This is a genomic window from Streptomyces sp. NRRL WC-3742, assembly GCF_000720635.1.
Lineage (GTDB): Bacteria > Actinomycetota > Actinomycetes > Streptomycetales > Streptomycetaceae > Kitasatospora.
The window spans coordinates 163,772-209,674 of sequence record NZ_JOCF01000002.1; the positions used below are offsets into that span (position 1 = coordinate 163,772).

Genomic DNA, 45,903 nt, shown 5'->3' on the forward strand with positions numbered 1-45,903 from the left:
AGCTTCTCCGCGTAGTCCAGGCCGTAGCCCACCACGAACTCGTTGGGAATGTCGAAACCGACGTACTTCACGTCGATCTCGACCTTGGCCGCGTCGGGCTTGCGCAGCAGGGCGCAGACCTCCAGCGAGGCCGGGCCGCGGGAGCCCAGGTTGCCCAGGAGCCAGGACAGCGTCAGGCCGGAGTCGATGATGTCCTCGACGATCAGGACGTCACGGCCGGCGATGTCGGTGTCGAGGTCCTTGAGGATACGCACCACGCCCGAGGACTTGGTGCCCATGCCGTAGGAGGAGACGGCCATCCAGTCCATGGTGACCTGCGAGTGCAGGGCCCGGGCCAGGTCGGCCATGACCATCACAGCCCCCTTGAGGACGCCGACGATCAGCAGGTCCTTGCCTGCGTAGTCCCGGTCGATGCGCTCGGCCAGCTCGAGGAGCTTGGCGTCGATCTCGTCCTTGCTGATGAGCACCTTCGCGAGGTCAGCGCCCATGTCGTTCTGGTCCACCGGGGATACGTCCTCAAACGTTCGGGGTCTGTGTGGCCGGCGGCCGGCCGCCCCGGGCATGCCTGCCCGTCAGTCGCCCTGTCGCCGAAAGACCAGCGTGCCACACCTGCGGGTGGCCTCGACGCCCCCGGGTAGGTGCAGCGGCCCCTGGCCTCGCCACCCGGTGACCAGCAGATCGATCGTCTCCAGGTGCCGCGCGAACAGATCCCCGGCCGGACAGCCCGCCCGCAGCGCGGCCCGGCGCAGCACCCGGCGGCGCACGGCGGAGGGCAGCTCGGCCAGTTTCACGGCGTCCAGGGCGCCTTCGCCCGTACGGAGGTCGCGTTCGGCCAGGGAGGCCCACTGGTCGAGGGCGTCGGCGTCGTCGCGGAACAGCCGGGCGGTGCGGGCCAGCGCCTCCACCACTCCGCCGCCCAGGTGCTTCTCCAGCACCGGCAGGACCTCGTGGCGCACGCGGGAGCGGGTGTAGGCGGGATCACAGTTGTGCGGGTCGTCCCAGACGGGGATCGACTGCGCCGAGCACGCCTGCCGGGTGGCGGCGCGGTCGAGCTCCAGCAGCGGGCGGCGGTAGCGGCCCTTCTGGGCCGGCATCCCGGCCAGCGAGCGGGCGCCCGAGCCTCGGGCCAGGCCCAGCAGGACGGTCTCGGCCTGGTCGTCGCGGGTGTGGCCGAGCAGCACCGCCACGGCGCGGTGGCGTTCGGCGGCCTCGTCGAGCGCGGCGTAGCGGGCGTCCCGGGCGGCGGCCTCGGGGCCGCCGTCGCGGCCGACGCGCACCCGGACGGCCTCGACCGGGTCCAGCCCCAGCGAGCGCAGCCGCTCGGCGACCTGGGCGGCCCGCTCGCCGGAGCCGTCCTGGAGACCGTGGTCGACGGTGACGGCGCCGACCCGCAGGCCGATCTTGGGGGCCTCGAAGGCGGCGGCGATGGCCAGCGCCATGGAGTCGGCGCCGCCGCTCACGGCGACGAGCACCAGCGGCGACCCGGGGGCGGCCGGGGTACGGGGAAGGCCCGAGGGGTGGCGGGCGGCGTTGCCGATCAGCGTGGTGCCGACGGCGGCGCCCACCAGCGGGGAGCCTGCCTGGCGCTCGCGCGGGGCGCGGGCGGGCGGCGTGAAGGTGGAGCCGGCTTCGGCGGCCAGCTCGGTGAGCGTACGGCGGACGGCCAGGCGTATCGCGGCGACTGCGGGGTGAGGGCCCACGGCGGACGACTCCTCGGCGGAGGTCGGGGACAGGACGGCGGCGGACGCGGCGGGGAGCCGTGCAGCCTGTGAGCGCCGCGTTACCGGGCGCTCACAGATGGTGGCAGAAAGGAGGTGCCCGCTACGCCACCCTCGCCACCAGTACGACCACCGTCCCACGTTCGGGTGAATGGAGAAACGTATCTTCACCCTTGGCCTGCCGGATTGGACCACTCGTACGAGCGGGTTTGACCGCCGCGCGGCGCTTTACAGGTGCGGGCGCCGCGCGCCCCTCAGCCATCGGCCCTCAGCCCTCGGCTCGCGGCTCGCGGCTCGCGGCTCGCGGTCTCAGCGGGCGACGCGGGCGACCCAGGCGGCCGGGTCGTGGATCTCCTCCTTGGTCGGCAGCGTGTTCGGGGAGGTCCACACCCGGTTGAACCCCTCCATCCCGACCCGCTCGACCACCCCGCGCACGAACACCGCCCCGTCCTGGTACTGGCGCAGCTTCGCGTCCATGCCCAGCAGCCGGCGCAGCATCAGGTCCAGCCGGTTCGCGCCACGGTCCCGGCGCTGCTGGAACTTCTCCCGGATCTCCGCGACGGTCGGCACCACGGCCGGGCCCACGCCGTCCATCACCACGTCCGCGTGGCCCTCCAGCAGCGACATCACCGCCGTCAGCCGGCCCAGGATCTCCCGCTGCGCGGGCGACTGGACGATCTCCAGCAGGTTGGACGACCCGGCGCTCTCGCGCTCCCGGCCGCCCGTACCGCCCGGCAGCCCGCCGCCCAGCGAGCCCGCCGCGTCGCGCAGCCGCTCCAGCAGCGCGCCCGGGTCCACGTCCGTCTCGGCGAGGAAGGACTGCACCTCGGACTGGATGTGGTCCCGCAGCCAGGGCACCGCCGTGAACTGCGTGCGGTGCGTCTCCTCGTGCAGGCAGACCCAGAGCCGGAAGTCGGCCGGGTCGACGTCCAGCTCCCGCTCCACGTGCACGATGTTCGGCGCCACCAGCAGCAGCCGGCCCGGCCCGGGGCCGTCCGGGCCCAGCCGGGGCTTGTCGAACAGCGCCGCCGGGCTGTCCGGCGCCTCCAGGGAGGGCTCCGCCGGGGCGAAGGTCTCGTACTGGCCCAGCACCTTCGTCGACAGGAACGCCAGCAGCGCCCCGACCTCGATCCCGGTGGCCTTCTCGCCCACCGAGCCGAACACCCCCGCCGCCGCGCCGCCGGCCGCCCGGCGCGCCCGCAGCTTCTCCACCAGCGGCTGCACGACCGTCCGGAAGCCGGCCACGTTGGCCCGCACCCACCCGGGGCGGTCCACCACCAGGACCGGCGTCGCGGCGGCGGCCGCCAGGCTGCTCGACCGCATCCCGGTGAACGCGCGGACGTGCTCCTCGGCCTCCAGGGCGTGCCGGCGCAGCTCGGCGACGACGGCCGCAGCCTCCGCCCGGCTGACCTCCGGCCCCGGCCGCACCAACCTGGTCGCGGTTGCGACCGCGAGATTCCAGTCGACCATGTCAGCCCCGCCGCTCGCGCTCGTCATGCCCTCACCGTACGTGCTCGCCACCATCGGCGGCAGCCACCCGCCACGATCGTCTTCCCGCCCTCCGGAGCCGCCTCCGGCGCACATCGGGAGCACCCGCGGAGGCGGGACGGAGGCGACCAGGAGGCGGCCAGGAGGCGGGGCGGGTCAGTGGCAGCCGCAGGTGGCGAGACGGGCGGCTATGCGGTCGAGGGCGGCGCGGGCGGTGTCGGCGGGGGCGGTGGTGCGGGTCATGACGGCGAAGGCGAGGAGGCGGCCGTCCGCGTCGACCACGGTGCCGGCGAGGGTGTTGACGTTGTTGAGGCTGCCGGTCTTGGCGCGGATCAGGCCGGCCGCCTCGGCGGCGCCGGAGTTCGGGCCGTAGCGCTTGGCGAGGGTGCCGGTGAAGCCCGCGACGGGCAGGCCCGCGAGGACCGGGCGCAGCGCGGGGTGCTGGTCGGAGGCGGCCAGGGCCAGGAGCCGGGTGAGCACGACGGGCGCGATGGCGTTGCCGGGGTTCAGCCCGCTGCCGTCGTTGAGGGTGGTGCCGCCCATCGGCACGCCGAGCTTGGTCAGCTCCTGGGTCACCGCGGTGGCCGCGCCCTCGAAGCCGGCCGGCTGGTGGCCGGCGATCGCGGCCTGGCGGGCGATCGCCTCGGCGAGCTGGTTGTCGGAGGTGGTGAGCGCCCGTTCGACCAGGCGGGCGATGGTCGGCGAGTCGACCCGGCCGAGGACGGGCGCGTCGGCGGCGGCCGGGGCGGCGGCGGGCTTGGCCCGGCCCTCGACGGTGACGCCCTGGGCCTTGAGCAGCCCGGCGAACGCCTCGGCGGCGGAGGCGGCCGGGTCGGCGACCCGCTTGGGCGCGTCCTCGCGGCTCTTCGGGTCCACCCGGCCCTCGTCCACCATCAGCGGGACGACCGGGGCGATGTTGGTGTCGTCGTCGTGGAACTTGTGCAGCGGGTTGCCGGTGTACAGCGAGAGGTCGTAGTCGAGCGTGACGGTGGTGGTGCCGGCGGCCTTGAGCGCGGCGGCGGTCTGCCGGGCCAGGTCGTCGAGGGAGGCGGGGGCGGTGTCCGCGTCGGTGGGCCGGCCGCCGATCTGCACCTGGTCGGCGGGCAGCGCGGTGAGCGTCGGGTCCCCGCCGCCGACGAGGGTGATGCTCGCGGGCGTGGCGCCCTTGACCACCCGGGTGGTCAGCCGGGTGTCGCCGGGGACGAGGGACAGGGCCGCGATCGAGGTGGCGATCTTGGTGGTGGAGGCGGGGGTGGACGCGGTGTTCTCGCCCGTCCCGTACAGGAGTTGACCGCCGGAGGCGTCCGCGACCGCGATGCTGACGGTGCCGAGGTTCTTGTCGGCGAGCAGGGGGGCGAGGGCCTGCTGGAGGCCCTGCGTGGTGGGGACGGGGACCTCGGGGCCGGTCTCGGCGGTGGCGAGGACGGCGCCCGCGGCGGGCGCCGGGCGCGCGCCCGCGGCATCGCTCCCGCCGGTGCCGGGCTGCTCGGCCCGGTGGGTCGGGCTCTTGCCCTTGTCCTTGCCGTGGTCGCCCTTCTTGCCGTCCCGACCGGTGGACCCGTCGTGGCCCTCGTCCTGGTTGTCGCGGTCGTCGTTGCCGCCGTTCGGGGTGCTGTGGCCGCCGGGCGTCGGCGAGGGCTGCGCGTACGCACCGCCCGCGCCCAGGACCGTCCCGGCGACGAGCACCGCCGCTCCGAACAGTCCGGCGGCCGTCCCCCTGCGACGGCGCGCCGCCCCCACCCGTACTCCCACCGACCGGCCCCTTTCCCGAGCATCCACTCCCGTAGGAGACACTGGGATTCTGTCAGTACCTACCTTGGAGGAACCGTTGGAGTTCGACGTCCTTATCGAAATCCCGAAGGGCTCTCGTAACAAGTACGAGGTCGACCACGAGAGCGGCCGCCTGCGGCTCGACCGGATGCTCTTCACCTCGACCCGCTACCCGGCCGACTACGGCTACGTCGAGGGCACCCTGGCGGACGACGGTGACCCGCTGGACGCCCTGGTCATCCTGGACGAGCCGACCTTCCCCGGTTGCCTGATCAAGTGCCGCGCCATCGGCATGTTCAAGATGACGGACGAGGCGGGCGGCGACGACAAGCTGCTCTGCGTCCCGGCGACGGACCCGCGCTGGGAGCACCTGCGCGACATCCACCACGTGTCGGAGTTCGACCGCCTGGAGATCCAGCACTTCTTCGAGGTCTACAAGGACCTGGAGCCGGGCAAGTCGGTCGAGGGCGCCAACTGGGTCGGCCGCGCCGAGGCCGAGGCCGAGGTCACCGCTTCGATCAAGCGTCTGGCGGACCAGGGCGGCCACTGAGCCGTCGTTCCGATCTCCTCGGTCGGGACGGGTCCCTGAGGCCGGGGTTCCACGGATTCGTCCGCGGTCCCCGGCCTCTGGCGTTCCCGGGGCACGTTTGCCGACAGGCCGTCGGCAAGCCGGTGGGGCGGGAGCCCGCTCAGTCCTCCAGGCGGAAGCCGACCTTGATGCACACCTGGTAGTGCTTGACCCGGCCGTCCTCCAGGTGGCCCCGGACCTGCGAGACCTCGAACCAGTCGAGGTTGCGCAGCGTCCGGGAGGCCCGTTCCACCCCGTTGCGGATCGCGGCGTCGACGCTCTCGGTCGAGGACCCGACGATCTCGGTCACCCGGTACACATGGTCGGACATGGCGGACTCCTCAGCTGTGCGACGGCCCCCGGTCCTCCACCGTGCACCGCCGTCCGCCCGCCCGCACCCCGGCGGGCGCCGAGCGCCCGGCGTGAGCCGAAGGACACGCCCCGGTCAGAACGCCGCCCGCACCTGCCCGACCGGCACCCCGCCGCCCAGCAGCACGGCCTCGCCGATGCGCTCCAGGGTCTCGTCCGCGCCGCTCACCCCGAGCCGGCGCAGCGCCGCCGCCAGGACGGGGCCGCGGGCCCGCTCGCCGCCGTCCTCGATCTTGAAGGCGAGCGCCCGGCCGTCGGGCAGCGCCACCACCTGGACGGCCTCGGCGCCCATCTTGGACAGCGCGCCCGGCACGGCCCGCATCAGCCAGGTGTCGGCGCGGCGGGTGCCGGCCACGTACTCGGGGTGGGCGCGCATCGCGTCCGCCACCCGGCGCTGCTCGGTGCCCTCGGCGGCCAGCACCAGGGCCCGGTAGCCGCGCGCCAGGCCGGCCAGCGAGACGGCGAGCAGGGGCGCGCCGCAGCCGTCCACGCCCAGGTGGGCCGGGGTCTCGCCGGTGCCCTCCGCCAGGGCGTCCTGGGCCAGCCGCTGGATGGGGTGGGCCGGGTCGAGGTAGTCCTCGGTGTCCCAGCCGTTGGCGACGCAGGCGGCCAGCCAGCCGGCGTGCTTGCCGGAGCAGTCCATGAAGATCGGGGCGCGGCGGCCGCCGGAGGCCAGCAGCAGCTCGGCCTCGGTCTCGTCCAGCGGGAGGTCGGCGGGGGTCCGCAGGGCGCTCTCGTCGAGCCCTGCGGAGCCGAGTATCGCCCGGACGCCGTCGAGGTGAAACGATTCCGCGGAGTGGCTGGAGGCCGCCAGCGCCAGCAGCTCGCCGCCGATCGCCAGCCCGGCCCGCAGGGTCGCCACCGCCTGGAAGGGCTTGGCGGTGGAGCGGGGGAACACCGGGGCGTCCGGGTCACCGAGCGCGAACTCGACCGAGCCGTCCGCAGCGAGCAGCACCAGCGAGCCGTGGTGACGGCCCTCGGTGAAGCCCGAACGGACGACCTCGGCGAGGACGGGCGGGGTGGCGTGCTGGGGCATGGCGAGAGCCTTCCGGGGCGAGGGTGAGCCGGGGGCGAGCCCGGGCCCGTCCGCCTGCGGGGCCTCGCCCGGTCAGAGCGGGCCGCCCGCGAGCAGGTCGTCGACCCGTGCTTCCCCATCACGGTACCTGCGGGTGATCTCGGCGTTGCAACCGTCCGCCGTGCGCAGCAGCAGCTGGCGACGGCCGGACACCTCGCGCTCGTGCGTCCGCAGCCGCTCCAGCGCGGCCAGCAGGTCCTCGGCCGGGTGCGCGGCGAGGTCGGCGAGCTGGACGTCGCCCATCAGCTCGTCCGCCTCCAGCCGGGCGTCCAGGGTGCGCGGCGGGCCGAGGGTGACGTGCCGGGCCGAGCGGCGCACGGTGGAGGGGGCGTCGGTGAGGATCGCCGGCAGCCGGTCCAGCAGTTCCCCGCCCGCCTGGCCGCCGCCCGCCTCCCGGCCCGCCGCCTCCGTCCTCGGGGCCGGGCCCGCGCCGGGGAGGCCGCCGGAGAGGCCGCCGGGGTCGCGGCGGTCGAGTTCGGCGTGCAGGATGTCCATCCGGCCGTGCAGCAGGCGCCGCAGGTACGACAGGTCGGCCTCCTGCTCCAGGGTCTCGCGGCGCAGGACGCGCAGCTCGTCCAGGCGCAGGCGCTCCAGGCCGGGATCGCGCTCCCCACCCCCGCCGCCCGTCGACCGCTCCCGCGCCGCGCTGCTCGCGTCCATCATCCAGCCACCTGCCGTCGTCCGATCCCGCCCGCTCACGGCACCCCGTCCCTGCCGCCGGTCCGGCCCGCCCCCGTCGGGCTCGCGTCCCGTTCGTATGGTCCACCAGCGTGCCACCCCACCCGGCGCGCGCGCACCGCCCGTGCACCCGAACGGCCCCCTGGCGAACGGGGGTGGCTGATATGACAGAGCCTTTCCCCAGGAAGAGCGGCGCCCGCCACCGCGCAGGCGCTCAGAACACGGCGTGCGCCACCCCTTCGCGCGCCCCCACTCTGCGCCCCAGGGCCCTCCGAACGGGTTACGGACTCCGGCACAATGGCGGGCATGCGAGCAGTGGTGCAGCGAGTGACCGAGGCCAGGGTGACCGTGGCCGGAGAGACCGTCGGCGCGATCGAGGGGCCCGGGCTCTGCGTCCTGGTCGGCGTCACCCACGAGGACACCCCGGCCAAGGCGGCCCAACTGGCCCGCAAGCTCTGGACGCTGCGGCTGCTGCCGGCCGACAAGGACGGGGTGGAGCAGAGCTGTTCCGACATCGGGGCGCCGCTGCTGGTGATCAGTCAGTTCACCCTCTACGGCGACGCCCGCAAGGGCCGCCGGCCCACCTGGAACGCCGCCGCCCCCGGCCCGGTCGCCGAGCCGCTGGTGGACGAGGTGGTGGCGCAGCTGCGCGCGCTGGGGGCCAAGGTGGAGACGGGCCGGTTCGGCGCCGACATGCAGGTGGCGCTGGTGAACGACGGCCCGTTCACCGTCCTCGTCGAGGTCTGATCCCGCCGGCTACTGCGGGACGATCACGTCCTGGGTGCCCGGTACCGTCCCGGCCAGCAGCACCGCGTCCGCCGGGACGTTGCGCTTGACGATCGCCAGCGCGATCGGCCCCAGCTCGTGGTGGCGGGCCGAGGAGGTGACGAAGCCGAGCGACCGCCCGTCCGGGTCCGAGGCGAGCCGCACCTCGGTGCCGTGCGGGGGCAGCGTCTCCTCGGTGCCGTCCAGGTGCAGGAAGACCAGCCGGCGCGGCGGGCGGCCCAGGTTGTGCACCCGGGCGACGGTCTCCTGGCCGCGGTAGCAGCCCTTCTGCAGGTGGACGGCGGTGCGCAGCCAGTCCACCTCGTGCGGGATGGTGCGGTGGTCGGTCTCGAAGCCGAGCCGGGGCCGGTGGTCCTCGATGCGCAGCGCCTCGTACGCCCAGATCCCGGCGGCCGGGCCGTACCCGGCGGTGAGCTTCTCCAGGTCGGCGCGCGGCACGAACAGGTCGCGCCCGTACGGGAGTTCGCGGACGGCGGCGGCGCCCTCGGCGGAGCCCTCGGAGCCGGCGGGCAGGTGGACCACGGCGTAGTCCGCGGTCGCGTCGGCGACCTCCACCCGGTAGAAGAACTTCATGCTCTCCAGGTACGCCACCAGCGCGCCCTGGGTGCCGGGCTCGACGTGCGCCCAGGTGGTGGTGCCGTCGTCGACCAGGTAGAGCGCGTGCTCCACGTGCCCGTTCGGGGAGAGCACCAGCGCCTCCACGGCCTGCTGCGCCGGCAGTTCGCTGACGTGCTGGGTGACCAGCAGGTGCAGCCAGGCCAGCCGGTCGGCGCCGGTGACGGTGAGGACGCCGCGGTGCGAGAGGTCGACGAAGCCGGTGCCGCGCGCGAGGTTGCGTTGTTCGCGGAAGATGTCGCCGTAGTGGGCGGCGACGCCCTCGTCGGCCCCCTCGGCGGGGACGGCTCCGGGCAGGGAAAGCAGCGGGCTCTTCACACCGGTCATACCGGCCAGCTTACGTCCGGGGGTCGGAGAGCTTGGCGGTGCAGTCGGCGCAGCGGCCGAAGATCGCGAAGTGCTTGAGGTCCGTGTCGAAGCCGTGCCGCTCGCGCAGGCTGTCGATCAGCGGCTGGGCGATCTCGGTGCCGGTCTCGGTGACCTGGTCGCAGTCCCGGCAGACCAGGTGCAGGTGGTGGTGGCGCCCGGCCAGGTGGTAGGTCGGGGCGCCGTGGCCGAGGTGGGCGTGCGAGACGAGGCCCAGCTCCTCCAGCAGCTCCAGCGTGCGGTAGACGGTGGAGATGTTGACGCCGCTGGCGGTGCGCCGCACGTGGCAGAGGATGTCGTCGGGGGTGGCGTGGTCGAGCACGTCGACGGCCTCCAGGACGAGCTGGCGCTGCGGGGTGAGCCGGTACCCGCGCTCGCGCAGGTCGGCCTTCCAGTCGCCGGAGAGCTGCCAGTCGGTGGTGCCGGTGTCCGCCACTGTCTGTCCCTGCCAAGGTCGGGGGGGTCCTGATGCCAGTGTAGGGACCGGCCCGGGGCCGGTCCCTACCTCGTGCCTTGCGGAGAGCCTTACTTGAAGAAGGCGATCCCGTCGTCCGGCAGGTCGTTGATGTCCTTGATCAACTGGGCCGGGCTGAGCACCTTCTTCAGCTGCGCGGACATGTACGGCCGCAGGGGCACCTGGGGCGCGGCCTTCTCGCCGACCCAGAGCAGCTCGTTGTTGACGAAGCCGTACAGGCGCTTGCCGCCCGAGTACTCCGGGGAGCCCTCGATCCGGGCCACCGCGTCCGTGGAGACGTCGATCTGCGGCTTGCCGTCGGCCAGCTCGCCGTACCAGATCTCCACGGTGCCGTCGTCGCGGACGGAGGAGATCTCGATCCCGCGGGCACCGCTGGTGCCGTGCTGGTTGCTGGTGATGCGCCAGAACGCGTGCTCGTTCTCCAGCGGGCGGACCTTCTCGCCCTCCTCGTCCAGGACCCAGGTGCGGGACCGGAACTCCAGGAAGGGGCGGCCGTCGTGCCGGATCACGATCTCCTGGCCGAAGTTGCACTTCTCCGTGCCCGGGCCCACCTCATTGGGCAGAGGGGCGTAGACGCCCGCGCCCTCCCACGTGCCGAGGAGGAAGGCGAGCGGGACGACGTCCTGGTGGAGGTCAGAGGGGATCTCGATCATGTTCCTGGTCGCTGTCGTCGGTGTGCGGATGCCTCAACCGTACGGCAGGCTCAGCGCTGGCCCTGGTACAGCTTCATCACCGAGAAGATGGCGAACCAGGTGATCAGCACAGCCATGAGGGCCAGCAGACCGTCGAAGAAGTATTCCAGAGCGGACACGGGGAGCTCCCAGGCGACGACAGTGTGGTGGATCGTTCGCCGCTCACTCTATCCGCCGGGCATTCCCCGGTCGTGGTGAGCCCCACCACCTGGGGCGGGTCTTTCGGCTCACGCCGGGAGGACATCCGCCGCCCAAGGTTTGCCCAAGGGATTCGGGGATGACGGCGGGCCGGGGCCGCCGGAGCTCTAAGGTGTCGCCATGTCGAAGAAACTGGTCATCAAGGTCACCGCCGGGGCGGACGCGCCGGAGCGGTGCTCGCAGGCGTTCACGGTGGCGGCGGTGGCCGTCGCCAGCGGGATCGACGTCTCGCTCTGGCTGACCGGGGAGTCCTCCTGGTTCGCCCTGCCGGGGAGGGCGGCGGAGTTCGAGCTGCCGCACGCGGCGCCGCTGCCGGACCTCCTGGAGGCGATCCTGGCGGCCGGTTCGGTGACGCTGTGCACCCAGTGCGCGACCCGGCGCGGGATCGAGCAGAAGGACACCGTCGAGGGCGTCCGGATCGCGGGCGCGCAGGTCTTCGTCAGCGAGATCATGTCGGACGGCGTGCAGGCGCTCGTCTACTGACGAGGACGGTCGGGGCGGTCGGGGCGGTCACGGTCGTGGCCGGGCTCGTCCCACTTGGGGTCGTCCCAGCGCGGGTCGTTCCACCAGTCGTCGTCCGGGTCCCTCTTGTTGGCGAACACCGAGGCGGCCGGCGGGATGACCATCGCCACCAGGCACAGGCCGATCGCCGCACCCACCGAGAAGAACCGCACCACGCCCCAGGCCAGCACGAACAGGCCGAGGCAGACGCCCATCAGGACGTAGTACCAACGCCGCCGCCGTCTCGCCTGCACGCTTCCACGGTACGGCGGAGGGCCCCTGCTCGGCAGGGGCCCTCCGTCCGTTCCTGAAGCCGATCAAAGGCTGATCAGGGGCTGATCAGACCGCGATCGCGACCTCGACGGCGGTGCCCTGGGAGGCCACCACCTGACGGTCCACGGTCTGGCCCGGCACCAGCGCGCGCAGGGTCCACTTGCCCGGGCGGGCGAAGAAGCGGAACTGCCCGGTCGCCGAGGTGGGCACCTCGGCCGTGAACTCGTTGTTCTCGTCCAGCAGCCGGACGTAGCCGTTGACCGGCTCACCGTCGCGGGTCACCGAACCCTGGATGATCGTCTCGTTCGCCACGTCTACTCCTGCCAGGTCCGGGCCGCCGGCCTTCGCACCGCACATGTCTTCGTTTCCCTTCTGACTTACCGCGCGAGCCGGGGCTCAGTTGCTGCCGAGCTCGATCGGCACGCCGACGAGGCTGCCGTACTCGGTCCACGAGCCGTCGTAGTTCTTGACGTTCTCCTGGCCGAGCAGCTCGTGCAGCACGAACCAGGTGAGCGCGGAGCGCTCGCCGATGCGGCAGTAGGCGATGGTGTCCTTCGCCAGGTCGACGCCCTCGGCCTCGTACAGGGCCTTGAGCTCGTCGTCGCTCTTGAAGGTGCCGTCGTCGTTGGCGTTCTTGGCCCACGGGATGTTGCGGGCGCTCGGCACGTGGCCGGGGCGCTGCGACTGCTCCTGCGGGAGGTGGGCCGGGGCGAGCAGCTTGCCGGAGAACTCGTCGGGCGAGCGGACGTCGACCAGGTTGAGGTAGCCGATCGCGGCGATCACGTCGTCGCGGAAGGCGCGGATGGAGGAGTCCACGGCCTGGGCCTTGTACTCGGTGGCCGGACGGGCCGGGACCTCGACGACCAGGTCGCGGGAGTCCAGCTCCCACTTCTTGCGGCCGCCGTCCAGCAGGCGGACGTCGCCGTGGCCGTACAGCTTGAAGTACCAGTAGGCGTACGAGGCGAACCAGTTGTTGTTGCCGCCGTACAGGACGACGGTGTCGTCGTTGGCGATGCCCTTGGCGCTGAGCAGCGCCTCGAAGCCGGCCTGGTCGATGAAGTCGCGGCGCACCGGGTCCTGGAGGTCCTGCTTCCAGTCGATCCGGACGGCGTTGCGGATGTGGTTCTTCTCGTAGGCGGAGGTGTCCTCGTCGACCTCGACGATGACGACCTTCGGGTCGTCCAGGTGGGCCTGGACCCAGTCGGCGTCGACCAGGACGTCGCTGCGGCTCATGGTGGTGTTCTCCATCCGAGGGCGGTGTGGCGGAAGGTGCTGCTCAGGGTGCTGCAGGGCTGCCGGGTGGACACCTGTTCCGAAAGCCCGTCCGAATGTCGAGACGGACGGGGGGATGCGGTACGACCGGGCGGGAGACTGCGGAGTACGGCGGCAACCTGCGGCCGGAGCGGCCGGCGGAGGTCACCGGGAGGATCGGCGGCGGGCTGCAACTGCCCTGCCAGGATGCCGATTCAGCGCATTCGACACAGACAGGCGGACACGCGGCACAGGTCGACCGCCCGCCGCTTCGTGAGATCCGCCTGTCGCTTCATGTCGACGATGCTAGGGACACTCGAGGGCCGCTGTCATCAGCGTATCGAATGGCGAGACCAGGAAGCTCACATTCCGGGATTTGCCTCCCCCGCACCCACGGCGGGCCCGGGCCGCGGCGGCGCGGCGGCGCAGAACGGGCGGAAACGACACCGCTCCGCGGGTCGCGCTGGACAGCGCGTCTCGCGGAGCGGAACGAAGGTTCGGACGGGCCCGTCAGCCGTGGAGCTGGACGTCCTTGCCGTCGAAGGCCAGCCGGAGCCCCTCCTCGACCGGCACGGCGCCGTCCTTGTCGGCCAGCTTCAGCCCGGCCGGCAGCGAGTCCAGGGTGAGGCTCACCGGCTCCACCTGCTGACCGGACACCCCGGCGAGCGCACCGGCGAGGCCGCTCAGCTGGAAGCCGTCCACCGTGATCGTGTTGCCCTTGGTGCGCACCGTGCCCTCGCCGACCGGCAGCGGCCCCAGCGACGCCTTCACCTTGCCGGGCCCGCCGTAGGAGAGGCTCACCCGGGAGGAGCTGCCGACCGGGAGCTTGCCGTGCACCAACTGGCTCGCCGGGGGCAGCAGTTGGGCGAGGTCCGCGTAGGTGATCACCCCGCTGCCGCTACCGCTGTCCACGGTGACGCTGCTCAGCCCGTCCTTCACCCTGACCCCGGACAGCTTCGCCTCGAAGGCGTGCATCGCCACCTTCTGGCCGCCCTCGCCGACGGCCACGTTGTCCGAGGTGACCCTGACGTCGTCCAGGTCCATCGACAGCGCCTGGGTGAGGAACGGGAAGCCCTCGATCGACACGTCCGGCTTCTGGTTCATCCAGCCGCTCTTCACGATCCGGTCGGCGGCCTCGTCCTCGGCCACGCCGACCGCGATCCGGTCGGCCCCCACCAGCAGGCCGCAGAGCACCGCCAGGCCGATCGTGGCCTTCAGCCATCCGCGCATCGCGCTCCCCCGTCGTCGCCGGTCGCCGTCGTCGTTCGCCGTCACCGGTGGCCGCTCCTGCGACCACTCCCGCCCCGACCGTACGACGAACCGCCCCGGAGCTTGGTTCCGAGGCGGTTCGAGGTGTGCCGTGCGTCGCCCGCCGTCAGGCCAGGAGATCGGTGGCGATCCAGATCAGCGGCGCGGCCACCGCCAGCGGCAGCGCCACGCCCGCCGTCATGTGCACGAAGCGGGACGGGAAGTCGTACGCCGCGACCCGGCGCCCGACCAGCGCGCCCACCGCGGCGAGCGCACCCAGCGCGAGCGGCGCGCCCTCCACCAGGCCCAGCAGCACCGCCGCGGCCAGGCCCAGCAGCGGGCCCAACTGCTTCGGGCCGGGCAGCGGCGCCGCGGCCAGCACGGTCGCCACCGCGACCGCGCCCACCCCGGCGGACACCCAGTCGGCCAGCAGCAGCATGGTGCACAGCGCCGTCACCACCGTCGCCGAGCCCAGCACCGTCAGCGCGTAGAACCGCTCCTTCGGGTCCGAGGGACGGAAGGTCTGCAGCACCATCACCAGCAGGAAGAACCCGCCGAGGGTGCCCACCACGGCCGCCGCCGAACCGTCCGACCCGGCCACCAGCACGGCCACGTCCGCCGTGAACCCGGCCAGCGCGGCCAGCGCGATGCCCTGCCGAGCCGGCCACATGCCGTTCAGCCGGAACCAGCCGGCCGCCGTCAGCACCTGGAGCAGCGCCACCACCAGGGCCAGCGGCACCTGCCCGAGCGCGGAGCCCGCGGCCAGCAGGCCGGCCACGGCGGCGGTGATCAGCGCGGGCTGCAGGCCCGGGTCGATGATCGGCGAACCGGTCCGGCCGCGAGGGCCGGCCGCGGGCTGCGGGGGCCGGGGGGCCTGCGGGGGGAACTGCTGCGACGGGACGCCCGGGTACGGCGGGCCGGCGGGGGCTTCCGGGCGCTTGAGCGTCATGGTCGGCGGGTCGAACCCGGGCGCCGGCTGCGGCACGGGCGCAGCGGCCTGGACCGGGGCCGGGCCGGGAGTGTGGGCCTGGGCCGGAGCCGCGTGCCGCCCCTGAGGCCGGGGCTGCGGCGGCTGCGGCTGGTACGGCGGCATCGCGCCGGGGACCACCGGCGGCAGCAGCGTCGTGGCCGCCGCGTCGTCGAGCGGCGGCACGGGCGGCAGCAGCGTGGTCGCGGCGGCGTCGTCCGTCGCCGGGACCGGCGGCAGCAGCGTCGTCGCGTCCTGGTCCGCCGGGTAGCCGTACGGCCCCGGCTGCGCCTGCTGGCCCTGTTCCGGGTACGGCTGGTAGCCGGGCGCCTGCGGGTGGACCTGCTGCGGCCACTCACCGAAGCCACCGTGCTGCGGCCCGCCCTGTTGGGGCCCGCCGTGCTGCGGCCCGCCCTGATGCGGGTTGTTCATGTCCGTCACGCCCCTCAGCCTCCCGCGAACGGCGGAAGGACCTCGACCGTCCCGCCCTCGGTCAGGGCGACCAGATTGTGGTCACGGCCGCCCACCTGCGCGCCGTCGACCAGGTACGAGCAGTGCCCGAGCAGGCGCAGCAACGCCGGCCGGTCCGCGTGCCGCTCCCGGACGCCCGCCAGCGCCTGCGCCAGCGTCGCCGCCTCGTACGGCTCCTCGGCGAGCCCGGCCCCGGACTTCGCCGCCGCCCAGTAGCGGATCGTCCCGCGCACCCGGGCGCCGCCGTCGGCGGGCTCGGTGGTCGCGCCCATCGGGCCACCCCTTCTCGTCGTCCTCGCCCGGCACGGGAGCCCCGGTCCGGATCGCCACCGCGGCGGCCCCCGAAACCACCCGAACGATGGACCCGAGCTGCGCCGACGGTGCGCGTCCCATGATGGCGTGTCGGCCACCACGAGCGGCAATCGCCCTGGCCGGACGGGCCCCGGCCGGGGCCCGAAGCCGTGACCAGGCTCACCCGCCCCGTGCCCGGATTGGGCGAAGCGCCGCATTCGACACCTCCCGGGCCGGGCGAGGGTCGGCTATCCTCGACCACCAAGAGGGACCCGGGCAGAGTCGCCCCCGGGTCCTTTCGTGCTTACAGGACGCCAGTACGGACGTTCTTGCGATTCGTCGGCCCACCCCCGGCGGACGCAGGGACCACCCGCCGCTCGCGGCACGACGACGTGCCCCGTCCGGCCGGGTGTCGCCACCGGGCGCCGGGCCGCCGCCCGGTACCGGACCAGACCGGAGGGTTCGCGGGAATGAGCGGGGCAGAAACGGTGTGCCAGGGGTCGCGGGCCCCGGGGCGCGTGCGCCGTCGCGCCCGGCACGCCGCCCACGCCCTCCTTTCGCATCGGGCTCCCGACGTCCTTCCCCCCACCCCAGCACGTGCGCCTTCCGGCTGTGGCGGCAGCCGGACAGCGACCGCGACGACCCGGAAAGGGGACCACCGGGTATGAGTTCTCTGCTCCTCCTCACCAACGCCCTGCAACCCTCCGCCGAAGTGCTGCCCGCCCTCGGCCTGCTGCTCCACAACATCCGGGTGGCCCCCGCCGAGGGCTCGGCCCTGGTGGACACCCCCAGTGCGGACGTCATCCTCGTCGACGGCCGGCGCGACCTGCCGCAGATCCGCAGCCTGTGCCAGCTGCTGCGCTCCACCGGCATCGCCTGTCCGCTGATCCTCGTGGTCACCGAGGGCGGCCTGGCCGCCGTCACCGCCGAGTGGGGCATCGACGACGTCCTGCTGGACACCGCCGGCCCGGCCGAGGTCGAGGCCCGGCTGCGGCTCGGACTCGGCCGGCTCCAGGTCGCCGTCGACGAGAGCCCGATGGAGATCCGCAACGGCGACCTCTCCGTGGACGAGGCCACCTACTCGGCCAAGCTCAAGGGCCGCGCACTCGACCTCACCTTCAAGGAGTTCGAGCTGCTCAAGTACCTCGCCCAGCACCCCGGCCGGGTCTTCACCCGGGCGCAGCTGCTCCAGGAGGTCTGGGGCTACGACTACTTCGGCGGCACCCGGACGGTGGACGTCCACGTGCGGCGGCTGCGCGCCAAGCTCGGCGTCGAGAACGAGCAGCTGATCGGCACGGTGCGCAACGTCGGCTACCGCTTCGTCGTCCCGGAGAAGCCCGACAAGGGCGAGCGCCCGGAGTCCGCCCCGCGCGCCACGTCACCGCTGGAAGCCTGAACGGGCGGGGGAGAACCGTTCCCCCGCCCGGCTTGTCCGGGTTCCGCCCCTCACCCGTACGGCCCACGCCGCGGGAGGCGAAAGGTCCCCCTGCCCAGGTCGGGACCACACGCGTAGACTCCCCCCGTGGCCAAAGTGACGCGCGACGATGTAGCCCGACTGGCTGGGACCTCGACGGCGGTCGTCAGCTACGTCATCAACAACGGGCCGCGCCCGGTCGCGCCCGCCACCCGGGAGAAGGTCCTCGCGGCGATCGACCAGCTCGGCTACCGGCCGAACAGCGTCGCCCAGGCCATGGCCTCCCGCCGCACCAACCTCATCGGCATGGTCGTCCCGGACGCCCGCCAGCCCTTCTTCGCCGAGATGGCCCACGCCGTGGAACGGGCCGCCTCCGAGCGCGGCAAGCTCGTGCTGATCGGCAACTCCGACTACGTGGACGACCGCGAGGTCCACTACGTCCGCGCCTTCCTCGGGATGCGGGTCTCCGGCCTGATCCTGGTCAGCCAGGGCCCCTCCCAGCGCGCCGCCGAGGAGTTCGCGGCGATGGAGGGCGCCAAGGTCGTGCTGCTGCACCGCCGCCCCGAGGCCATCGACGACGTCGCGGTGGTCACCGACGACGTGGCCGGCGCCGAGGCGGTCGTGCGGCACCTGCTGGAGGTGCACGGGCACCCGTACGTGGCCTGCTTCGGCGGCCCGGTCGAGTCCCCCGCGCCCGGCGACCCGGTCATCGACCACGTCGAGGGCTGGCAGCGCGCCATGGACGCGCACGGCCTCCCCACCGAGCCGCACCTGATCGACGCCCCCTTCCACCGCTACGGCGCGTACGACGTGGCGCTCGGCGTCCTGCGCTCGCCCGACCGGCCTCGGGCGATCTTCTGCTCCACCGACGACCAGGCCATCGGCGTGCTGAGAGCCGCCCGCGAGGTCGGCCTGCGGGTGCCCGAGGACCTCGCGGTGGCCGGCTTCGACGACGTGCCCGAGGCCGCGCTCGCCGACCCGCCGCTGACCACCGTCGCCTCCGACCGCGACGCGATGGCCCGCGCCGCCGTCGACCTGGTCCTGGACGACTCGCTGATGGTGCCCGGCTCGGACACCGAACGGGTCCGCACCTTCCCGTCCCGCCTGGTCATCCGGCGCTCCTGCGGCTGCAACGGCACCGATCGAACGGAATAGCGCGCTCCGCCCGAGTGGTCGCCTGACCAGGCTTTATGAGAACCGAACGGGCTTCTCGGGCCGTTCTGATCCGCTTCTCATCCGCTCCTCATGCGCCGGGCGGAGCTTGGTCGTCATGAGCGAACAGCAGCGGCCCGGCCACGAGCAGTACGACCAGCAGCAGCCCTACGGCACCCCGCAGCCGTACAGCACCCCGCAGCCGTACGGCACGTACGACCCCCGGGTGATCGAGGGCACCGTCCTCCACGGCGGCACCGGCACCGGCGGCTTCGACGCCCCTCCCCCGCCGCCGCCCGTACCGCCCGAGCCGCCCACCATCCTCGGCCACGGGCCCTCCTACGGCCCGGACGGCCCGAACGGTCCCCAGGGCGCGCCGAACCCGCAGGGCCACGGCGGCCGGGCCCGGCGCGGACTGCTGCGCGGCCGCCTCGCCCTGGTCACGGCCGTCGCCGCGGTCGCCGCCGTCCTCGGCGGGGTCACCGGCGGGATCGTCACCTCCGAGCGCCAGGCCCGGGACACCCGGGTCTCCACCGTCGCCAGCCCGGTCTCCGCCCGCTCCGACGGCACCGCGAACGTGCCCGCCATCGCCGCGGCCGTCTCGCCCAGCGTCGTCGAGATCACCGTCAAGAACGCGGCCGGCACCGCCACCGGCACCGGCGTCGTCCTCGACAAGGGCGGCCGCATCCTCACCAACTACCACGTCATCGCCACCGCGGCCGCCGGCGGCCGGATCACCGTCACCTTCCACGACGGCTCCACCGCCCAGGCCACCGTCACCGGCACCGACAAGTCCCTCGACGTCGCCGTGATCACCGCGAGCGGCGCCACCAACCTCACCCCCGCCGTCCTCGGCGACTCCTCCGCCGTGGCCGTCGGCGACCCGGTCGTGGCCATCGGCAACCCGGACGGCCTCACCGGCACCGTCACCTCCGGCATCATCAGCGCCGAGAACCGCGACGTCACCGTCCAGCTCGACGAGGGCAGCACCAGCGGCAACGGCGGCTTCGGCCTCCCCCAGCTGCCCGGCCAGCGCGGCGGCGCCCAGCAGCGCACCGGCGGCGACAGCACCACCTACAAGGCGTTCCAGACCGACGCCGCCCTCAACCCCGGCAACTCCGGCGGACCGCTGATCAACGCGGGCGGACAGGTCATCGCCGTCAACTCCGCGATGTACGCGCCCGGCGGCTCCGGCTCCTCCGGCACCGGCCAGGCCGGCAGCGTCGGCCTCGGCTTCGCCATCCCGATCGACGCCGTCAAGCAGGTCCTGCCGAAACTTCAGGCCGGCCAGAACCTGTGACCCACCGTCCCCAGGACGGACAATTGCTCCCAGCGGGCCCCACCGCCGAGACCCAGCAGCACCAGACGAGAAAGGGCATCCGCCCATGACCCCGTCCGCCGACGACCGCACCCCCGCCGAGACCGGCCACCCCGGCGCCCGGCTCCTCGTGGTCGACGACGAACCCGCCCTCCGGGACGCCCTGGAGAGCAGCCTCGCCTTCGAGGGCTACGAGGTCTCCACCGCCACCGACGGCTACGAGGCCCTGGAGTCCGTCGAACGCGACAGGCCCGACCTCGTGCTGCTGGACATCATGATGCCCCGGATGGACGGCCTCACCGCCGTCCGCCGGATGCGCTCGCGCGGGGACACCGTCCCCGTCCTGATGCTCACCGCCCGCGACGCCGTCGGCGACCGCGTCACGGGCCTCGACGTCGGCGCCGACGACTACCTCGCCAAGCCCTTCGAGCTCGACGAACTCCTCGCCCGCGTCCGCGCCCTGCTGCGCCGCAACGCCCTCGCCACCGAGGCCGCCGCCCGCGCCGCCGCCGAGGACGAGAGCGAGGTCCTCGCCTACGCCGACCTGCGGATGAACACCGCCACCCGCGAGGTCACCCGCGCCGGCAAGCCGGTCGAGCTCACCCGCACCGAGTTCATGCTGCTGGAGATGTTCCTCTCCCACCCCCGCCAGGTCCTCACCCGCGAGCAGATCCTCAAGGCGGTCTGGGGCTTCGACTTCGAGCCCTCCTCCAACTCCCTGGACGTGTACGTGATGTACCTGCGCCGCAAGACCGAGCAGGGCGGCATGACCAGGCTCATCCAGACCGTCCGCGGCGTCGGCTACGCCCTGCGCCCGGCCACCAGCGGCGGCACCGCCACGTGAGCAAGATCCCTCCCCCGCCCCTCGCTCCGCCCCGCACCGCACCGGGCCGCCGCGCGCGCCTCGTCCACTGGCTGCGCTCCCGCTCCCTGCGCAGCCGGCTCACCTTCCTGAGCGCGGCGGCGGTGGCGGTGGCGATCGCCCTGTCGGCGCTGGCGTGCTGGTTCATCGTGGAGAAGCAGCTCTACAACCAGGTCCGCACCGACCTGGCGGACGTACAGCTGATCAAGGGGATGCCCTTCCCGTACTGCGGCACCTCCCCCGAGGGCGCCCTGACGCTCGAGGGGGCGAATCCTTCCGAGACGAGCGGCTCCACCCTGCGGGACATCCAGTTCGTCCCGGCCAAGTCCCACGAGGTGTGCCTGCCCCCGCACGCCCGGAGGGCCGTCACCCTCAAGACGGACGACGCCCAGGCGTACCGCCTCGCACCCGGCCAGTCGCTCATCCGCGAAGGTCACTACACCAACGGCGAACCGGCGCTCGTCCGTATCTCCTACTCCCGCGACCCCAAGCTCGTCCCCGGGCTGGTGATGATCGCCACCCCCACCAAGTCCGTCGAGGAGTCCCTCCAGGGCCTCGCCCTCCTCCTCGGCGCCGTCTCCCTCGGCGGTATCCTCCTCGCCGCCGTCGCCGGCCGTCTGGTGGCGCACTCCTCGCTCAAGCCCGTCGACCAGCTCACCGACGCCGTCGAGCACATCGCCCGCACCGAGGAGGTCGGCACCACCATCCCGGTGCAGGGGCAGGACGAGATCGCCCGGCTGTCCACCTCGTTCAACTCCATGAGCACGGCCCTCGCCAACTCCCGCGAGCGCCAGACCCGGCTGATCGCCGACGCCGGGCACGAACTGCGCACCCCGCTCACCTCGTTGCGCACCAACGTCGACCTGCTGATCCGCAGCGACGCGACCGGCCGCCCGCTGCCCGCGGCGACCAGGACCAAGCTGCTGGGCAACTTGAAGGCCCAGATGCAGGAGCTCACCGTCCTGATCGGCGACCTGCTCCAGCTCTCCCGCCCCGACTCCCCCAAGCCGGTGCGCCAGCTCGCCGTCGTCGCCCTGCACGAGATCACCGAGCGGGCGCTCGAACGGGCGAAGCTGCGCGGGCCCGGGCTGGTCTACGACACCGAGACCGAGCCCTGGTACGTGCACGGCGACGCGGCCGCGCTGGAGCGGGCGGTGATCAACCTGCTGGACAACGCCGTCAAGTACAGCCCGCCCGGCGGCGCCATCGAAGTCCGGCTCCACCAGGGCGTGTTGACCGTCCGCGACCACGGGCCCGGCATCCCGGCGGACGAACTCCCGTACGTCTTCGACCGGTTCTGGCGCTCGCCCTCCTCGCGCCAGCTGCCCGGTTCGGGCCTGGGACTGTCGATCGTCGCGCAGAGCGTCCAGGAGGCGGGCGGCGAGGTCGCCCTCGGCCCGGCCGGAGACGACGGCCCCGGCACCCTCGCCACCGTCCGCCTGCCCGGCGGGCCCGCGCCGGAGTGACTCCCTCCGGTGTGCGGAGAACGGGACGGGCGGGGCGCCCCGACAGCGCCCCGCCCGTCCCGCCCGGTGAGGATCAGTCGACGTCGGCACCCGGGCCGACGACCTTGATCCGGTCCTGCGCCGGCGCCTTCAGCGGCGAGGCCGCCGAGGAGTGCGCGGTCAGGTACGCGGTGAACACGTCCAGGTCGGAGGCGCCCACGAGCTTGTCGGTGCCCGCCGCGAAGGCCGGGAAGCCGTCGCCGCCGGAGGCCAGGAACTCGTTGGCCGCGACCCGGTACCTGGCGGCCGGGTCGATCGCCGCGCCGTTCAGGCGGATCGAGTCGACGACCACCCGGTCGGCGCCGGTCTTGCGCATGTCCAGGGTGTAGTGGAGGTTCGAGGACACCTGGAGGATCTTCGGCGCCGCGGCGTTGCCACCGCTCACCTGCTGCTGGAGCAGCTGGACCAGCTGGGCGCCGGTCAGCGTCTTGATCTGCATCATGTTGGTGAACGGCTGCACGGTGAACGCCTTGCCGTACGTCACCACCCCGTCGCCCTCGGTCCCGGCGGCCTTGTAGACCAGGTCGGAGCGGATACCGCCCGGGTTCATGAAGGCCACCTGCGCGCCGCCCTTGTCGGCCGCCGACAGCTGGTCCTGCTGGGCGTCGGCGATCAGGTCACCGAGCGGCTTCTCCAGGTCGGAGCTGCCACGGCCGTTGATGTCCGAGGCGATGTAGCCGACCGGACGGTTGGCCAGCGGAGCGGCCAGCTTCTGGTAGTGCTCCACCAGCTGCGTCAGGTCCGGGGCCTTCTCGCCCGTCCGGCGCACCACGTGGTTCTCGGCCTTGACCGAGGGGCGCACGATCTCGCCGGTGGTCCTGTCCAGCTTCATGTTGATCTCGGTGAACAGCCGGCCGAAGGAGGCGGCGCTGGTCACCGAACGCGGCACGCCGTTCGGGTCCGGGATGCTGCACGCGTACGCGTTGTGGGTGTGACCGGTGATGATCGCGCCGACCGACGGGTCGATCTTCTCGGCGATGTCGACGATCGGGCCGGAGATGCCCTGACCGGCCGGGCCGCAGTCGTAGTTGTACGTGCTGCTGGCCGGGTAGCCGCCCTCGTGGATCAGCGCGACGATCGAGTTGACGCCCTTGGCCTTGAGCTCGGCGGCGTACTTGTTGATCGTGGTGACCTCGTTGGCGAACTTGAGGCCCTTGACGCCCTCGGCGGTCACGATGTTCGGCGTGCCCTCCAGGGTGACGCCGATGAAGCCGACCTTCACGCCCTGGGACTTGGTCACCCAGTACGGGGGCAGCAGCGGCTTGCCGCTCTTCTCGTCGGTCACGTTGGCCGACAGGTAGTTGAAGTTGGCGCCCTTGAAGGTGCGGCCGTCCTCGTAGCAGCCGTCCTTCGGGTGGCAGCCGCCGTCCTGCTTGCGCAGGAGCTCCGCCGAACCCTGGTCGAACTCGTGGTTGCCCACGGAGGAGACGTCCAGGCCGAGCATGTCCATCGCCTCGATGGTCGGCTCGTCGTGGAACAGCGCCGAGGTCAGCGGGCTGGCGCCGACCAGGTCGCCCGCGGCGACGGTGATCGAGTCGTCGGCCGCGACGCGCGCCTCGCGCAGCGCGCCGGCCAGGTACTCGACGCCACCGGCCGGCGTCGAGACGACCTGGCCGGTGGCCGGGTCGATCTCCTTGATCGTGCCGGACGAACCGGCCGGGGGCTCCAGGTTGCCGTGGAAGTCGTTGATCGCCAGCAGCTGGAGGTTGACGGTCTTGTGACGCTTGGCACCGGCGTCGGCGGCCTGCGCGGCCGTCGGCACGACGACCGTGCCGAACAGACCGGCGGCCGCGACGACGGCGAGCGCCGCGCGTCGGGATCTGACGGAGAGCATGAAGGGTCCCCTGCACCTCGGAGGAGCACCGGCTGTGGGACAGGGCCGGGCGTTGGGCATGTGTTGCGTCCGTGAAGCCTAGAGTCAACGCGCGTAGCTGTCAGGTGGTCGGACATAACGAGAAGATGTCCTACTGACGAACCGTCGCCGCCACCCCGGTGCGGAACCGGTGTGCACGGGCCCCGCACCGCGCGACTCGGACCTCCCGCGCCGCACGGCCCAGCCCCCGCGCCGCGCGGCTCAGACCCCCGGCTCGGCCGCCAACTGCCGCTCCGCACGCGACCGTTCGGCCACCGCGTCCTCCGTCATCGCCCGGTCCGTGTACACCAGCGGCCGCTCGGTCTCGGTGATGATGTGCTTCACCACCTGCACATTGCCGTTCACGTCCCACACCGCGATGCCCGGCGACAACGTCGGGATGATCTCCACCGCCCAGCGCGGCAGACCCAGCACCCGCCCGGTCGCCCGCGCCTCCTCGGCCTTCTGCATGTAGATCGTCCGGGTCGAGGCCATCTTCAGGATCGCCGACGCCTCCCTGGCCGCCGCACCGTCCACCACGTCCGACAGGTGGTGCACCACCGCCACGAAGGACAGGCCCAGCCGGCGCCCGAACTTCAGCAGCCGCTGGAACAGCTGCGCCACGAACGGGCTGTTGATGATGTGCCACGCCTCCTCCACCAGGAAGATGCGCTTCTTGCGGTCCGGCCTGATCCAGGTGTGCTCCAGCCACACCCCGACGATCGCCATCAGGATCGGCATCGCGATCGAGTTGCGGTCGATGTGCGACAGGTCGAAGACGATCAGTGGCGCGTCCAGGTCGATGCCGTCCGTCGTCGGCCCGTCGAACATGCCCCTCAGGTCACCGTCGACCAACCGGTCCAGCACCAGCGCCACGTCCAGGCCCCAGGACTGCACCTCGTCCACCCCCACGCCCAGCGACTCCACCGAGGACAGCTCGGGGCTGCGCAACGTGTCGATGATGTCGTCCAGCACCGGCTGGCGGTCCGTCACCGAGGCCACCACGTGCGCGTGCGCCGCCTTGAGCGCGAAACCCGCCCGCTCCTCCAGCCCGCGCCCCATCGCCACCTCGACGATGGTGCGCAGCAGCGACAGCTGGCCGGTCTGGGTGATCGCCGGGTCCAGCGGATTGAGCTTCACCCCACCGTCGCGGGCCGCCATCGGGTCCAGCCGGATCGACTTTATGCCCAGCGCGTTGGCGATCAGGTTCCACTCGCCCACGCCGTCCTCGCCCTGCGCGTCCAGCACCACGATCTGCCGGTCGCGGAACCTCAACTGCCGCAGCACGTAGGTCTTCTCCAGCGCCGACTTGCCGTTGCCGGACTCCCCCAGCACCAGCCAGTGCGGCGCCGGGAGCTGCTGCCCGTACAGCTGGAACGGGTCGTACACGTACCCCTTCCCGCTGTACACCTCCCGCCCGATGATCACCCCGGAGTCGCCCAACCCCGGTGCGGCGGTGGGCAGATAGACCGCCTGCGCCTGCCCGGTGGAGGTACGCACCGGCAGCCGGGTGGTCTCCACCTTGCCGAACAGCAGGCTGGTGAACGACTCGGTGATGTTGCCGAGCGCCATGGGCGGCCTCCAGGTGACAGCGGAACGGGTCGTACGGTGCTCGGCGAACGCTCAGCGGCGGATGCCGGTCGCGAACGGCAGGGTGTTGACGAAGGCCCGGTGGTGCTCGCGGTCGCACCACTCCAGCTTCAGGTAGCTCTTGCCCGCCGACGCGCGGATGGTCCGCTTGTCCCGGGCCAGCGCCTCCGGGCTGCGCGAGGAGACCGTGATGTACCCGACCAGGTTCACCCCGGCCGCGCCGGAGGCCAGGTCGTCACCGCGCTGGTCCACCCGGCCGGTGTGCGCCAGGTCGCGCGGGTCCACCGTCCGGTTCATCTTGGCCGCACGGCTGGCCTCGGCCTCGTCGTTGGTCTTCTCCGTCAGCATCCGCTCGATCGCGACGTCCGTGGGCTCCAGGTCCATCGTCACCGCCACCGTCCGGATCACGTCCGGGGTGTGCACCAGCAGCGGCGCCAGGAAGTTGACGCCCACCGGGGTCAGCGGCCACTCCTTGATCCACGCGGTGGCGTGGCACCACGGGTCCCGGGTCACCGACTCACGGGTCTTCGCCTGCAGGTACTGCGGATGCGTCGCGTCCAGCTCCGCCGGCCAGGCGTTGCGCCGCGACATCGCCTGGATGTGGTCGATCGGGTGGTCCGGGTCGTACATCGAGTGCAGCAGCGAGGACAGCCGGGCCTGGCCCAGCGGCTGCCGCACCCGGATGTCCGCCTCCGCCAGCCGCGCGCAGATGTCGGTCAGCTCGCGCGCCATCACCGCCGCCAGCCCGTCGTCGTCCCGCGACCGCCCGTCGCCCGCGCGCCGCTCGTAGGCGTTGCGGCCCATCGCGTGCGCCTCGGCGGCCAGGTCACGGGTGTAGTGCATGCACGCCACCAGGTACGCCCGGTGCTGCTCCGAGGAGGTCGACACCATCGACTGCAACTGGTCGTACGACTCCTGCAGCCAGCGCGGCGCCTCGGTATCACCGCGCCGCTCCACGTCCTTCGCGTGCGCGTCCGGATCGGCCGGCAGCGTCCGCGCCAGGATCTGCAGCCGCGTCACGAAGCCGTCCCCGTTCGCGACGTGCTTGAGCAGCGTCCCGAACCGGTCGACCAACGCCTCCTGGTCCTCCGAGTCGCGCAGACCCACGCCCGGGCCCTCGATCTCGATCGCCGCCGTCACCGTCCGCCGCTCCAGGTGCATCAGCACCCCGACCTCGTCCGGCCCGAACGGCGCCGTCAGCCAACGCAGCCGCCCCACCCCCGGCGGCGGACCGACCTCCACCTCCCGGCCGTCCATCCGGGTGCCCGCGTCCATCGCGTCCGAACGCCACAGCCCCCGCCCGCCGCGCGCCGTCCGGCGGTACGTCCGGTTGATCTCCACCCACTTGTAGAACGTCCGCTTGCGGTACGGCACGTACACCGCCGCGATCGCGAGCAGTGGGAAGCCGACCAGGCCGACGATCCGCAACGGGAGGATCGGCATCAGCAGGCCCCAGACCATGCCGATGAAAGCCCCGAAGATGACCAGCACGATCTCCCCGGACTCCCGGTTCCGGCCGATCGGCGCGTTCGGGCGGGCCTTGCCGATCAGGTAGGTGCGGCGCTGGTGCACGTACGGCTGGGCGTACTGGGCACCGTACTGGCCGAGCGGTTCGCTGCTCACTTACCCGTCACCCCCCCTTCGCTGGATTGCTTTCGCGGATCGGAACCGGGGCCTGCGGAGGCCCGCCCTGCGGTGGCGGCGCCGGCGTCCGGCCGGCGTGCGCGGCGATGCCCGGCGCGACCGAACCGCCGCCGGCCCCGCCACCCCCGCCGGCGCCCTGCGGGCCGCGGTCGCCGTGGGTGCTGATGCCCTGCTTCATCAGGTTCGCGGTGCCGTTGATCATCGCCGACCCGGCCGACACCGCGCTCGCCCGGGCGTGCCTCATGTTCATGATCTCGTCGCCGAACCCCGGCACGAAACGGTAGACCGCGGCACTCGCGAAGATCGACAGGAACAGGATCGCCAGCCCCGACAGCACCCGCGAGAACGTGTCGTCCGCCCCGCTCCCGCTGGCCACCGCACCCGCCAGGCCCAGGATGATCACGATGATCGGCTTCGCCAGGTCCACCGCCACCATCACCCCCGCCCACCGGCGCACGTGCTTCCACATCTGCTTGTCCACCAGCCCCGCGTACACCGCCGTACCCAGCAGCGCCCCCACGTACAGCATCGCCGCCCGGATCAACAGCTCGATCCACAGCACCGCCGCCGCCAGCACCGCCACCAGCGACACCAGCACCAGGATCAGCGGACCGCCCCCCACGTCCCCCTTCTCCAACGTGTCGGCGAACCCGCCCAGGTACGTCCCCGTGTCCGACTTCGTCCCCACCGCGATCGCCTTGGTCAGCCCGTCCGTCACGCTCACGACCGTGTACAGGATCAACGGCGTGAACGCCGAGGCCACCACCGTCAACCACAGGAACCCGATCGCCTCCGTGAACGCCGTCGTCAACGGCGCCCCCCGCACCGCCCGCTTCGTCACCGCCAGCAACCACAGCACCAGCGTGATCACCGTCGACACCGCGAACACCACGGCGTACTGCTGCAGGAACGACGCGTTGGTGAAATCCACCTTCGTCGTCCCGTCGATCGCCCCCGACAGATTCCGCACCACCCAGGCCGCCGCCTGCGCACACCCCTTCGCCAACGACCCCAGCGGATCGGTGACATTGCTGCCGATGTTCCCGGGCAGCGAGCTTCCGCCGGGCGGGGCGCAGTAGACGTCGTTCCCGGGCAGGGGGATTCCGGGGCAGCTCGTATTACTGGTCCCGGGGGTGGGAGTCGGCGACGGCGCGGCCACGGCCCGCTGCGTCGACAGCATGACGGAGAGGGCACCGAAGAGCGCCGTTCCCACCATTCGACCCATGACCCGACGCACGGCGCCCGAGTTACCCTCAGCGGGCATAGCGGAAGCCTCCGAACCTATCGACGGCACCAGACATCTCCTCAGCGGTTGCGGCCTGCTGGTCCGGCGGAACGGGTGCCGGGCCCGACGCCCGGCCGTAGTCGGAGAGCTTCCAGTCCGTCCCGGTCCACCGCAGGCTGAGGGTGAGCGTGAACCACTCCTCGGAGACCGGCCTGATCGAACGCTCGCCGGCCACCCCGTACAGACCCGTGCACCACACGTCGACCTTGGCGCTCTCCGCGCTGTAGCCGTTGCTCCTGGCCCCGACCGGGATCGTTCGCATGACGAAGGTCATTCCCGCGGGCGGACGTCCCTGCGCGTCGACACCGAACTTCGCGGCCGTCTCCGGAGTGAACCCCTGGTCCAGGCGGCTCTGCAGGGCCGGGGCGGCGCCCGGGTCGGCGATGGTGGTGACGATGGTGTGGCGGCTGTCCGTGCGGAACATGTCGGCGGAGCCGAGCGCCACCGCGTAGTTGACGGCGGCCGACTGGGCGCCCTGGTCGGTGTGCGGGAAGCCGGAGGCGATGCCGTTGACGGTGGTGCCGACGGGCTGGTCGCCGCTGGGGGCGGGGCCGGCGCCGGGTGGGGCGGTGGGGGCGGCGCGGTCGGCGGAGTGGTCGGTGCCGCCGGGGTCGGGCTTGCCGCGGTTGGCGATGGAGATGGCGACCACGAGCAGCGTGACGACGACGAGTACGGTCAGCAGGGTGCGCAGCGGCCGCGACTGACTCAGGCTCGGCTGGGGGGAGGGCTGTTCGCCGACCGGTAGCCGCGTTCGGGTGTGCGGCTGGTCGTCGGACAACGGCACGGCGGCCCTCCTGGTGCGGGGAGCCGGGGGGCTCCGGGGGCCCTCTGTCCGGGGGCGGGCGCGGACGGAGGGTGGGTACGGGGTGGGGAGGTGGAGCGGCGATCCGCCTGTCGGATCGTCAGACCGCCATACCGTAGACAATGGTGAACAGGGTGCCCAGGGATCCGATGATGAACACGCCGGTCAGCCCGGCGACGATCAGCCCCTTGCCCTGTTCGGCCCCGAAGCTGTCCCGCAGGGCGGTCGCACCGATCCGCTGCTTGGCGGCACCCCAGGCGGCGATGCCGAGGCAGATGATGATGGCCAGGGCCATGATCACCTCGACCATCACCCGGGCCTCCGACCCGAGGCTGGCGAACGGGCCCCAGTCCGGGGCGATCCCGCCGATGATGGTGTCGATATTCGGCTTCTTCGGTGGGTCCTCGGCCAGGTGGCCGACCGCAAGGGTGTGCACGCTGCTCAGGTTCATTTCCATCTCACCGCCCGATCAGGCAAATTCAAGGGCCCGGACCCCGCCCGCGCGAAGGGTCGGTGCCTATTCTTGGCCAGATCTGATGTCGACTTGGCTACTTCTCGCGGATTGGTCGTGAGGTCTCGGACACGTACGCGAGGATGTCCACCGTACGAAGGATAGCGCTCACTCTTTGTATCTCTGATGATTGCGGTGAGCAACGCCTTCCGGGACACTTCGACTGACGATTCGTCGGGATGGTGCTGATGGTACTCCGGAAGGGCGGTAAGGCCGCCGCCACAGCGGGAGTTGTTGCTCTCGGCTTCCTCGGTCTGGTGACGATCGGGACGTATGCGGCGAGTGGGACGCCGCAGCAGTCGGCGAATCGTTCCGCCCTCTCTCCCGGCACGGTGCCCGCCGTCTACCAGAACGCGATCCAGAAGTGGGGATCGCTCTGTGCCGAGATCTCCCCGCCGATGCTCGCGGCGCAGCTGTACCAGGAAAGCGGTTTCGATCCCAAGGCCCGTTCCGGGGTGGGCGCGCAGGGATTGGCGCAGTTCATGCCGGACACCTGGGGGTCGTACGGCACGGACGGTGACGGGGACGGCAAGAAGGACGTCTGGAACCCGTACGACGCGATCGCCTCGGCGGCGGTCTACGACTGCGCGCTCGCCAAGGACGTCGCGGGCGTCCCCGGGGACCCCCAGGCGAACATGCTGGCCGCCTACAACGCGGGCCCGTACGCGGTGACGAAGAACAGGGGCATCCCGCCGTACAAGGAGACGCAGGGGTACGTGCGGAACATCCAGGCGATGGCCCGGAGTTTCACCGCGCCGACCGCGCCGGTGGAGGTGTCCGCGCAGTCGGCGGCGGCGATCTACTTCGCGCAGACGAAGCTCGGCACGCTGTACCTGTGGGGCGGCGAGGGCCTGGCCTCGCAGGGGGGCCGGTTCGACTGCTCCGGTCTGACGAGGGCCGCGTACGACAGCGTGGGCATCGAGCTCCCCCGGGTGGCGAACGATCAGTGGTACGCCGGGCCGCACCCGTCGCGGGATCAGTTGCGCCCGGGGGACCTGGTGTTCTTCGCGACGGACCTGAGCGATCCGCGCAGCATCCACCACGTCGGGATCTACGTCGGCGGCGGGTACATGATCAACGCGCCGCACACCAACGCGGTGATCCGCTACGACAAGATCGACACCCGGGAGTACATCGGGGCCACCCGGGTCACCTCGGACGGCGCCCAGGCGCTGCCCTCCCGCGACAACGGCGGCAACGGCGCGGTCAACGCCCCCCGCCGCCCGGGCACCACCGCACCGACCCCCGCAGCCACGACGACGGCTCCCCCGACGGCCGCCCGCCCCGCGGCGGCGGCCCCGGCGGCGCCGACCGCCCCTCCCACCGCCGCCACCCGCTGAGACGAGGGCGCACCTGTGTGTGCCCTGTGGACGCTGAGTCAAGTTTCCATAACCGCGCGTTTCCGTGGAACGCTGTGCCCCGGCGATGACGTTGGGTCCGGTGGCCCCCCGTCAGGATCTCCGCGCCGGGTGGGCCCGGCCGGAACGGACAGGTGCAGCAGAGCAGAAGGAGGTGCGGCGTGTCGACGCCGCTTGCCGACACGACCAACCCCGACCTCGAACTGCTCTACGCCGTCAACGGGCTGGCCCGACACGCCCCCCGGTGGCTGGACCACCTGGTCTCGTGGATCGGCGAGTACGGCATCCTGATCGGCCTGGCCGCCCTCGGTCTGACGGCCTGGCTGCAGGCCAGACGCCGCCCGGACGCGCCGGTGGCGGTGGCCGGGCTGCTGTGGGTGCCGCTGTCGGTGGCCATCGCCGAGCTCGCGAACCTGCCGATCGCCGCGATCGTGAACCGCCCGCGCCCGTTCGTCGACCACCCCGGGCTGCTGGTGCTGGTGGAGGGCAAGGCCGGCACCCATTCCTTCGTCAGCGACCACTCGACCATGACCATGGGCGTCGCGGTGGCGCTGTTCCTGGTGAACCGCAGGCTCGGCTGGATCGCCGGGGGTCTGGCCCTGCTGCAGGGCTTCTGCCGGATGTTCATGGGCGTCCACTACCCGACGGACGTGATCGGCGGCTTCGCGCTGGCCGTGGCCGTGGTGCTGCTGCTGGCGCCGATCGCGATGGCCGTGCTCGTCCCCTTCTGCCACGCGCTGACCCGTACGGCCCTCGCCCCGCTCGTCCGGGCGCCGGAGCGGGCCGCGAGGGCCCCGCGCGGAACGGCGCAGCGTGGACGGCGGCGCGGCCGCGGACCGGTGCGCTCCGAGGACCAGCCGCCGGAGTCCGACCTCGCGGCGTGAGCGGCTCAGGCCGAAGGACACGGCCTAGTCCAGTTCCCCGCCGCCCGAGTCGGCCAGGTGCCCGGCGCCCTCGCGGCGGGCGAGGTCGCGGGAGCGGCGGGCCGGTGCGTACCAGCCGCAGCTGCAGGTGGCGAAGGCGAAGGAGCCGCGCTCGCTGATCGCGATGCGGTGGTCGGGCATCTGGGCGGTGCCGGGTGCGGCCGGCAGCTCACTGTGCACGTGGTTCACCGTAACGCGCCGACGGCCCCGGGCGCGACGCGCTCGGTCGGGTCCGGACCGTAACCCTTCGCCGCTCAACTCGTTTGCCCGGAAAGAGCTCTGCCCTTCCGGTGCCGCCCGTCCCGGGTCGGCCCGCGGGGCAGTCGGGCCCGAGGGGGTTGTCGCGAGGATGAAGATGACCGACCAGCAGCGCACCACATGGTCGGCAGGCCGCCGGCTGCCGCACCTGCGTCCGGCGGCCGGGGCCGCCCTGCTCGTCGCCGCACTGGCCGTGGGCGCCGCGGGCTGCTCGGGCGGCTCCGGGAGCGGCTCCTCCGACCAGCAGTCGAACGCCCCCGACAAGCTGGCGGCCGATCCGCTCACCGCCGTACGCAGCGCGGCCGACATCACCGGCCGCACGGGTTCGGCGCACACCGCCTCGGAGCTGGTCACGGAGTCCGCGGAGAAGAAGGCGTCGTTCAGCGGGACGGGCGGCTACGACTACGTGAAGCGGATCGGCCGGCTGGAGGTGCAGGTGCCGCCGGGTGCGGCGACCACCGGGAAGATCGTCGAGGTGGTCCTGCCGGGCACCGTCTACCTGCAGAACAGCGGCGCCAAGGTGCCCGAGGGCAAGTGGGTGAAGCTGGACGTGCGCCAGTTGCCGGACGGCAACCTGGTGAGCAGCGGCGCCACCGACCCGGCCTCGGCGGCGGGGGCGCTGCGCGGGGCGCAGAAGGCCGAGGCGGTGGGCACCGAGACGGTGGACGGGGTGGCCCTGCACCACTACCGGGGGGCGCTGGACCTGGCGAAGGCGGCCGACGCGACCGGCGGCCGCGGCGGGGACGGCCTGCGGATGGGCGGGCAGACCTTCACGGTGAAGGAGGTCCCCTACGACGCCTGGCTGGACGACCAGGGCCGGCTGCGCAAGGTGGTCGAGGTGTTCACCTTCGCCGGGGTGGCCGGGTCGAAGGAGGCCAAGGACCAGGTGAAGGTGACGTCGACGACCTCGCTGAGCGACTTCGGCAAACCCGTGGAGGCGGCCGAGCCGCCGGCCTCGGACATCTACCAGATGAAGCCCTCGGAGAGCCCGAAGTAGGCCGCCCCGGTGCGGGTGGCCGTGCGGGGAGCGGCGGTCACCCGTTTCGGCGGCGCACAGATGGCCCGTCCGTGCCATGTGGACGGGCCCCGGAGTGCCTAGGCTGGACGTCGGGTGGCTGCCGCCCGGGCTGGCGAGGCGCTGAAGGGGTGGTGCAGGTGGTGTCGTCCACGGGTGACCGCAGCGGCGGCCACGACGACGCGGCCCTCGACGAGATCGACCTGGCCGGCGAGCTGATGATCGCCGCGACGGCCAGCCCCGGCGACCGGCTGCCGACCGAGCGGATCGACGAGGTACTGCTCGACCGGGTGGTGCCCCGGCCGACCCCGGAGCCGGCCGGCGAGGCCAACGGTCACGGGGCCGACCCGCCGTCGTCCTGACCTGGGCCCGGGCCGGCTCAGCTGCGCAGCAGTCGGCTGATCGCGGCCGTGGCCTCGGCGACCTTGGCGTCCAGCTCCGCGCCGCCCTCCTCGGCGGCGGCGGCCACGCAGTGCCGCAGGTGTTCCTCCAGCAGGGAGAGCGCGAAGGACTGCAGCGCCTTGGTGCTGGCCGAGACCTGGGTGAGCACGTCGATGCAGTAGACGTCCTCGTCGACCATGCGCTGGAGGCCCCGGATCTGGCCCTCGATCCGGCGCAGCCGCTTGAGGTGGGCGTCCTTCTGGCCGCTGTAGCCGTGCGGGCCGTGGTGCCCGGTGGCGGCGGCGGGGGTCTGTTCGGCGTGCGGGTCGCTCCCGTGCGCGTGGTCCGGCTCGGTGCGCGCTTGCGTCGTGGTCATCGGCCCGCCTTCGTCATGAGTGCCTGGTGGCTGCGTCGGCCTCCAGTGTCCAACACCCGGACGGCCCGTGGTGTTCCGCCGGCCGACCCGGCACGTGCCAGGGCGGCGGAGCGGTTGCGCCGTATGAGCGGCGCCCCCGTCTTCCGGGCCGACGACGGGGACAATCCGTACGAGGTTCCGTCAGACTGAGGCTCCCGTCCGCACATGGGTGTGCGGCCCCGAACAGCCGGTGCGGCAGCGTTACGGAACAGGAGGTTCCGGCTCCTCGCCCCACCACCCCGTTTGCGTGATCGCGCTTGGTTGCACCTAGCATCGTTCAGTCCCTACCCCGCACATCGGAGATTTCCGTGCGTTTTAGCCTGACCCCGAAGGAGACGAGCTTCTACGACATGTTCGCCGCGGCCGCGGAGAACCTCGTCGTCGGATCGAAGCTCCTGCTGGAACTGCTGGGATCAGACGTGTCGGCCCGCGCGGAGATCGTCGAGCGCATGCGCGCCGCCGAACACGCCGGGGACGACACCACCCATGCGGTGTTCCACCAGCTGAACTCCTCCTTCATCACGCCGTTCGACCGCGAGGACATCTACAGCCTGGCCTCGTCGCTGGACGACATCATGGACTTCATGGAGGAGGCCGTCGACCTGGTCGTCCTCTACGACATCCAGACCCTGCCGAAGGGCATCGAGCAGCAGATCGAGGTGCTCGCGCGGGCAGCCGAGCTCACCGCCGAGGCGATGCCGAACCTGCGCAGCATGTCGAACCTCACCGAGTACTGGATCGAGGTCAACCGGCTGGAGAACCAGGCCGACCAGATCCACCGCAAGCTGCTCGCCCACCTGTTCTCGGGTCAGTACGACGCCATCGAGGTGCTCAAGCTCAAGCAGATCGTGGACGTCCTTGAGGAGGCGGCGGACGCGTTCGAGCACGTCGCCAACACGGTGGAGACCATCGCCGTCAAGGAGTCCTGACCCTCGTGGACATGGCAGCACTCATCGCCGTCATCGGCGTTGCGTTCTTCTTCACCTACACCAACGGCTTCCACGACTCGGCGAACGCGATCGCCACCTCGGTCTCCACACGGGCGCTCACGCCCAGGGCCGCGCTCGCGATGGCCGCCGTGATGAACCTGGCGGGCGCCTTCCTGGGCAGCGGGGTGGCGCACACCGTCTCCAAGGGGATCATCGAGACCCCCACCGGCAACCAGGGGATGGCGATCCTCTTCGCCGCACTGGTCGGCGCGATCTCCTGGAACCTGCTCACCTGGTACTTCGGCCTCCCGTCCTCCTCCTCGCACGCGCTGTTCGGCGGCATGGTGGGCGCGGCGATGGCCGGCGGCATCGACGTGATCTGGAGCGGGGTCCTCGACAAGATCGTCATCCCGATGATCGTCTCGCCGGTGGTCGGCCTGGTCGGCGGCTTCCTGGTGATGCTGGCGATCCTGTGGATCTTCCGCCGGGCCAACCCGCACCGCGCCAAGCGCAACTTCCGGGTCGCCCAGACCGCCTCGGCCGCCGCGATGGCGCTGGCCCACGGTCTGCAGGACGCGCAGAAGACCATGGGTGTCGTGGTCATGGCGCTCACGATCTCGGGCCACCAGACCACCGGGGACATCCCGGTCTGGGTGAAGATCTCCTGCGCGGCGATGCTCTCGCTGGGCACCTACGCGGGCGGCTGGCGGATCATGCGGACCCTCGGCCGCAAGATCATCGAGCTGGACCCGCCGCAGGGCTTCGCCGCCGAGGCGACGGCCTCGACGGTCATGTACATCACCTCGTTCGTCTTCAAGGCGCCGATCTCCACCACCCACGTGATCACCGCGGCGATCATGGGCGCGGGCGCCACCAAGCGCATCCGCGCGGTGCGCTGGGGCGTGGCCAAGAACATCGTCCTCGGCTGGTTCATCACCATGCCGGCGGCCGCGATCGTCGCGGCGCTGATGTACTGGCTGGTCCACCTCTTCTGGGGCTGAGACCCACCGACGCCGTCCGAGAGGGCGAACAGCAGAAAGGGCCCGTCCCCGGTTCTCGGGGGCGGGCCCTTCTCATGCTCCCCGGCGGCACCGCCATGCAGCGCCGTGGAGCAGTCCATGTACCGGCTCAGCCGAAGCGGCCGGAGATGTAGTCCTCGGTCGCCTGGACGGAGGGGTTGGAGAAGATCCGCTGGGTGTCGTCCAGCTCGACCAGCTTGCCCGGCTGGCCGACGCCCGCCAGGTTGAAGAAGGCGGTGCGGTCGCTGACGCGGGCCGCCTGCTGCATGTTGTGCGTCACGATGACGATCGTGAACTGCGACTTCAGCTCGCCGATCAGGTCCTCGATGGCGAGGGTGGAGATCGGGTCGAGCGCCGAGCAGGGCTCGTCCATCAGCAGGACCTGCGGCTCGACCGCGATGGCGCGGGCGATGCACAGGCGCTGCTGCTGACCGCCGGAGAGGCCGGCACCCGGCTTGTTCAGCCGGGTGTGGACCTCCTTCCAGAGGTTGGCGCCCTTGAGGGAGCGCTCCACGACCTCGTCGAGGACGGCCTTCTTCTTGACGCCCGCCAGGCGCAGGCCCGCGACCACGTTGTCGTAGATCGACATGGTCGGGAACGGGTTGGGGCGCTGGAAGACCATGCCGACCGCGCGGCGCACCGCGACGGGGTCGACGTTGGAGGCGTAGAGGTTCTCGTCGTCCAGGAGGACCTTGCCCTCGACCCGGGCGCCGGGGATCACCTCGTGCATCCGGTTCAGGGTGCGCAGGAAGGTGGACTTGCCGCAGCCGGACGGGCCGATGAAGGCGGTCACCGAGCGGGGTTCGATGCTCATCGAGATGTCCTCGATGGCCTTGGTGGAGCCGTAGAAGGCCGACAGCCCGCTGACGTCGATGCGCTTGGCCATGATCGTTGCTTCTCTCGTCTGTCTCGTCGTCAGTCGGTCGCTCAGTGTCCGCCCTTGGGCGAGCGCCAGCGTGCGATGCCCCGGGCGATGAGGTTGAGCCCCATCACGAAGGCGATCAGCACCAGCGCGGCGCCCCAGGCGCGGGCGTAGCCGAAGTCGTTGTTGACCTGGGAGTACTGCATCCAGATGTACATCGGCAGGGACTGCTGGGGTCCGTCGAACGGGTTGCTGTTGATGACGTCGGCGCCGAACACCAGCATCATCACCGGGGCGGTCTCGCCCGTGATACGGGCGACCGCCAGCATCACGCCGGTGGTGATGCCGCCGACCGCGGTCGGGAGGACGATCCGCAGGATGGTCTTCCAGCGCGGCACGCCGAGGGCGTACGAGGCTTCGCGCAGCTCGTTCGGGACCAGCTTGAGCATCTCCTCGGTGGAGCGGACCACGACCGGCATCATCAGGATCGCCAGTGCGAGGCTGCCCGAGAACCCGGAGTAGCCGAAGCCCAGCGCGATGTTCCAGAGCGAGAGGATGAACAGGCCCGCGACGATGGACGGGATGCCCGTCATGACGTCGACGAAGAAGGTGACGGCCTTGGCGAGCCCGCCGCGACCGTACTCGACCAGGTAGACGGCGGTCAGCAGACCGATCGGGGCGGCCATCGCGGTGGCCAGGCCGACCTGCTGCAGGGTGCCGAGCAGCGCGTGGTAGATGCCACCGCCGGGCCCGGACTGGAGCACGCCCTTCATCGAGTGGCTCAGGAAGTTCCCGTTCACCACGCCGATGCCCTGCTGGATCGTGTAGACGGTCAGCGAGATCAGCGGGATCACGGCCAGGATGAAGGCGACCCACACGATGGAGGTGGCGAACCGGTCCTTGGCCTGGCGCCGGCCCTCGACCCGGGCCGAGATCAGGTAGCTGATGAGCAGGAACAGGAGGGCCGAGATCAGGCCCCACTGCAGGTGGCTCTCCAGGCCGGCGGCCGCGCCGATCCCGCAGCCGAGGGCGATCGAGCCGACCGCGACGGCGGCCGGGGCCCACTTGGGCAGCCGGTTGGCGCTCAGGGCGTTGCCGAGAGGACGGGCGTCCTCGACGACGGCGGTGACGGTCATGCGTTGGCCCCCGAGTACTCCTTGCGGCGGGCGATGATCAGTCGCGCGGCACCGTTCACCAGCAGGGTGATGACGAACAGGACGAGGCCGGAGGCCATCAGCGCGTTGCGGCCGTTGTCGCCGGCCTCGGAGAACTTGAGCGCGATGTTCTGGGCGAAGGTGCCGCCGCCGGCGTCCAGGATGTGCAGCGACAGGACGCTGCTGGAGGAGAGCACCACCGCGACCGCGATGGTCTCGCCGAGCGCACGGCCGAGGCCGAGCATCGAGGCCGAGATGATGCCGGGGCGGCCGAAGGGCAGCACCGCGGTGCGGATCATCTCCCAGCGGGTCGCGCCGAGCGCGAGCGCCGCCTCCTCGTGCATCCGCGGCACCTGGCGGAACACCTCGCGGGAGACCGCGGTGATGATCGGCAGGACCATGATGGCCAGCAGGATGCCGACCGTGAACAGGTTGCGCGGGGTGCCGGTCCTGGTCTGGTCGAAGATGTACGTCCAGCCCAGGTACTCGTTGAGCCAGCTGGTCAGGCCGTCCATGTGCGGCACGAGGAAGAGCGCGCCCCAGAGGCCGTAGACGATGCTGGGGACGGCGGCGAGCAGGTCGACCAGGTAGGCGAACGGCTGGGCGATCCGGCGCGGCGCGTAGTGCGAGATGAACAGCGCGATGCCGATGGCCACCGGCACCGCGATCGCCATCGCGATGATCGCGCTGACGAGGGTGCCGACCACCAGGACGGCGATGCCGAAGACGGGCTTCGGGGCGTCCGGCGTCCACTCGAAGGTGGTGAGGAAGTTGCCCTCGTTGTTGCTCAGCGCGAGGACCGAGCGCCAGGTCAGGAACGCGGCGATGGCGCCCATGACGACGAGGAGGAAGATGCCCGAGCCCCGGGCGAAGTTCATGAAGATCTTGTCGCCGACCCGGCTGTCACGCGGCCGGCGTTCCCTGCCTCGCGGGGCGGCAGGGGAGGATGAAGTCATTGGTCTACTCCGGTCTGGTGGTGCCGCCCCGGAAGGGGGACGGCACCATGGCGGCGGTGCCCCGGACGTTGGTGCTGGGATTGGTGCGATCCGGTGGGGCGGCCCCGGCCCCCCTCGTTACGGGGCCGACCCACCGGTGGTCCCGTCGGATCAGGCGAGGGCCGGGATGACGGCGTTGACCTTGTCCGTCAGCTCCTTGGGGAGCGGGACGTAGCCCTTCTCGCCCGCGGCCTTCTGGCCGGCGTCGCTGGCGGTGTAGGTCAGGAAGGACTTCAGGGTGTCGAGTGTCTCGGCCTTGTTGCCCTTGTCGCAGACGATCTCGTAGGTGACCAGGACGAGCGGGTAGGAGCCCTCTTCCTTGGTCGCGTAGTCGAGCTTCAGCGCCAGGTCGCTGCCGGTGCCGGTGATCTTCGCCTTGGCGAAGGTGTTGGCGGCGTTGGCGGCGGTGGCCTCGACCGGCTTGGAGGCACCGGTGGCGAGGGAGGCGCTCTTCAGGCTGTTCGTCTGGGCGTAGGCCAGCTCGACGTAGCTGATCGAGTTCTTGACCTGCTTGACCTGGGCCGCGACACCGGCGCTGCCGGTGGCCGACTGGCCGTTCTTGCCCGCCCACGCCTTGGAGGCCGGGTAGGACCAGGCGCCGTTGCCGGCGGCGGCGAAGTACTTGGTGAGGTTCTCGGTGGTGCCCGAGTCCTCGGAGCGGTGGAAGGTCTGGATCTCCGCGTCCGGCAGCTTGGCGCTCGGGTTCAGGGCGGCGATCGCCGGGTCGTTCCACTTGGTGATCTGGGTGTCGAAGATCTTCGCCGCGGTCGGGGCGTCCAGGATGAGGCTGTCCACGCCCTCGACGTTGAAGACCAGCGAGATCAGACCGCCGGCCATCGGCAGGTCGATGCCCTGGCCACCGGTGCAGACCGCCTTGCTCGCGTCGACCTCGGCCGGCTTGAGGGCCGAGTCGGAACCGGCGAACGTGACCTTGCCCTGGGTGAACTGCTGGATGCCCGCGCCGGAACCGGGGGCCTGGTAGTTCACGGTGCTGCCGGAGCAGGCGGCGGCGAAGTTGGTCTTCCAGACGTCGATCGCCGTGGCCTGGGCGCTCGAACCGGCGCCGAGCAGGTTACCGGCCTTGCCACACTTGATCGAGGAGCCAGCCGCGGCCGAGGTGGAACCGCCGGACGTACCGCCGGTGCCATTGTCGTCCGAGCCGCAGGCGGCGAGCGACAGCGAGCTGACAAGCGCCATGGCACCGATGGCGAGGGCCTTGGAGCGGCCGTTCCGCTGGAGCTTCACAGGGGTGTCCCTTTCTGTGGCATTGCCCGTCGCGCAGATCGTGCGGTGCACGGAGGAGCGCGGGTTTTGCTGTGGTCCGGGGCCCGTTCGGCCCGTCGGCATTCCCGAAACTAGGCCGGGTAAGTGACACGACAGCCGGGCGCAAATGAACGGAGAGTGAACCTCGGAGGGATGACAGGAAACTACGTCAGGTAGTAACGGTTGCATCACGACAAGGGCGCAGGCGGATCACTTCCACCGTTCCTTCACCGGTGCCTCCCCCTTCGTCCGTACGGGCCTCGCCCCCAGCATCACCAGCAGGGCGTCGACCAGCAACCGGTCGCGCTCGTGCGTCAGCCGCGCACGGGCCTTCCCCGCCGGCAGCCACTCCAGCCGGTCCACCTCCCGGTTGGGACGGAACTCCCCCGAGGCCGGCACCGCCGCCCAGTACCGGACCTCCTTCGGACGGCCCTGCGCCAGATAGTGCTGGGCCGGCAGCTCCTCGCCCAGCCGGCAGTGGAAGCCCGTCTCCTCCCGGACCTCGCGCAGCGCCGCCTCGACCACGCCCTCCCCCGGGTCGAGCTTGCCCTTGGGAAGGCTCCAGTCGTCGTACTTCGGACGGTGGATCACCGCGATCCGCGGCCGCCCCAGCCGGCCGCTCTTCTTCGGACGGCCGGGCAGCCACAGCACCGCGCCCGCCGCCAGGATCACCCGGCCGCGACCGGTCCCGGCCTCGGAGACGTCCACGGGCCGCGCGGCCCCCTCCGGTTCGGCCGTCCGGGGCCGGCGCACCTCAGGCCGTCCGCGGGGACGGGGCGTGCCCCCAGCCCTCGGCCGGCGGGATCTCCAGCCAGCCGTCCAGGCCCGGCGGCAGCTCGGGCCAGCGGCGGCCGAAGGCGTACCGCGCCGACTCCACCTCCAGCCGCTGGTCGGCGTGCACCACACCCAGCACGTACGCCGTCGCCGGGGTGATCCGGGGCGTGCGCGCCGCCGTCGCCGCCGTCACCGCCGCGTCCGCGGCCTCCTGGTGGTGGCCCAGCACCGCGTCCAGCTCGTTCAGCTCGCCCGAAGGGCGGCCGCACACCTCCAGCGCGTACCGGGCCCGCTTCACCAGGATGCGCAGCCGCGCCCAGGGCGCGTCGTCGGCCGCCAGGGCCGTGTCCGCGTCCGTCGCACCGCGCGCCTGCGGCACCGGGCCCAGCCGGCGCAGCCCGTCCCCGCCGTACGGCGTCGCCGCCCGCTGGAGCGGCAGCTGCTGGGCGCTCGCCGCCAGCGCCGTGAACGCGGCGGCCGCCTGCGGCAGCAGCACCGCCGAGGCCCGGCCGCCCGCCGACTCCAGCAGCGGCGCCTCACCGACCAGCAGGGTCATCCGGTCGGCCAGGGCGTGCAGCCGGGCCGAGCGCAGGTCCTGCAGGACGGTCGAGTGCGCCCGCGTCCGGGCCAGGGTCAGCTGCCGGTCCAGCAGCGCCCGCGCCTTGGGGGCGCCCGCGTGACCGGCCAGCATGCCGGTGCCCTCCGGGTCGGTGCCGCTCAGCGAGTCCAGCGCGCCGAGCAGCCGGGCCGAGCGGCGCACGTACCCCGGCTCCAGGGCCAGCAGGTTCAGCAGCCAGCGCAGCTCCGTACGCGTCTCCTGCGCCCAGGTCTGGTCGAAGACGGTGCCGAAGGTGTGCAGCAGGCCGCCGATCCTCCGGACGGCCCGCAGCAGATCCGCGGTGCCGGCCGCCGGAACGACCGAGGCCGAGCCCGGTCTGGCCCCGACCTCGCCGACCGCCAGCGGCAGGGCGCGCAGGAACGCCCCGGCCTGGGAAGTGAGCCGGAGGGAAAGGATGTCCCCGGCGGTCGCGGTGGAGGCCGCCTGGGCCGTCATCGGCGCATCGGTCATGGCGTGGTAGATCCCCGTTCCCCCGGGCCCTTCCCCGAGGCTGGTGGCCGACCGCCGGAGGGAGTCCCCTTCCCCTCGGCGGCTTCGCATCAGTGGTCGCGTCAGCGTGGGGTGGCGGCCCGGCGGCGCTGGCGTGAGTCGATCAAGAGGTCCTGGATGTGCCGAAGCGACTTGCCCTCGGCGTCCTGCGAGTGGCGGGTCCACGCGCCGTCCGGCCCCAGGTGCCAGGACTCGGTCTCGTCCGACATCCCGAGGTCGATCAGCCCGGACAGCTCGGCGCGGTGCGCCGGATCGGTGATCCGCAGCAGCGCCTCGATCCGGCGGTCCAGGTTGCGGTGCATCATGTCGGCGCTGCCGATCCAGACCTCCGGATCGCCGTTGTTGCCGAACACGAAGATCCGCGAGTGCTCCAGGAAGCGTCCCAGGATGCTGCGCACCCTGATGTTCTCGCTCAGCCCGGGCACCCCCGGGCGGATCGCGCAGATCCCGCGCACCCAGACGTCCACCGGCACCCCGGCCTGCGAGGCCCGGTAGAGCGCGTCGATCAGGGCCTCGTCGACGATCGAGTTGACCTTGAGCTTCACGTACGCCGGACGGCCCGCGCGGTGGTGGGCGATCTCGTTGTGGATGCGGGAGACCAGACCGTCGCGCAGGCCGCGCGGGGCGGTCAGCAGGCGGCGGTAGGACTCGCGGCGGGAGTAGCCGGAGAGCCGGTTGAACAGGTCCGAGAGGTCCGCGCCGACCTGCGGGTCGGAGGTGAGCAGACCGATGTCCTCGTACAGCCGGGCGGTCTTCGGGTGGTAGTTGCCGGTGCCGACGTGCGAGTAGCGCCGCAGGGTGTCGCCCTCCTGGCGGACCACCAGCGACAGCTTGCAGTGCGTCTTCAGCCCGACCAGGCCGTAGACGACGTGGCAGCCGGACTCCTCGAGCTTGCGGGCCCACTTGATGTTGGCCTGCTCGTCGAAGCGCGCCTTGATCTCGACCAGGACCAGCACCTGCTTGCCGGACTCGGCCGCGTCGATCAGCGCGTCCACGATCGGCGAGTCACCGGAGGTGCGGTACAGGGTCTGCTTGATCGCCAGCACGTCCGGGTCGGCGGCGGCCTGCTCCAGGAACGCCTGCACCGAGGTGGAGAAGCTGTCGTACGGGTGGTGCAGCAGGACGTCCCGCTCGCGCATCGCGACGAAGATGTCCGGCTGCGAGGCCGACTCGACGTCCGTCAGCCCGCGGGCCGTACCGGCCACGAACTTGGGGTACCGCAGCTCCGGGCGGTCCTGGTCGGCGATGCCGAACAGCCCGGTGAGGTCCAGCGGCCCGGGCAGGGGGAAGACCTCCGCCTCGGAGATGTTCAGCTCCCGCACCAGCAGGTCCAGGATGTAGGGGTCGATCGACTCCTCGACCTCCAGCCGGACCGGCGGGCCGAAGCGCCGCCGCATCAGCTCCTTCTCCAGGGCCTTGAGGATGTTCTCGGTGTCGTCCTCCTCCACCTCCAGGTCCTCGTTGCGGGTGACGCGGAAGGCGTGGTGGGCCAGCACCTCCATCCCCGGGAAGAGCTCCTCCAGGTGCGCGCCCATCACGTCCTCCAGCGGGACGAACCGCTGGGGCGAAGCCTCCAGGAAGCGGGCCAGCGACTGCGGCACCTTCACCCTGGCGAAGTGCTTGTGCCCGGACACCGGGTTGCGCACGACCACGGCCAGGTTCAGGGAGAGCCCCGATATGTACGGGAAGGGGTGCGCCGGGTCGACCGCCAGCGGCGTCAGCACCGGGAAGATCTTCTGCCGGAACAGCGTGTGCAGCCGGGCCTGCTCCTTCTCCGCCAGCTCCGGCCAGCGGACCAGCTCGATGCCCTCGGCGGCGAGGTCCGGCAGCACCTCCTGCTGGAAGGCGGCGGCGTGGCGGGCCATCAGCTCGCGCGAGCGCGTCCAGATCTGGTCCAGCACCTCACGGGGCTGGAGGCCGGACGCGCTGCGCTGGGCGACGCCCGTCGCGATGCGGCGCTTGAGGCCGGCCACCCGGACCATGAAGAACTCGTCCAGGTTGCTCGCGAAGATCGCCAGGAACTTGGCCCGCTCCAACAGCGGGATCTCCGGGTCCTCGGCCAGCTCCAGCACACGCTCGTTGAAGGCGAGCCAACTGCGCTCGCGATCGAGGAAACGTCCCTGCGGCAGGGGTTCGAACTCCAACTCGTCCGTGGCCGGCAGCTCCGGCGGATTCCCCAGCGGACTGGACATCCGCGCCGGCGGCGACAGCGGGGCAGAGACGGGGCGGGGGATGCTCATCGGTTCCAGCTCCTCCAGCAACAGGACTACGTCCGGACGCGTATGGCTCTGCGGGCCGTCGTCCTCACTCCGGGCCGGACCCGGGGCCAGCGCCCACCCGCCGGGCGCCGTACGTACAGGACCGGCCGACGAATCGCGGTCGACTCTGCACGAGCGAGACACTACGGACTTCATCCTGTGATCTTCACGGCAGCAATTGAATCCACGGTAAACACCGCATGGCCAGGAGGAAAGCTGAGTCGGTCGGGGCAAGGGGTGACGCGGCCTTCCGACGCCTTTCGACGTCCTCCGACCGCTCGCCCTGTGGTGCCCGTCTGTGGTGTCGGCCTGTGGTGTCCGTCTGTGGTGTCCGTTACCCGCCGAGCGCGGGGTCAGGCCGTCCGGTCGCCCTGGTACCGGGCCCGGTACATGAGGTCCACCTCGTGGATGGTGAAGCCCAGTCGCTCGTAGACCCGGACGGCGGCCGGGTTGTCCGCGTCGACGTAGAGGAGGACGGTCTCCAGCCCGCGCTCGCCCTCCCCCGAACCGGTGAGGTGACGCAGGCCCGCAGCGGTCAGCGCGCGGCCGAGGCCACTGCCCTGCTCGGCCGGGTCCACCCCGACGACGTACACCTCGCCCAGCGCGGGTTCGGTGCTGCTCGCCGGGTGCACCTTCGTCCAGTGGAAACCGACGACCTTACCCTCCCGGGTGGCGAGGAAGAAGCCGGCCGGGTCGAACCACGGCTCCGCCAGCCGGTCCGCCAGGTCCTCCTGCGTCCAGGCGCCCTGCTCCGGGTGGTGGGCGAAGGCCAGGGCGTTGAGCCGCAGCCACTCGGCGTCGTCCTCCCCCGGGCGGAAGGTCCGCAGCTCGATGCCCTCGGGGACGGCCACCGCCTCCGTCTGCGGGCCGGTCCGGCGCATCTGCCGCAGCTCGCGGACCAGCTCGGCCCCGTACGCCTGCGCCAGGTGCCGGGCCGCCGGGTGGCCGCCGTGCACCCAGAAGTCCACGGCGTCCCGGCCCTCACGGTGGGCCTGCTCGAGAACCGCGTCCACCAGCGGGCGGGCCAGGCCGAGCCCACGGGCGGCCGGGTCGATCACCAGCTCGGCGGCGGGGTTGGCGGACGGGGTCTCCGGGACCTCCAGCTGGCCGTAGCCGAGAACGGTCTCGCCCTCGCTCTGCGGGCTCCGGACGCTCTCGAGGAGGTGGGTGACGCCCGGGCGGCCCTGATCGCTGTTCCGCAGCCGGAGCCGGCCCTGCTCGGACACGGCGGCGCGGCCGTCGAGCTCCTGGGCCTCCGCCAGAACCCGAAGGGCGCCGTCGCGCTGCTCGGGGCGGAGCACGTTGTTCGCAATGACCGCTGTCTGATCGTCCATGCACCGACGATACGTCAGGGGAAATGCGAAAAGCCCCTGATCCGAATCGGATCAGGGGCTTTTCAGAAGAATTGTTCGGCGGCGTCCTACTCTCCCACAGGGTCCCCCCTGCAGTACCATCG

47 protein-coding genes (1 of these 47 running past the window's edge) are annotated in these 45,903 nt (G+C 72.1%); 14 read left to right on the forward strand and 33 right to left on the reverse strand.

What is annotated here, in order from left to right:
• The 4 genes from hpt to dacB form a co-directional block, all read right to left on the reverse strand.
• Window positions 1–503, reverse strand: the 5' portion of a protein-coding gene (hpt, locus tag IH61_RS0102275) for a hypoxanthine phosphoribosyltransferase (protein ID WP_031064035.1). 52 nt of this gene lie to the left of the window's left edge; 503 of the gene's 555 nt are visible here — the first part of the coding sequence; its start codon is at window positions 501–503; the stop codon falls past the left edge of the window.
• Window positions 504–572: 69 nt separating this feature from the next.
• Complete coding sequence (tilS, locus tag IH61_RS0102280; RefSeq protein WP_031064037.1) at window positions 573–1,700, reverse strand: tRNA lysidine(34) synthetase TilS; 1,128 nt, start codon at window positions 1,698–1,700, stop codon at window positions 573–575.
• Between the two features lie 327 nt (window positions 1,701–2,027).
• On the reverse strand, window positions 2,028–3,215 hold the full coding sequence (locus IH61_RS0102285) for a zinc-dependent metalloprotease (RefSeq protein WP_031064039.1): 1,188 nt from the start codon (window positions 3,213–3,215) through the stop codon (window positions 2,028–2,030).
• Between the two features lie 147 nt (window positions 3,216–3,362).
• Entirely contained in the window at window positions 3,363–4,958 is a 1,596-nt protein-coding gene (gene dacB / locus IH61_RS0102290) for a D-alanyl-D-alanine carboxypeptidase/D-alanyl-D-alanine-endopeptidase (protein WP_158844545.1), read from the reverse strand.
• 76 nt (window positions 4,959–5,034) lie between these two features.
• Between dacB and IH61_RS0102295 the strand changes: the two genes are divergently transcribed.
• Window positions 5,035–5,526, forward strand: coding sequence for an inorganic diphosphatase (locus IH61_RS0102295; RefSeq protein WP_031064047.1), 492 nt, complete (start codon window positions 5,035–5,037; stop codon window positions 5,524–5,526).
• 139 nt (window positions 5,527–5,665) lie between these two features.
• On the opposite strand, the gene IH61_RS0102300 is transcribed toward IH61_RS0102295, so the two are convergent.
• The 3 genes from IH61_RS0102300 to IH61_RS0102310 all read right to left on the reverse strand — a co-directional run bounded on the left by IH61_RS0102300 (window position 5,666) and on the right by IH61_RS0102310 (window position 7,651).
• On the reverse strand, window positions 5,666–5,875 hold the full coding sequence (locus IH61_RS0102300) for a dodecin (protein WP_031064049.1): 210 nt from the start codon (window positions 5,873–5,875) through the stop codon (window positions 5,666–5,668).
• 114 nt (window positions 5,876–5,989) lie between these two features.
• Window positions 5,990–6,949, reverse strand: a complete 960-nt coding sequence (locus tag IH61_RS0102305) for an asparaginase (RefSeq protein WP_031064051.1) — start codon at window positions 6,947–6,949, stop codon at window positions 5,990–5,992.
• Between the two features lie 72 nt (window positions 6,950–7,021).
• Window positions 7,022–7,651, reverse strand: a complete 630-nt coding sequence (locus IH61_RS0102310; RefSeq protein WP_063763114.1) for a hypothetical protein — start codon at window positions 7,649–7,651, stop codon at window positions 7,022–7,024.
• A gap of 321 nt (window positions 7,652–7,972) precedes the next feature.
• Here IH61_RS0102310 and dtd point away from each other — a divergent pair, with 321 nt between their 5' ends.
• Window positions 7,973–8,413: a D-aminoacyl-tRNA deacylase gene (dtd, locus tag IH61_RS0102315; RefSeq protein WP_031064058.1), complete on the forward strand. Its 441-nt coding sequence runs from the start codon at window positions 7,973–7,975 to the stop codon at window positions 8,411–8,413.
• A 9-nt stretch (window positions 8,414–8,422) separates the two neighbouring features.
• Here the strand turns inward: dtd and IH61_RS0102320 are convergent, their stop codons facing one another.
• The 3 genes from IH61_RS0102320 to IH61_RS0102330 form a co-directional block, all read right to left on the reverse strand.
• Entirely contained in the window at window positions 8,423–9,385 is a 963-nt protein-coding gene (locus IH61_RS0102320; protein WP_107057018.1) for a glycine cleavage T C-terminal barrel domain-containing protein, read from the reverse strand.
• 19 nt (window positions 9,386–9,404) lie between these two features.
• On the reverse strand, window positions 9,405–9,869 hold the full coding sequence (locus IH61_RS0102325) for a Fur family transcriptional regulator (RefSeq protein WP_031064065.1): 465 nt from the start codon (window positions 9,867–9,869) through the stop codon (window positions 9,405–9,407).
• 89 nt (window positions 9,870–9,958) lie between these two features.
• On the reverse strand, window positions 9,959–10,561 hold the full coding sequence (locus IH61_RS0102330) for an FABP family protein (RefSeq protein ID WP_031064068.1): 603 nt from the start codon (window positions 10,559–10,561) through the stop codon (window positions 9,959–9,961).
• 357 nt (window positions 10,562–10,918) lie between these two features.
• Between IH61_RS0102330 and IH61_RS0102340 the strand changes: the two genes are divergently transcribed.
• Window positions 10,919–11,281: a DsrE family protein gene (locus tag IH61_RS0102340; protein ID WP_031064073.1), complete on the forward strand. Its 363-nt coding sequence runs from the start codon at window positions 10,919–10,921 to the stop codon at window positions 11,279–11,281.
• Here IH61_RS0102340 and IH61_RS0102345 read toward each other — a convergent pair.
• The 7 genes from IH61_RS0102345 to IH61_RS0102370 form a co-directional block, all read right to left on the reverse strand.
• Window positions 11,275–11,553 carry a DUF3099 domain-containing protein gene (locus tag IH61_RS0102345; RefSeq protein WP_031064075.1) on the reverse strand — a complete coding sequence of 93 codons (279 nt, stop codon included), beginning with the start codon at window positions 11,551–11,553 and terminating at the stop codon, window positions 11,275–11,277. The genes IH61_RS0102340 and IH61_RS0102345 overlap by 7 nt on opposite strands.
• A gap of 85 nt (window positions 11,554–11,638) precedes the next feature.
• Window positions 11,639–11,929, reverse strand: coding sequence for a DUF1416 domain-containing protein (locus IH61_RS0102350; RefSeq protein ID WP_030288989.1), 291 nt, complete (start codon window positions 11,927–11,929; stop codon window positions 11,639–11,641).
• 39 nt (window positions 11,930–11,968) lie between these two features.
• On the reverse strand, window positions 11,969–12,805 hold the full coding sequence (locus tag IH61_RS0102355; RefSeq protein WP_031064078.1) for a sulfurtransferase: 837 nt from the start codon (window positions 12,803–12,805) through the stop codon (window positions 11,969–11,971).
• Between the two features lie 233 nt (window positions 12,806–13,038).
• Window positions 13,039–13,119, reverse strand: a complete 81-nt coding sequence (locus tag IH61_RS50125; protein ID WP_350529122.1) for a putative leader peptide — start codon at window positions 13,117–13,119, stop codon at window positions 13,039–13,041.
• Window positions 13,120–13,333: 214 nt separating this feature from the next.
• Window positions 13,334–14,098 carry a DUF2993 domain-containing protein gene (locus IH61_RS42395; RefSeq protein WP_158844548.1) on the reverse strand — a complete coding sequence of 255 codons (765 nt, stop codon included), beginning with the start codon at window positions 14,096–14,098 and terminating at the stop codon, window positions 13,334–13,336.
• 100 nt (window positions 14,099–14,198) lie between these two features.
• Complete coding sequence (locus tag IH61_RS0102365; protein ID WP_051836117.1) at window positions 14,199–15,479, reverse strand: hypothetical protein; 1,281 nt, start codon at window positions 15,477–15,479, stop codon at window positions 14,199–14,201.
• A 5-nt stretch (window positions 15,480–15,484) separates the two neighbouring features.
• A complete protein-coding gene (locus IH61_RS0102370) occupies window positions 15,485–15,781 on the reverse strand; it encodes a MoaD/ThiS family protein (protein ID WP_051836118.1) in 297 nt (98 codons plus the stop codon).
• Between the two features lie 683 nt (window positions 15,782–16,464).
• On the opposite strand from IH61_RS0102370, the gene IH61_RS0102375 reads away from it, so the two are divergent.
• The 5 genes from IH61_RS0102375 (at window position 16,465) to IH61_RS0102395 (ending at window position 22,012) form a co-directional block, all read left to right on the forward strand.
• The gene (locus IH61_RS0102375) at window positions 16,465–17,196 is read left to right on the forward strand and encodes a winged helix-turn-helix transcriptional regulator (protein WP_031064087.1); all 732 of its coding nucleotides are present in this window, start codon (window positions 16,465–16,467) and stop codon (window positions 17,194–17,196) included.
• Window positions 17,197–17,322: 126 nt separating this feature from the next.
• Entirely contained in the window at window positions 17,323–18,369 is a 1,047-nt protein-coding gene (locus IH61_RS0102380; RefSeq protein WP_031064090.1) for a LacI family DNA-binding transcriptional regulator, read from the forward strand.
• Window positions 18,370–18,484: 115 nt separating this feature from the next.
• Window positions 18,485–19,666 carry a S1C family serine protease gene (locus IH61_RS0102385; RefSeq protein ID WP_031064093.1) on the forward strand — a complete coding sequence of 394 codons (1,182 nt, stop codon included), beginning with the start codon at window positions 18,485–18,487 and terminating at the stop codon, window positions 19,664–19,666.
• Between the two features lie 85 nt (window positions 19,667–19,751).
• Complete coding sequence (locus IH61_RS0102390; RefSeq protein WP_031064095.1) at window positions 19,752–20,528, forward strand: response regulator transcription factor; 777 nt, start codon at window positions 19,752–19,754, stop codon at window positions 20,526–20,528.
• Complete coding sequence (locus IH61_RS0102395) at window positions 20,525–22,012, forward strand: sensor histidine kinase (RefSeq protein WP_234326988.1); 1,488 nt, start codon at window positions 20,525–20,527, stop codon at window positions 22,010–22,012. Before IH61_RS0102390 ends, IH61_RS0102395 begins: the two co-directional genes overlap by 4 nt.
• Window positions 22,013–22,085: 73 nt before the next feature.
• On the opposite strand, the gene IH61_RS0102400 is transcribed toward IH61_RS0102395, so the two are convergent.
• From IH61_RS0102400 to IH61_RS0102425, 6 genes are all read right to left on the reverse strand, one after another.
• Window positions 22,086–23,885 carry a bifunctional metallophosphatase/5'-nucleotidase gene (locus tag IH61_RS0102400; protein WP_051836119.1) on the reverse strand — a complete coding sequence of 600 codons (1,800 nt, stop codon included), beginning with the start codon at window positions 23,883–23,885 and terminating at the stop codon, window positions 22,086–22,088.
• Window positions 23,886–24,125: 240 nt separating this feature from the next.
• Complete coding sequence (locus tag IH61_RS0102405; protein ID WP_031064104.1) at window positions 24,126–25,475, reverse strand: ATP-binding protein; 1,350 nt, start codon at window positions 25,473–25,475, stop codon at window positions 24,126–24,128.
• Window positions 25,476–25,526: 51 nt separating this feature from the next.
• The gene (locus IH61_RS0102410; protein WP_051836120.1) at window positions 25,527–27,116 is read right to left on the reverse strand and encodes an SCO6880 family protein; all 1,590 of its coding nucleotides are present in this window, start codon (window positions 27,114–27,116) and stop codon (window positions 25,527–25,529) included.
• Window positions 27,117–27,123: 7 nt separating this feature from the next.
• The gene (locus IH61_RS0102415) at window positions 27,124–28,317 is read right to left on the reverse strand and encodes a hypothetical protein (protein ID WP_031064109.1); all 1,194 of its coding nucleotides are present in this window, start codon (window positions 28,315–28,317) and stop codon (window positions 27,124–27,126) included.
• A gap of 73 nt (window positions 28,318–28,390) precedes the next feature.
• Window positions 28,391–29,206: a hypothetical protein gene (locus tag IH61_RS0102420; protein WP_031064111.1), complete on the reverse strand. Its 816-nt coding sequence runs from the start codon at window positions 29,204–29,206 to the stop codon at window positions 28,391–28,393.
• 118 nt (window positions 29,207–29,324) lie between these two features.
• Window positions 29,325–29,675: a hypothetical protein gene (locus IH61_RS0102425; RefSeq protein WP_051836121.1), complete on the reverse strand. Its 351-nt coding sequence runs from the start codon at window positions 29,673–29,675 to the stop codon at window positions 29,325–29,327.
• Window positions 29,676–29,923: 248 nt separating this feature from the next.
• On the opposite strand from IH61_RS0102425, the gene IH61_RS0102430 reads away from it, so the two are divergent.
• Together IH61_RS0102430 and IH61_RS0102435 are read left to right on the forward strand one after the other, a co-directional pair.
• A complete protein-coding gene (locus IH61_RS0102430; RefSeq protein WP_078910769.1) occupies window positions 29,924–31,075 on the forward strand; it encodes an NlpC/P60 family protein in 1,152 nt (383 codons plus the stop codon).
• Between the two features lie 179 nt (window positions 31,076–31,254).
• Complete coding sequence (locus tag IH61_RS0102435; RefSeq protein ID WP_031064121.1) at window positions 31,255–31,977, forward strand: phosphatase PAP2 family protein; 723 nt, start codon at window positions 31,255–31,257, stop codon at window positions 31,975–31,977.
• Between the two features lie 24 nt (window positions 31,978–32,001).
• Here the strand turns inward: IH61_RS0102435 and IH61_RS40240 are convergent, their stop codons facing one another.
• Window positions 32,002–32,196, reverse strand: a complete 195-nt coding sequence (locus IH61_RS40240; protein WP_078910770.1) for a hypothetical protein — start codon at window positions 32,194–32,196, stop codon at window positions 32,002–32,004.
• Window positions 32,197–32,371: 175 nt separating this feature from the next.
• On the opposite strand from IH61_RS40240, the gene IH61_RS0102445 reads away from it, so the two are divergent.
• Together IH61_RS0102445 and IH61_RS0102450 are read left to right on the forward strand one after the other, a co-directional pair.
• Complete coding sequence (locus tag IH61_RS0102445; protein ID WP_051836123.1) at window positions 32,372–33,271, forward strand: hypothetical protein; 900 nt, start codon at window positions 32,372–32,374, stop codon at window positions 33,269–33,271.
• 158 nt (window positions 33,272–33,429) lie between these two features.
• A complete protein-coding gene (locus IH61_RS0102450; protein ID WP_063763116.1) occupies window positions 33,430–33,651 on the forward strand; it encodes a hypothetical protein in 222 nt (73 codons plus the stop codon).
• 17 nt (window positions 33,652–33,668) lie between these two features.
• On the opposite strand, the gene IH61_RS0102455 is transcribed toward IH61_RS0102450, so the two are convergent.
• Entirely contained in the window at window positions 33,669–34,046 is a 378-nt protein-coding gene (locus IH61_RS0102455) for a metal-sensitive transcriptional regulator (RefSeq protein WP_031064130.1), read from the reverse strand.
• 347 nt (window positions 34,047–34,393) lie between these two features.
• Between IH61_RS0102455 and IH61_RS0102460 the strand changes: the two genes are divergently transcribed.
• Both IH61_RS0102460 and IH61_RS0102465 read left to right on the forward strand, forming a co-directional pair.
• Window positions 34,394–35,014 carry a DUF47 domain-containing protein gene (locus IH61_RS0102460; protein WP_031064133.1) on the forward strand — a complete coding sequence of 207 codons (621 nt, stop codon included), beginning with the start codon at window positions 34,394–34,396 and terminating at the stop codon, window positions 35,012–35,014.
• Window positions 35,015–35,019: 5 nt separating this feature from the next.
• The gene (locus IH61_RS0102465) at window positions 35,020–36,015 is read left to right on the forward strand and encodes an inorganic phosphate transporter (protein WP_031064136.1); all 996 of its coding nucleotides are present in this window, start codon (window positions 35,020–35,022) and stop codon (window positions 36,013–36,015) included.
• A 127-nt stretch (window positions 36,016–36,142) separates the two neighbouring features.
• Here the strand turns inward: IH61_RS0102465 and pstB are convergent, their stop codons facing one another.
• The 8 genes from pstB to mshD form a co-directional block, all read right to left on the reverse strand.
• Window positions 36,143–36,919: a phosphate ABC transporter ATP-binding protein PstB gene (pstB, locus tag IH61_RS0102470; RefSeq protein WP_031064139.1), complete on the reverse strand. Its 777-nt coding sequence runs from the start codon at window positions 36,917–36,919 to the stop codon at window positions 36,143–36,145.
• 41 nt (window positions 36,920–36,960) lie between these two features.
• Window positions 36,961–38,031: a phosphate ABC transporter permease PstA gene (gene pstA / locus IH61_RS0102475; RefSeq protein WP_031064142.1), complete on the reverse strand. Its 1,071-nt coding sequence runs from the start codon at window positions 38,029–38,031 to the stop codon at window positions 36,961–36,963.
• Window positions 38,028–39,005 (reverse strand): phosphate ABC transporter permease subunit PstC, encoded by a 978-nt coding sequence (pstC, locus tag IH61_RS0102480; RefSeq protein ID WP_031064145.1) that lies wholly within the window; start codon window positions 39,003–39,005, stop codon window positions 38,028–38,030. The genes pstA and pstC overlap by 4 nt, the downstream gene beginning before the upstream one ends.
• A gap of 150 nt (window positions 39,006–39,155) precedes the next feature.
• The gene (pstS, locus tag IH61_RS0102485) at window positions 39,156–40,289 is read right to left on the reverse strand and encodes a phosphate ABC transporter substrate-binding protein PstS (RefSeq protein WP_031064148.1); all 1,134 of its coding nucleotides are present in this window, start codon (window positions 40,287–40,289) and stop codon (window positions 39,156–39,158) included.
• A gap of 228 nt (window positions 40,290–40,517) precedes the next feature.
• On the reverse strand, window positions 40,518–41,015 hold the full coding sequence (locus tag IH61_RS0102490; protein WP_063763117.1) for an NUDIX hydrolase: 498 nt from the start codon (window positions 41,013–41,015) through the stop codon (window positions 40,518–40,520).
• A 46-nt stretch (window positions 41,016–41,061) separates the two neighbouring features.
• Window positions 41,062–42,150: a CHAD domain-containing protein gene (locus tag IH61_RS0102495; RefSeq protein WP_051836124.1), complete on the reverse strand. Its 1,089-nt coding sequence runs from the start codon at window positions 42,148–42,150 to the stop codon at window positions 41,062–41,064.
• 101 nt (window positions 42,151–42,251) lie between these two features.
• Entirely contained in the window at window positions 42,252–44,429 is a 2,178-nt protein-coding gene (locus IH61_RS0102500) for an RNA degradosome polyphosphate kinase (protein ID WP_063763118.1), read from the reverse strand.
• Between the two features lie 371 nt (window positions 44,430–44,800).
• Window positions 44,801–45,781 carry a mycothiol synthase gene (gene mshD, locus IH61_RS0102505; protein ID WP_031064159.1) on the reverse strand — a complete coding sequence of 327 codons (981 nt, stop codon included), beginning with the start codon at window positions 45,779–45,781 and terminating at the stop codon, window positions 44,801–44,803.
• Between the last annotated feature and the right edge of the window lie 122 nt (window positions 45,782–45,903).

What these genes read in the sequence shown, in the direction of transcription:
- IH61_RS0102285 (WP_031064039.1), bottom strand. Translation starts at nt 3,215, where the DNA reads ATGACGAGCGCGAGCGGCGGGGCTGACATGGTCGACTGGAATCTCGCG.
- IH61_RS0102400 (WP_051836119.1), bottom strand. Translation starts at nt 23,885, where the DNA reads ATGCTCTCCGTCAGATCCCGACGCGCGGCGCTCGCCGTCGTCGCGGCC.
- IH61_RS0102355 (WP_031064078.1), bottom strand. Translation starts at nt 12,805, where the DNA reads ATGAGCCGCAGCGACGTCCTGGTCGACGCCGACTGGGTCCAGGCCCAC.
- pstA (WP_031064142.1), bottom strand. Translation starts at nt 38,031, where the DNA reads ATGACCGTCACCGCCGTCGTCGAGGACGCCCGTCCTCTCGGCAACGCC.
- IH61_RS0102405 (WP_031064104.1), bottom strand. Translation starts at nt 25,475, where the DNA reads ATGGCGCTCGGCAACATCACCGAGTCGTTCACCAGCCTGCTGTTCGGC.
- IH61_RS0102340 (WP_031064073.1), top strand. Translation starts at nt 10,919, where the DNA reads ATGTCGAAGAAACTGGTCATCAAGGTCACCGCCGGGGCGGACGCGCCG.
- IH61_RS0102500 (WP_063763118.1), bottom strand. Translation starts at nt 44,429, where the DNA reads ATGAGCATCCCCCGCCCCGTCTCTGCCCCGCTGTCGCCGCCGGCGCGG.
- IH61_RS0102390 (WP_031064095.1), top strand. Translation starts at nt 19,752, where the DNA reads ATGACCCCGTCCGCCGACGACCGCACCCCCGCCGAGACCGGCCACCCC.
- pstC (WP_031064145.1), bottom strand. Translation starts at nt 39,005, where the DNA reads ATGACTTCATCCTCCCCTGCCGCCCCGCGAGGCAGGGAACGCCGGCCG.
- dtd (WP_031064058.1), top strand. Translation starts at nt 7,973, where the DNA reads ATGCGAGCAGTGGTGCAGCGAGTGACCGAGGCCAGGGTGACCGTGGCC.
- IH61_RS0102370 (WP_051836118.1), bottom strand. Translation starts at nt 15,781, where the DNA reads ATGGGCGCGACCACCGAGCCCGCCGACGGCGGCGCCCGGGTGCGCGGG.
- IH61_RS0102430 (WP_078910769.1), top strand. Translation starts at nt 29,924, where the DNA reads ATGGTACTCCGGAAGGGCGGTAAGGCCGCCGCCACAGCGGGAGTTGTT.
- IH61_RS0102385 (WP_031064093.1), top strand. Translation starts at nt 18,485, where the DNA reads ATGAGCGAACAGCAGCGGCCCGGCCACGAGCAGTACGACCAGCAGCAG.
- IH61_RS0102425 (WP_051836121.1), bottom strand. Translation starts at nt 29,675, where the DNA reads ATGAACCTGAGCAGCGTGCACACCCTTGCGGTCGGCCACCTGGCCGAG.
- pstB (WP_031064139.1), bottom strand. Translation starts at nt 36,919, where the DNA reads ATGGCCAAGCGCATCGACGTCAGCGGGCTGTCGGCCTTCTACGGCTCC.
- IH61_RS0102305 (WP_031064051.1), bottom strand. Translation starts at nt 6,949, where the DNA reads ATGCCCCAGCACGCCACCCCGCCCGTCCTCGCCGAGGTCGTCCGTTCG.
- IH61_RS0102375 (WP_031064087.1), top strand. Translation starts at nt 16,465, where the DNA reads ATGAGTTCTCTGCTCCTCCTCACCAACGCCCTGCAACCCTCCGCCGAA.
- mshD (WP_031064159.1), bottom strand. Translation starts at nt 45,781, where the DNA reads ATGGACGATCAGACAGCGGTCATTGCGAACAACGTGCTCCGCCCCGAG.
- IH61_RS0102495 (WP_051836124.1), bottom strand. Translation starts at nt 42,150, where the DNA reads ATGACCGATGCGCCGATGACGGCCCAGGCGGCCTCCACCGCGACCGCC.
- IH61_RS0102330 (WP_031064068.1), bottom strand. Translation starts at nt 10,561, where the DNA reads ATGATCGAGATCCCCTCTGACCTCCACCAGGACGTCGTCCCGCTCGCC.
- IH61_RS0102415 (WP_031064109.1), bottom strand. Translation starts at nt 28,317, where the DNA reads ATGCTGTCGACGCAGCGGGCCGTGGCCGCGCCGTCGCCGACTCCCACC.
- IH61_RS0102455 (WP_031064130.1), bottom strand. Translation starts at nt 34,046, where the DNA reads ATGACCACGACGCAAGCGCGCACCGAGCCGGACCACGCGCACGGGAGC.
- IH61_RS50125 (WP_350529122.1), bottom strand. Translation starts at nt 13,119, where the DNA reads ATGAAGCGACAGGCGGATCTCACGAAGCGGCGGGCGGTCGACCTGTGC.
- IH61_RS0102350 (WP_030288989.1), bottom strand. Translation starts at nt 11,929, where the DNA reads ATGTGCGGTGCGAAGGCCGGCGGCCCGGACCTGGCAGGAGTAGACGTG.
- IH61_RS0102310 (WP_063763114.1), bottom strand. Translation starts at nt 7,651, where the DNA reads ATGATGGACGCGAGCAGCGCGGCGCGGGAGCGGTCGACGGGCGGCGGG.
- IH61_RS0102445 (WP_051836123.1), top strand. Translation starts at nt 32,372, where the DNA reads ATGACCGACCAGCAGCGCACCACATGGTCGGCAGGCCGCCGGCTGCCG.
- IH61_RS0102300 (WP_031064049.1), bottom strand. Translation starts at nt 5,875, where the DNA reads ATGTCCGACCATGTGTACCGGGTGACCGAGATCGTCGGGTCCTCGACC.